Origin of the sequence: Asanoa iriomotensis, assembly GCF_016862515.1 — a bacterium.
GTDB classification, from domain to species: domain Bacteria; phylum Actinomycetota; class Actinomycetes; order Mycobacteriales; family Micromonosporaceae; genus Asanoa; species Asanoa iriomotensis.
The window spans coordinates 1-51343 of record NZ_BONC01000058.1 but is presented as its reverse complement, the minus strand read 5'-3'; the positions used below and the strand labels follow the sequence as shown (position 1 = coordinate 51343).

Below are 51343 nucleotides of genomic sequence, written 5' to 3'. Positions count from 1 at the left end.
GGCGCTCCACCTTGTCACCGCCCGGAGATCCTGGTTTTCGGCCCACGCCGACAACGGGACCCGCCCCTCAAGGGGCCGGCTTTGCGGTGGGGCCGGACACTAGCGATCAACTATGAATCCCAGCCGCCGCGAACAGACTGCCGGCAACGGACTCGTAGTGTTGCCAGGGGCGACTCGCAAGGGCCGGTTCGTGATCGGATGCGGGCGACAGAGGACGCCGGCACGTCCGCGCGCGATCCTGTGTGACTGGTCGTGTGCCCACGCGGTGTGTCGACCGGACCTGGTGCACACGATCAGCCGTGCGGCCCCTGAGCTTCCGAATGGGCCACACATGATCATTGTCGGGTCGCGGCCGGCGACGGTGGCGCACCGCCTAGCTCCGCGGTCCCACGGGTGTCAGGCTCATGCTCGTCCAGCCCGGAAGACGGGCTCTGTCGATCTTGAGCGACCCGCCCACAGCGACGATGCCCGCGGTCCGTGATCCCAGAACGTGATCCTGTGCGGCTGGTCGGGGCGGTTGGACGCCCGGGGCGTGATCCTGTGCGGCTGGTTGGGGCGGTTGGACGCCCGGGGCGTGATCATGTGTGGCTGGTCGTGCGACCGCACGGTGTGTCGACCGGATCTGGTGCACACGATCATCGGTGCGACCCTCGATCTTCTAGATGGGCCACACATGATCATGGTCCAGGATCGTGGCCCCGCGACGGTGGCGCACCGCCGAGGTCCGCGTCCCACGGGTGTCGGGCTGTACTCGTCCGGTCCGAGGACCGACTCTGTCGATCTTGACGACCCGCCGGCGGCGAACAATGGGGAGGCTCCGTTCCCGATCCGGGGCGGCGGAGCTGGTGGATCGCGGATCGAAATCCCGGATCCGCCGTCCTAGATCGGGCACACCCGGCACCACGCGTCCAAAGGGTGGACCATCCCGATTCGTGGACGCTTCAGCACAGCTCGTGACAGCACCGTGTTCTTGGCCTACCGGCACCTCGGAGCCGAGCGCGGCAAGAGCTCCCTGGTCAACGCGCTGGCCAGGGACAGGTCGTGGGTGAAGCACCGGCTCGGACTTCTGCCGGCTCGGCTCCTCGACGATCTCATGGAATAGATCGTCGAGGTGGTCCGCCCGTGGTACGAGCGAGGTCGTCTCGGGGCCTCACGCGCCGTTCCCGGCCGGACGTCGATGATCGTGTGCGCGCACGGCGTGTCGACCGGACCTGGCGCACACGAACAGCGGTGCGGCCGGCAGCAGCCGCGAGGCGGCCTCGATCCGCCGCCTGCCGGCTTCGTCCTAGGACGCGCCAGCGGTGGTGACGGCGACCATTCATCCTAGGATGCTCTACGGAGTGTGCGGCGGCTGACAGACTCAGGAGGACGGCACCGACGGGGGAGAGGCACGGCCATGCGCGTTTCGATGCCCAGCCAGGCGGATCCCTGGTTGCGGATCACCCTCGATGTGCCCGGTGCGTCGCCGGCCGAGGTGGTCAACGCCTTCGTGGATCCCGCTGCCGTGCGGCGGTGGTGGGGTGGCGCGCAGCTCACCGTTGAGGAAGAGGTCGGTGGGCGCTACGTCGCCTACTTCGATCGGCTCGACCAGACCATGCGCGGCACCATCACCGCGCTCGACCCCGCGGCCGGCACGTTCGCGTTCACCTGGTCCTGGGACCACGAGCCTGAGCTGCCCGGCCGTCGGGTCGACATCACCGTCGAGCCCGGTGCCGTATTGCAGCTGGCGCAGGGCGAGTACGACCACGCAAGCCGGATCGACCGCGACGAGGCCCGTAGTCACCGCGAGGGGTGGGAGTTCTTCCTGCCCAAGCTCGTCGAGGCGGTGCAGGCGCAGCGCTAGGGTTTGCGCGCCCGCCGGGTCGGGAACCTATTCGTTGTCCGAGGGAAACAAAACCCGGGAGTGACGATGAGCTTCACCGACAAGGTGCGCAACAAGATCGAGGAAATCAAGGGCGGCACCAAGGAGAAGTACGGCGACGCCACCGACGACGAGCGGCTGCAGGCCGAGGGTCAGGCGGACCAGACGCAGGCCCGGACCAAGCAGGCCGGTGAGCACGTCAAGGACGCCGGCCGCGACATCAAGGACGCCTTCAAGTAGGCGACATGCAGAAAAGGGGGGCCCGCAGCGTCGCGGGCCCCCCTTTTCGTGTGCTTACGCCTGTGCGGCCCACCAGTCCTGGCCGGACTTGGGCAGGGTGTCGATCGGGTCGTAGTACGGGAACCGCTTCGTGAGCGCCTCGCCGTCCGCGGACTCGATCGAGGTGCGGTAGTTCTTGGTCCAGTACGAGATCCCGCGCTCGCGGTCGTACTCGGTGAGCATGTGCACCCACCGCTTCCCCACGAACGGCACGTCGCAGACGATCCGCGGCGTCGCGTAGCCGGGGAGGTAGCCCATCATGTCGTGCTGGAGTTGGTGTGCCTGCCAGACCGGGACCCGCCAGTGCTCGGCGTTGGGGATCATGTCGCACATGTAGAAGTAGTACGGCAGGATCCCGGCCTCGCCCTGCAGCGCGAAGCAGAGGTCGAGCAGGTCGGCGGTGGTGGCGTTGACGCCGCGCATGAGCACGCCCTGGTTGCGCACGTCGCGGACGCCGACCTCCAGCGCGGTCTGTGCGGCCCGGGCGACCAGCGGCGTCAGCGACTGTGCGTGGTTGACGTGCGTGTGGATCGCCAGGTTGACGCCGCGCCGGGCGGCGGTGCGGGCGACCCGCTCCAAGCCCTCGACGACGTCGGGCTGGAGCCAGTGCTGCGGCAGCCCCATGAGCGCCTTGGTCGCGAGGCGGATGTCGCGGACGGTCTCGATGGACAACAAGCTCATGAGGTACGACTCGAGGTTGCGCCACGGCACGTTGGCGACGTCACCGCCGGAGACCACGACGTCGCGTACGCCAGGATGCGCCTTGAGGTAGTCGATGTGGGCCGCGTAGCGGTCGACCGGCTTGAGGGTCAGCTTGAGCTTGTCGACGGCCGGCGTGGAGTTGCCGACGAGGTCCATGCGGGTGCAGTGGCCGCAGTACTGGGGGCAGGTCGACAGGAGCTCGGCGAGGACCTTGGTCGGGTAGCGGTGGGTGAGCCCTTCGGCGACCCACATGTCGTGCTCGTGCAGCGAGTCCCGGGAGGCGTAGGGGTGTGACGGCCAGTCGGTGCGGCGGTCGGATGCCACGGGGATCATGTAGCGGCGGACCGGGTCGAGGTAGAACGCCTCGGTGCTCATCGGGCCGGTCGGCATCATGGTGTTGAGCATCTGCGGCGTCACCAGCATCGACATGGTGGCGAGTGCCTTCTGGTCCTCGATGAGGTCCTTGTAGAAGGTCTCGCCGACGAGGTCACCGAGGACGGCCTGGAGCTGCTTGACGTTCTTGACGCAGTTGACCCGCTGCCATTGTGCGGATTCCCATTGGTCGCGGGTGACGTGCCGCCAGCCGGGGAAGCGGGTCCAGTCGGGTTCGACGAGGGGGCGCCGCTGGTATTCGTACGGCTGGCCGGTCGATATCGCGTCAGGGGTCCGCGAGCCGAGGTCGACGGTCACGTGGCTTCCTCCTCTGTCCTGCCGGCGGGGGGTGTACCGCAGCGAGCGAAGGCTACTGGAAAATCTTTCGTCCACAAACTATTCTGCCGTAAGTTTTCCTGCCTCGCCCGATTTGATCAAGGAGCCTCCGTGACCTCACCCGTCGGTCTGCACCGCGTCGTCGAGCCGGCGGGCGTCCTGCCGCAGGCAGCGTGGCGTGTGGACAATCGTCCCGAAATCGGGCCGAATGAGGTGCGGATTCGGGTGGAAAGGCTCAATCTCGACGCCGCCAGCTACCGACAGTTGCGGGAGAAGCACGCCGGCGACGGTGACGCGGTGCGCGCCGAGGTGCTCGGGATCGTCGAACAGCGTGGCAAGATGCACAACCCCGTGACGGGTTCGGGCGGCATGCTGATCGGTGTCGTCGAGGCGGTCGGCGTCCGTTCCCCGCTGGGTCTCACGCCCGGTGACCGGGTGGCCACGCTCGTGTCGCTGACGTTGACGCCGTTGCGGATCACCGACGGCCTCAAAGCCTGGGACGGCGGCAGCGAGCAGGTGCCGGCCGAGGGCCACGCGATCCTGTTCGCCCGTTCGATCGTGGCGAAGCTGCCCGAAGACCTTCCCGCCGAGCTCGCTCTCGCGGTGCTCGACGTATGCGGCGCGCCGGCGCTCACGAGCAGGGTGGTCCAAGCCGGCGACACGGTGGCGGTGCTCGGCGGTGCGGGCAAGAGCGGTTCGCTCGCGCTCGCGGCCGCCCGGCGCGCCGGCGCGCGTCGCACGGTCGGCATCGTGCCGAGCACGCACGAGGCCGACCGCCTCAGCCGGGCCGGCTTGGCCGACGCGGTGGCCATCGCGGACGCCCGCGACCCGGTGTCGCTGGCCGAGGCGGTGACCCGCGCGCTGGGCAAGCCGGCGGACGTCACGGTGGTCTGTGTCGACGTGCCGGGCTGTGAGCACGGCGCGATCCTGGCCACCGACGACGGCGGCACCGTGATCTTCTTCTCGATGGCGACGAGCTTCGCCGCGGCGGCGTTGGGCGCGGAGGGCCTCGCGGCGGACGTGACGATGCTGGTCGGCAACGGTTACGTGCCCGGGCACGCGGAGTTCGCGCTCGGCCTGCTGCGCGCGGAGCCGGCCGTTCGGAGCCTCTTCGAGCAGCGCTTGCGGGCAGACTGAACCCCATGGAATCGACGCTCTACGCGGGCGGCGCCCTCTACGCGCCGGCCGAACCCCAGGCGACCGCGTTGTTGGTCCAGGACGGGCGGATCGCCTGGCTGGGCCCGACCGCTGACGCGCCGGCCGCGGACGTCACCGTCGACCTGGGCGGTGCCCTGGTCACGCCGGCGTTCGTGGACGCGCACGTGCACGCCACCGACACCGGGCTGGTGCTCGGTGGCCTGGACCTGAGCGCGGCCGCGTCCGCGGGTGAGCTGCTCGACGCGGTGGCGCTCTACGCGACCACGCAGCCGGCCGACGCGATCGTGATGGGCCACGGCTGGGACGAGTCGAAGTGGCCTGACCAGACCCCGCCGACGGCGCAGGACCTGGCCCGGGTCGCCGGCGGCCGTCGCGTCTACCTGACCCAGGCGTCGGTGCACAGCGCGCTGGCGTCGAGCGCGCTGCTGGCCGCCGCGCCCCGTGCCGCGGGCGAGCCCGGCTTCGCGGAGACGGGGTGGGTGCGGGAGGAAGCCCATCACGCGGTACGCGAGGTCGCGCTCGGCTCCCTGTCGACGGCGCAGCGGGAGCGGGCGCAGCGGACCGCGTTGAGGCATGCCGCCCGGCTCGGCATCGGCGCCCTGCACGAGTGCGGCGGCCCGGGCACCTCGAACGAGGCGGACTTCACCGGCCTGCTGGCCCTGGCGGGCCCGGAGCACGGCCTGCCGGAGGTGTACGGCTGGTGGGGTGAGCTGATGGCCGCCGCGAAGGCCAAGGAGCTGGGCGCGGTCGGTGCGGGCGGCGACCTGTACGCCGACGGTGCGTTGGGTTCGCGGACGGCGTACCTGCGAGAGCCGTTCCTCGGCGGCGGCGGGTGCGGTTTCTCGTACGTGTCGGCGGAGCAGGCCCGCGACCACATCGTCGACTGTCACGAGCACGGCACGCAGGGCGGGTTCCACGCGATCGGTGACGCGGCCCTGCACGACGTGCTGGAGGGCTTCGCGGGCGCGGCGAAGCTGCTGGGCCTCGACGTGGTCCGGCAGGCCCGGCACCGGGTCGAGCACGCGGAGCTCGTCGACAAGGCGATGATCGCGGCGTTCGTCGAGCTGAACCTGACGGCGAGCATGCAGCCGGCCTTCGACCGGCTGTGGGGCGGACCGCGGCAGATGTACGCGCAGCGCCTGGGCGTGGCCCGGTCGATGGAGTCGAACCCGATGGGTGCGATGCACGGCGTCGGTGTGACCCTGGCGTTCGGTTCGGACTCGCCGGTGACGCCGCTGGACCCGTGGGGTTCGGTGCGGGCCGCGGTGTCGCATTTCAACCCGGCGCACCGGATGGCGGTCCGGTCGGCGTTCGCGGCGCACACGAAGGGTGCGTGGCGGTCGATCCACCGGGACGGTGAGGGCGTGCTGGCCAAGGGCGCGCCGGCCACGTTCGCGGTGTGGCAGACCCCGGCCGGGGTCACCGGCGGGATGCCGAACCTGGTGTCCCCCAACCCCGAGGAGCGGGGGCCGGACGACCCGACGCCGCTGCCGCGGTGCCTGCGCACCGTCGTGCGCGGAGTGACGATTTTCGAGGAGTGAGTGAGCGGATGGCGAAGCTGGATCTCGATCCGGCGCTCGTTGCCCGGGCCCGGGAGCTGGCTCGCCGGGCGGGGCAGCCGGTCGTCGACCTGGCCCGCAGCCACACGACGGTGTCGGTGGAGCGGGCGGTGCTGCGGCTGGCCGGGGTGAGCGGTGCGGACCCGGACGGCATTCCGTGGGTCAACCGGCTGGTGGACGCGGTCGTCGACGAGGTGGGGCTCGAGCACGGTGTGGCGCTGCCGGTCTTCGCGGCCCTGCAGCAGGAGGGGCTGACGCCGGCGGACCTGACGTTGCTGGCGCAGAAGGCGGCGGCGGGCAGCGTGCGGTTCGGCGCGCCCCGTGGCAAGGAGGCGACGGCGGCGCGCAAGCTGGCGACGCGGGCGACCACCGCGGGCATCAGGACGATCGACCGGCGGCGGGCCGAGCGGGACCGGCTGGTCAAGCGGTTCGGTGACCCGGAGCAGCGGCCGTGGATCTACCTGATCGTGGCGACCGGTGACATCTACGAGGACATCCCGCAGGCGCAGGCGGCGGCCCGGGCCGGCGCGGACGTGATCGCGGTGATCCGGTCGACGGGGCAGTCGCTGCTGGACTACGTGCCGGAGGGTCCGACCCGGGAGGGTTTCGCCGGCACGTACGCGACGCAGGAGAACTTCCGCCTGATGCGGGCGGCCCTCGACGAGTCGTCGCGGGAGCTCAAGCGGTATGTCCGGCTGACGAACTACGCGTCCGGGCTGTGCATGCCGGAGATGGCGACCCTGGCCGGGCTCGAGCGGCTCGACATGATGCTCAACGACTCGATGTACGGGATCCTGTTCCGCGACATCAACCCGATCCGCACGTTCGTCGACCAGCGGTTCTCGCGGCAGGTCCACGCCCGGGCCGGGATCATCATCAACACCGGTGAGGACAACTACCTGACGACCGCCGACGCGGTCGACGAGGCGCACACGGTGACGGTGTCGCAGCTGCTCAACGAGTTCTTCGCCCACGAGGCGGGCCTCGCCGACTGGCAGTTGGGTCTCGGGCACGCGTTCGAGATCAACCCGGACGTGCCGGAGTCGTTCCGGCTGGAGCTCGCGCACGCGCTGCTGGCCCGGGAGCTGTTCCCGGACGCGCCGTTGAAGTGGATGCCGCCGACGAAGCACATGACCGGCGACGTGTTCCGCGGCAACCTCCTCGACGGCTTCTTCAACCTGGCCGGGACGATGACCGGGCAGGGGATCCTGCTGGTCGGGATGATGACCGAGGCCGTGGTCACGCCGTGGCTGTCGGACCGTGACATCGCCCTGCAGAACGTCCGGTACGTGCTGGGCGCGGCCGGCGGGCTGCACGAGGACTTCGTGCCGGCACCGGGCGGGTTCATCCAGCAGCGCGCCAACCGCGTGCTCGCCGAAGCGGTCACCCTGCTGGAGAAGATCGAGGGCGACACGCTGCTGAAGGCGATCGCGGACGGCACGTTCGGGATCATGAAGCGGCCCGCGGACCGCGGCAAGGGCCTGGCCGGGGTGGCGAAGCACGCGGACGACTACTTCAACCCGGCGACCGCGCTGCTGGAGGCGTCGTGAGCGACATCGTGCGGCCCTACGGTGACACCACCGGTGACGGGATGGTGCAGCTGTCGTTCACGCTGCCGATCCCGCACGACAAGCGGGCCGAGGGCGCGGCGCTGCAGCTCGCGGCGAAGATGGGCATGGAACCGGCGATGCTCGTGCACGCCAAGCAGATGGGTGACGGGTTCACGTTCTTCGTCGTGTACGGGCGCGTCAACCACCTCGTCGACGTGTCCAAGGTCGAGGTCGTGGAGCGGGACTTCCCGCTGCTGTCGGCCAAGGAGGTCAACGCCGCGGTCAAGCGTGGGCTGCGGCGCAAGCTGTCGGTGGTCGGCGCCTGCATCGGCACCGACGCGCACACGGTCGGCATCGACGCGATCCTCAACGTGAAGGGCATCGCGGGCGAGAAAGGCCTCGAGTACTACCGGGAGTTGAAGGTGACCAACCTGGGTGCCCAGGTGACGGTGCCGGAGCTGGTCGCGGCGGCGCAGCGCGAGCGGGCCGACGCCGTGCTGGTGTCGCAGGTCGTCACGCAGCGGGACGCGCACCTGCACAACACCCGGGAGATGTCGGCGGCGTTCCGGGAGGCGCTGCCGGCCGACAAGCGGCCCCTGCTCGTGGTGGGCGGGCCGAGGTTCGACGAGACGATGGCGGGTGAGCTGGGCGTGGACCGGATCTTCGGGCGGGGTACGACACCGGGCGAGGTGGCGTCCTATCTCGTGCACGCGCTGGTGACCGCATGATCACCGTGACGCACCGGCGGTACGTGCCGTACTCGCACGCGCACTACGGCGGCAACCTCGTCGACGGGGCGTACGTGCTGGGGCTCTTCGGCGACGTGGCCACCGAGGTCTGCATCCGGATGGACGGCGACGAGGGGCTGTTCGCCTCCTACCAGGACATCCAGTTCCGGGCGCCGGTGCGGGCCGGCGACGTGATCGAGATTTCGGCGACCGTGGTCGAGGTCGGCAACCGCAGCCGGCGGATCGAGTTCGAGGCCCGGGTCGTCTGCCGGGCCAAGCCGCACCACTCGGAGTCGGCGGCGGAGGTGCTCGACCCCCCGATCGTGGCGACGACCGCGACCGGCACGGTGGTCGTCCCGCCGAAGCCGTGAACCTGGCGCTGTGCGCCGACGTCGGGTCGACGTACACGAAGGTGGTGGTCGTCGACCTCGACGGCGGTGCGGTCGTCGCGGCGGCCGACCACCCGACCACCGTGTCGACCGACGTCCTGCACGGCCTGGACGCCGCGGCGGCCGCGACCGGCCGGTCGGTCCCGGCCGACCGCTGGTACGTGTGCTCGTCGGCCGGTGGTGGGCTGCGGCTGGCCGTGGTCGGCTACGAGGAGTTGGTGACCGCGCAGGCCGGGCACCGGGTGGGCCTGTCCGCGGGCGCCCGGGTCGTGCACGTGTCCGCGGGACCCTTGGGGTCGCTGGCGGAGCTGCGGGCGGCCCGGCCCGACGTGGTGCTGCTGGTCGGCGGCACCGACGGCGGCGACGCGGCCGTGCTGGCCCACAACGCGGCGCGGCTGGCCCGGGCCCGGTGGCGGGTGCCGGTGGTGCTGGCCGGCAACGCCGACGCCCGCGACTCGCTGACCGCGCTGCTGGCCGGGGCCGGGGTGCCGGTCACCGCGACCGCGAACGTGCTGCCCCGCATCGGGGTCCTGGAGCCGGGGCCGGCGCGGGCGGCGATCCGCGACGTGTTCCTGTCCCACGTGATCGGCGGGAAGCGGCTGTCGAAGGGGCGGCGGTTCCCGTCGCTGGTCCGGGCCGCGACGCCCGACGCGGTGCTGACCGGTGTCGAGACGCTCGCGGACCACACCGGCGGTGACCTGCTGGTCGTCGACGTCGGCGGCGCCACCACCGACGTCTACTCGGTGCTGACCCCCGACGGCCACGCCGACGACGTCGCCGGCACCCTGTGGCGGGCCCGCACGGTCGAGGGCGACCTGGGCATGCGCTGGACCGCCCCCGACGTCATCCGCGCGGCCGAGGCCGAGCGGATGTTAAGCAACGGTCCGTTGTTAACGCTTTCCGCAGAGGAACGGTCCGTTCCTAACGCCGGGGCGCAGCTCGGCGCCGTGGCGGAGCTCGAGGCCGCGGCCGCCAGGCGCGCCGCTACCCCGGGGTTCGTGCCCGGCAGCGATGTCGAGCGGGCGCTGGACCGGCGGATCGCGGCCCTGGCGGCCACGGTGGCGGTCCGGCGGCACGCCCGGGGTCCTGCGGGCAGGGTGGCCCGGGATCTGCGCGACGTGCGGCTTCTGGTGGGCTCCGGCGGGGTGCTGCGGCACGCCGCCGCCGGTGAGGCCAAGGAGGTCCTCGACGCGGTGCTCACCGACCACGCCGGCGGGTGGCCGGTGCCGCGGGCCGCGCAGCCGGTGGTCGACGTGTCCTACGTGCTCGCCGCCGCCGGATTGCTTGCCGGGGAACACCTTTCGGCTGCACGGGCCTTGCTGGAACGCCACTTGTACGGCGGCTGAACGGCAGATGCCGGGTGCATGATCGGGCATCCGTGCGCGCCGATCGCACACGGTCGCGAACACGCCGACGCGACACGCCGGGCCGCACGATCCGAGGCGCTACAACGGTTGACACGCCTAGGGGTCCGCCGCGTACCGTCGTTGAGTCCTACACGGGAAGCGATCCGTCGTTCGCTCATTCCCTTCACCCGCTGGCCGAGCGGGGCCGGTGGTCCGCGACCATCCGGCCGCTGCGGCGGCCAGGTCCAGCGGGTGTGGGGACGGCCGGCGCGGGGCGGCGCACCGGGCCGCCACGAATGAGGGGTCGCCGATTCCGGTGTACGGGCAAGGGGGTAGGCGCGGCCAGTAGACAACGGCCCGGCGGGGGTAGCCAACCGTCGTCCGGTCGGAACGAAGGTCACGCGGACGGCCTTGCCACACCGGCCGGGGATGGGCCTGGGAGCATCGGGGCGTGACCTCACGGTCACGCCCCGATTTCCGTCCCGGCACTCCTCGCGATCTTGGGCCGGCGCTGCCGTACCCTTCCCGGAATGGGAGTGCGATGGTGACCATGACCGAGGCCGTGCCCGCTGTGCCCGCCGTGCCGGCGCAGCCCGCGCCGCGGCCGCTGCCCGCCCGGGTCGCGGTGCCGATGGCCGTCGCCGCCGGCCTCACCCAGCTCCTCGCGTTCCCGCGCTACGACCTGTGGTGGCTCGCCCCGGTCTCGGTGGCCCTGCTGGCCGCCGCCGTCCACCGCCGCCGCGCCCGCACCGGCGCCGTGCTGGGCCTGGTCGCCGGGCTCGTCTTCTTCGGCCCGCTGCTCGAGTGGACCAACCTGCACACCGGCTCCCTGCCGTGGGTGCTGCTGTTCGTCGCCGAGTCCCTGTTCATCGCCCTGCTGGGCGCCGCGGCCGCGTACGCGAGCCCGCTGGTGGACCGGCACCGCTGGACGTGGCCGCTGCTGACCGGCGTCCTCTGGGTCGGCCAGGAAGCCGCCCGCGACCGGCTCCCGTTCGGCGGCTTCCCCTGGGGGCGGCTCGCGTTCAGCCAGGGTGACTCGCCGGCGCTGCGGTTCGCCGCCGTCGGCGGCGCCCCACTGGTCACCTTCGTGGTCGCCGTCGTCGGTGGCCTGCTCGTCACCGCGGCGTGGCGCCGCTGGGGCGCACCGACCATGCTGCTGGCCGCCGGCGCGGTCGCGCTGGCCGCCGTCGGGCTGCTCGTCCCGGTCGGCGGCGGCGACGGGCAGCAGCCCGTGCGCGTCGCCGTCATCCAGGGCAACGTGCCCCGCCTCGGCCTCGACTTCAACGCACAGCGCCGTGCCGTGCTGGAGAACCACGTGACCGGCACCGTCGAGCTGGCCGGCCGCGTCACCGCCGGGCAGGCGCAGCAGCCCGACATCGTGATCTGGCCCGAGAACTCCAGCGACGTCGACCCGTTCCTCGACCCGCAGGCGGCCGCCGCGATCTCCCGCGCCGCCGACTCGATCAAGGCGCCGATCCTGATCGGCGCGGTGCTGCGCGGCCCCGGCGAGAACCAGGTCCGCAACGCCGGCGTCGTCTGGCTGCCCGGCCAGGGCCCCGACGAGTCCCGCATGTACATCAAGCAGCACCCGGTGCCGTTCGCCGAGTACATCCCGCTGCGCAAGGTCGCCCGCATGGTCAGCAAGCAGGTCGACCGGGTCCGGTCCGACTTCGTCGCCGGCGACACGCCCGGCGTGCTCGACATGGGAGCGGCCACGATCGGCGACGTGATCTGCTTCGAGGTCGCCTACGACGGCATCGTCCGCGAGACCGTGACCGGCGGCGCCGGTATCCTCGCCGTCCAGACCAACAACGCGACATTCGACGAGTCCGAGGCCCGCCAGCAGCTCGCGATGGTCCGGCTGCGGGCCGTCGAACACGGGCGGGACGCGCTGATGGCGTCTACCGTCGGTGTGTCCGCGTTCGTCGATCCCGACGGGTCGGTCCACCAGGAGACGGGCTTCAACACCCCAGGTGTGCTGCTCACCGAGATGACGCCGCGCGCAACGCGTACGCTTGCTACGCAGTTGGGCTATTGGCCCGAGATGGTGCTGTCCGGGTTCGCGGTGGCCGCCCTGGTCGCCGCGGCCGTGATCCGGCGCCGGCGGCCCGGAAGCCCCCAGGGCTCCGTGGACGCCGCACCATCGGCAGCAGGAGCACCGACGACATCGACCGCGGAGGCACGGTGAGCGAGGGCAACACGCCGGTTGGCGACGTGACGGAGGGCTACCCCGGTGTCGGGCGGGTGCTCGTCGTGGTGCCCACCTACAACGAGGCCGACAACATCGAGGTCATCACCGACCGGATCCGCCGGGCCGTCCCGTCCGCCGACATCCTTGTCGCCGACGACAACAGCCCCGACGGCACCGGCGAGATCGCCGACCGGCTCGCCGAGAACGACAGCCACGTCCACGTGCTGCACCGGCCCGGCAAGGCGGGCCTCGGCGCCGCCTACGTGCAGGGCTTCCGGTGGGCGATCGACCACGGCTACGACGCCGTCGTCGAGATGGACGCCGACGGCTCCCACGCGCCCGAGCAGCTGCCGCACCTGCTGGACGCCGCCCGGTCCGCCGACGCCGTCATCGGGTCGCGGTGGACGCCCGGCGGCAAGGTCGTCAACTGGCCCTGGCACCGGTTCGCGATCTCCCGGATCGGCAACACGTACGTGAAGCTGGCGCTGGGCATGCCGCACGGCGACGCGACCGGCGGCTACCGCGTCTACAAGATCCCCGTCCTGGAGAAGATCGACTTCGAGTCGGTGGCGTCGCAGGGCTACTCGTTCCAGGTCGAGCTGACCTGGCGTACGCACAAGAACGGATTCAAGATCGTCGAGGTGCCGATCACGTTCGCCGAGCGTGAGCGGGGCGCGAGCAAGATGAGCTCGTCGATCGTGCGCGAGGCGCTGATGCGGGTCACCGTGTGGGGCCTGCGTTCGCGGCGGGACGCGTTGTTCGGCCGGCGCGATACGGGTGGCAAACCCTGACGCGACCCTGACGCCGCCCGTGCGACCACGTGTCATGCTGGATTGATGCGACGTCAAGGACTGGTCCGCTGGATGCCGCTGGCGATCCTGCTCACCGCAGCGGTCGAGATCGCCGTGTTCATCCTGGTCGCACACCTGATCGGCTTCGGTTTCACGGTGCTGCTGGTGCTGGCCGCGTCCGCGGCCGGCGTGTTGCTGCTGCGCCGCGAGGGGATGCGGGCGTGGCGCGGCTTCCGGGCCGCCGCCGACGCCGGGCAGCCACCCGGCAACCAGGTCACCGACGGGCTCGTCGGGCTCGGTGCCGGGCTCCTGCTGGCCATCCCCGGCCTGGTCAGCGCCGTGCTGGGAATCCTGCTGGCGCTGCCGCCCGGTCGGCAGATCGCCCGCCTCGTCGCGCGGCGGGCGACCGAGCGGCGGATCTCGTCGGCCGCGGCCGGCGACCTCTTCGGGCCCCGGCGCGTGCGGGTCCGGCGCGGCGCCCCGCGTCCGCCCGACGGCGGCGGTGGCGGCGGGTCGGCCCGTCCGCCGACGGGACCGACCGGTGGTCCGGGGCCGTCCGGGCCCGCGGGCACGGGTCCGACCGTGACCGGGCCGGCCGAGCAGGGTCCGCGGATCCACGCGACGACGCCGCCGCGTGACGGCGACCACGGTGGTGGTCCGCCGCCGGTGATCGAGGGCGAGGTCGTCGAAGGCGAGATCGTCGAGCCCGGCCCGCGCCGCTGAGCACTGCATGAAAAAGCCCCCGCTGTTCGCGGGGGCTTTTCGCTGCCTGCGGCCTACTTGCCGCCGCGCCGGGCCCGGACCTCTTCCAGCCGCTCGGCCAGGATGTCCTCGAGCTCGGCGATCGACCGCCGCTCCAGGAGCATGTCCCAGTGCGTACGCGGGGGCTTGACCTTCTTCTGCTCGGGCTCGCTGCCGTCCACGAGCCGAGCCACGCTGCCGTCGAACTTGCACTCCCAGGTCATCGGAACCTCGGCGTCGACGGCGAACGGCACCTCGAACTGGTGCCCCTTCGCGCACAGGTACTCGCGGGTCTGGCGTGGGGCGAGCTCGGTGTTGCGGTCGGATTCGTAGCTGACTGCGCCTAGCCGGCTGCCGCGCAGCATGCGCTCGCCCATGATCGGCTTTCCCCTCGGTCGTCTTGCTTTTCTCCACACGGAACAACGACGGGAGCAGCCGGGGGATTCCCCGGCACTCACGCGCGTCCCGCTCCTTACAAAGGTACGTCGTCGTAAACGGTCAGAGCGTAGCGGCAGACGCCCGTTCATGAGCGGTTCTGCCGGAGCCGCCTGCTGGTGTTTTACGACCAGGTGTCCAGTATGTGAATTTTGACCCCGCCTAAGCGGCCGTTCAGCCGATGCGATCTAGGTCACCGGGCGGGCCCGACCTGTGCGGGAGCTGTGGACCCGCCGGTACCAACCGGGGCTGTCCTCGTCCCCAAGGCGGCCAGCGCGGCCGCGAGGTCGCCGACCTGACCCGCGAGCTGGGCGACGCGGTCGCGGGCGGCGTCGCGTTCACCGGCCGCGTCGGCGAGCCTGGCCAGTGCTCCCTCCGCCGCCGCGCGGGCCTGCCGCAGCTCGGCGGCGAGAGCCTGCTCACGGTGCTGCGCCCGGTCACGTTCGGCGGCCAGGTCCCGCTGCGCCGTGCCCGCCGCGGCGCGGGCCTCGTCGGCGGCCCGGCGGGCCTGGTCCGCGGCGCTGTTGGCGGCCGACGCCGCGTCAAGAGCGGAGGCGGCTTCGGCCCTGAAACGGGCCGCCTGATCGACCGCGGCGGCGGCGGAGTCGGTGGCGCGGCGGGCGTCGGTGAACGCGGTGTCGCGTTCCCGGGTCAGGTCCGCGACCTGGCGCCCGGTCGCGTCGAGCTCGCCGCGCAGCGCCCGCACGTCGCGCCGGGCGGCGTCCCGGTCGACCTCGGCCTGGGCCCGCAGCGCGGCCGCGGCCGACGCCGCCTGCTGTGCGGTGTCGCGGAGCCGCTCGGCGTCCCGGGCCCGCCCGGCGGCGTCGGCGGCGGCCCGGCCCGCGGCCTCGGCGACGTCGTTGGCGGCGGCGGCCTCGCGGCGCGCGCTGTCGCGCTCCTGCCGGGCGGCGTGCGCGTCGGCGGCGGCCCCCTCGGCGGCCCGGCGGGCGTCGTCGCGCTCGGTCTGCGCGGCCGCGACGGCCGCAGCGGCCTCGGCCCGCACCTGGGCGACCTGCCGCTCGACGCCGGCGGGGGACAGCTCGGCGTGCAGGGCGTCGGAGAGCGTCTCCACGACCTGGTCGAGCCGGTCGACGACCTCCCAGGTCCGGGCGATCTGGCCGGTCAGCCCGGGCGCGCCCCGCTGCCGCATCCGCGCGTTGCGGGACGCCTTCTGGCACTCACCGTCGTTGTCACGGCAGTACCGGAAAGGCCGCCCGGCCCCGACGTTCTGCGGCACGGGACGGCCGCAGTGGGCGCAGGGCCGGGTCTCGACGTCAACGGTGTCCACGGTGAACGCACGCTACCGACGAACAGCCCGAACACCGACCCGCCGCGCCGCGCCGCGAGCACCCCTCGTGCCCGCGGCGCGGTCCGGCCCGATCACTCGGTTCGGTCGTACGCGTCCCGCAGGGCCTGAATGTCGATCTTGCTCATGGTCATCATCGCCTCACCCACCCGGGCGGCCTTGCGGGGGTCGGGGTCGCTCATCAGCTCGCCGAGCGCGTCCGGGATGACCTGCCACGACACGCCGTAGCGGTCCTTGAGCCAGCCGCACCGGCCCTTCTCGCCGCCCTCGGACAGCCGCTCCCACAGCTCGTCGACCTCGTCCTGGTCGGCGCAACTGACGTAGAGCGAGACCGCTTCGGTGAAGGTGAACTGCGGGCCGCCGTTGAGCGCGACGAACCGCTGCCCGCCGATCTCGAACGTGACGGTGATCGCCGGGCCGTCGGGGCCCATCCGTGCCACGTCGACGACCCGCGCGTCCTTGAAGATGGAGACGTAGTGGTCGGCGGCCTGCTCGGCCTGGCCGTCGAACCAGAGGTACGGGGTGATCTTCTGCATCGCGTGCTCCTGCCTCGTGATGGTTCCTGTCCCCACGCGTCGAACGAGGAGCCCCCGGATCGACAGCTTTTCGCCGAGCTTTCAGCGGTCCAGGTTGCGGTAGCGGTGCACCGAGAGCGGGAAGAAGATCGCGACCAGCAGCAGCGGCCACACGACCGCCATCAGGATCGCGTGCTGGGCCACCCACGAGTCGCCGCCCCAGCCCGGGTTGCCGAACAGCTCCCGGGCCGCGCTCACCGTCGACGACAGCGGGTTCCACTCCGCGATCGCGCCCAGCCAACCCGGCATCGACGACGGCGCCGCGAACGTGTTCGACAGGAAGCCCAGCGGCCACACCAGGATCTGGACCGCGACCAGCGCGCCCTCGCCGCGGACGACCAGGCCGAGGTAGATCCCGATCCAGAGCATCGCGAAGCGCAGCAGCAGCAACAGGCCGAACGCGGCCAGCGCGGCTCCCAGGCCCGAATGCCAGCGCCAGCCGATCGCCAGGCCGCACAGCACCAGCACCGCGAGCGAGACCACCGCGTTGAGCAGGTCCGCGACGCTGCGGCCGACCACCACCGCCGACGACGCCATCGGCATCGAACGGAACCGGTCCGTGACCCCCTTGGCGACGTCGGTCTTGATCGCCTGGAACGTGCCCTCCAGGCCGAACACCATCGTCAGCGCCAGCGTGCCCGGAATCAGGAACTCGCGGTACGCGGACCCGCCGGCGGCGCCCGGCACCGTCATGCCGCCACCGAGCAGGTAGCCGAACATCAGCACGATCATCACCGGGAACAGCAGGCCGACCACCACCTGTGCCGGCTGGCGGGCCCAGTGGTCCAGGTCGCGGCGGGTCAGGGTCGCGCCGTCGGCGAGCGCCCAACGCAGTCGGTTCACGCGGTCACCAGCTTCGTGTCGTCGGTGGTCAGGTGCAGGAAGACCTCGTCGAGGGTCGGCCGGCGCAACGTCACGTCCTCGACGCCGATGCCGGCGTCCGCGAGCCCCCGCACCGTCGCCGTCAACGCCGCCATCCGGTCCGTGACCGCGACGCCCACGCGGCGGTTGTCCTCGTCGACGTCCGGGGTGTTGCCCGTCAGCGACGCCAGCAGCGCCGCGGCGGCCGGCAGGTCGTCGCCGGACGAGACGACCAGGTCGATGCGGTCGCCACCCAGGCGCGACTTGAGCGCCGACGGCGTGCCCGACGCGATCACCGTGCCGTGGTCGATCACCGTGACGTGGTCGGCGAGCCGGTCGACCTCCTCCAGGTACTGCGTCGTCAGCAGCACCGTCGTGCCGCCCGCGACCAGCGTGCGGACCGCGTCCCAGACCTCGCCGCGGCTGCGCGGGTCCAGTCCCGTGGTCGGCTCGTCGAGGAACAGCACCGGCGGCGCGGTGATCAGGCTCGCGGCCAGGTCGAGCCGGCGACGCATCCCACCGGAGTACGTGCTGACCGCGCGCGACCCGGTGTCGGCCAGGCCGAACCGCTCCAGCAGTTCCACCGCGAGCCGCCGGGCCGTCGCCCCGCCCAGGTGGTGCAGCCGGCCGAACATCTCCAGGTTCTGCCGGCCCGACAGGATCTCGTCGACCGCCGCGTGCTGGCCGACTAGGCCGATGCTCGCGCGTACCCGATCGGGGTCGCGACGCACGTCGAAACCCGCCACCGTCGCCGTGCCCGAGGTCGGGCGCAGCAGCGTGGTCAGGATCCGGACCAGCGTGGTCTTGCCCGCGCCGTTCGGGCCGAGCAGGCCGTGCACCGAGCCGGCCGGCACGGTCAGGTCGACGCCCGCGAGCGCCGAGACCTGACCGAACCGGCGGTGCAGGGCATGCGCCGTCACCGCTTCCATGGGTCACCCCTTATGATCGGTACGCTGTACGGAACACTCCGTACGGCGTACGGTACACCGTACGGAACGAGGTGCCAACCATGGCGGTCGAACACAGCGGAACAGGCGACCCGGCGCGCAGCATGGCGCTGCTCTGGCGCGCCGCCGACAAGGAGGGCCGCAGCGGCCTGTCCGTCGACAGGATCGTCGCGACGGCGGTCGAGATCGCCGACGGCGACGGGATCGCCGCGCTGTCCATGCGCCGCGTCGCCGAACGGCTCGGCGTCGGCGCGATGTCGCTCTACACGTACGTGCCCGGCAAGGGCGAGCTCGTCGACCTGATGATCGACCAGGTGCTCGGCGAGACCGACCGGGCCGAGATGCCCGACGACTGGCGGGCCCGGCTCGCCCACGTCGCCCGGTCCAACCTGGCCCTCTACCGGAGCCACCCGTGGCTGCTCCAGGTCGGCACCGCCCGCCCGCCGATGGGGCCCAACCTGATCGCCAAGTACGACTACGAACTGCGCGCCCTCGACGGCACCGGCCTGTCCGACGTCGAGATCGACACCGCGCTGACCTCCGTGCTCGCGTACGTCACCGGCGCCGGGCAGGCGGCCGTCGAGGCGGCACAGGCGCCCGACCGCAGCGGCATGACCGACGAGGCCTGGTGGGCGGTGCAGGCGCCGCTCCTGGAGAAGGTGTTCGACCCCGAGCGCTACCCCCTGGCCGCCCGGGTCGGTGCCGCGGCCGGCGAGACGTACGGGCTGATCGACGCCGACCACGCCTTCGAGTTCGGCCTGCAGCGGCTGCTGGACGGCATCGCGGCGTTCATCGCGTCGAAACCCTGATGCCGGTGGCGACCGCCCGCGGATACGGTGGCCCGATGGACCTCGACCAGCGCCGCGAACGCATCCTCGGCGCGTTCCTCCGCGACGGCCGGCTCACCTCGATCCCCGCGCGCGCCGCCAAGCGCCAGGTGGTGCTCGAGCACATCGTCACGGTCTTCGAGCCCGGCGTGAAGTTCGCCGAGAAAGAGGTCGACGCCGCCCTGCGCGCCTTCTACGAGCGCGACTGGGTGTCCCTGCGCCGCTACCTGATCGACACCGGCCTGATGGCCCGGGAGGACGGCCTCTACTGGCGCACCGGCGGCTACGTCGAGACCTGAGCCGCCCGCGCCACCAGATAGGCCCGCTCGGGCTCGCTGAGCGTCTGCCGGGCGGCCTGCTCGTAGGCGGCCCGCGCCCCGGCCGCGTCGCCGGCCATCTCCAGCAGGTGCGCCCGCACCGCCGCCACCCGGTGATGCCCCGCCAGCGCCTCGTCGGCCGCCGCGAGGGCGTCCAGGCCCGCCGGCGCGCCGTGCACCATCGCGACCGCCACCACCCGGTTGAGCGTCACCATCGGCCCCGGCGCGACCCGGTCCAGGGCGTCGTACAGGCCGAGGATCTGCGGCCAGTCGGTGTCCGCGGCGGTCGGCGCCTCGTCGTGCACCGCGGCGATCGCCGCCTGCAGCTGGTAGGGGCCGACCGCCGTCGTCGTCAACGCCGCACTGACCAGGTCGACGCCTTCGGCGATCGCGGCCCGGTCCCAGCGCGTACGGTCCTGCTCCGCCAACGGCACCAGCGCACCGTCGGCGCGGGTGCGGGCCGGGCGGCGGGCGTCGGTGAGCAGCATCAACGCGAGCAGCCCCGCCACCTCGCCCTCGCCGGGCAGCCGCGGTTGCAGCTGCCGCGCCAGCCGGATCGCCTCCGCCGTCAGCTCGACCCGATGCAGCCGCTGCCCGGAACTGGCCGTGTAGCCCTCGTTGAAGATCAGATACAGCACGTGGAGTACGGCGGCCAGCCGCACCGGCAGCTCCTCCGGCGGCGGCAGCGTGAACCGCGCCCCGGCCGCTCTGATCTTCTGCTTCGCACGGCTGATCCGCTGCGCGACCGTCGCCTCCGGCACCAGCAGCGCCCGCGCGATCTCGGCCGTGGTCAGCCCACCGACCGCCCGCAGCGTCAGCGCGACCTGCGAGGCCGGTGTCAGCGCGGGATGGCAGCAGAGCAGGAGCAGGGTCAGGGTGTCGTCGCGCGCCGGTCCCTCCTCGGCCGCCGGGGCTGAGAGGCGCGCCGCGGTCTGTTCCCGCCGCTCCCGGGCGGTGTCCTTGCGCCAGGCCGCGATCCGCGCTCGGGACGCCACCGTGATCAACCAGCCGCGCGGGTTGTCGGGCACTCCCTCGGCCGGCCACTGGGTCGCCGCGGCCAGCAGCGCCTCCTGCACCGCGTCCTCGGCCGCGTCGAAGTCGCCGTAGTGGCGCACCAACGCGGCCAGGACCTGCGGCGCGAGGTCGCGCAGCAGCGGTTCCAGGTCGCTCACCCGACCGATTCTCGCTCGCGCGGCGGCCGGCGTGCGAGCAGACTGCCGGGCGTGAACGAGACACCGCGGTTCCTGCGCCCGTTCGTCGCCGACCACCCCGACCCGGCGCCGCCCGTCCAGGTCGCCCCCAACCTCGACCTGTACCTGCCCGACGGCCCCGGCCCGCACCCGCTCGTGCTGCTCGTGCACGGCGGGCCGATCCCCGACGACCTCGGTGTCACCCCGCGCGGCTGGCCGGTCCACATCGGATACGCGGCCCTGCTGCACGCCGCCGGTCTCGCGGTCGGGGTCGTCGACCACCGTCTGCGGGTCGTCGACGGGCCCGACGGTCCCACCGTCGACGCCGTCACGTCCGCCGCCGACGTCGCCTCCGCCAGCGCTTTGCTGCGCGCCCATCCCTCGGTCGACGGCACGCGGGTGGCCTACTGGGTCTTCTCCGGGGGAGGGCTGCTCGCCGCCGACTGGCTGCGCGAGCGGCCGGGTTGGCTGCGGGCGATCCTGCTGAGCTACCCGCTGCTCGCCACGCCCGCCCCGCACCTGCCGGTCGCGGACCGGCTGCACCTGGATCCGCGGTTCGCGCCGATCGACGCGGTCGCCGAGGCCGGTGCCGCCGCACCGCCGATCGTGCTCACCCGCGTCGGGCGGGAACGGCCGCTTCTGGCCGGCTTCGTCGAGCAGTTCGTCGCCGCCGCGTCATCGGTGGAGATCATCGACCTGCCCGACGGGCAGCACGCCTTCGACGTCCTCGACGACACCGACCAGTCCCGGCAGGCCATCCACGCGGCCGTCGCGCGGGCGGTGGAACTGCTCAAATAGCCGCCTTGTCCGGCCGGGGCACCCGTACACGTGAAGATCATTTACGATCCGCGGCATGCAGCTGTCCCTCGACCCGACCGCCGCCGACCCCGACGTCGCGGCGGTCCGGCAGGCGCTCGCAGCCCGCGACTGGCCGGCCGCATCGAAGGTCATCGCCGGCCTGGACGGCCACACCCGGACAACGATGATCGACATGGTCGGCGACAACGCGGACTGGACGGCCCGGCTGACCACCGCACGCGGTCTCGAGATGGGCCAGGCCGAAGCGCGCCGCCGGTACGACCGCCTCGCCGCCCTCGACCCCCACCATCTCCCCGGCCAGCGCCAACTGCTGCAGCAACTGTGCGCGAAGTGGGGCTGGTCGCTCGAGGACATGCACGCGTTCGCCACCGAGGCGACCAGCCGGCTGTCCGACGGCGCACACGCGCCGTGGTCCATGTTCAGCGGCGACCCTGAAGCCCGGTTTCGGGAGTTCCGGGCCCGTGCCGCCGGCCCTCGCCGGTTCCTGCCGTGGTGACCCGCACCGAGGTCGACGGCGTGCCGACGCTGGTCGCGCCCACCGTCGGGCCGCCCCGCGCCGGGCTCGTGTTCCGGGTCGGGCAGGCCGACGAGACCCTGGCGCGGCGCGGCATCACCCACCTCGTCGAGCACCTCGCGCTGCACCCGATCGGCGGCAGCGCGTACCACCACAACGGCAACACCGGCCTGACCACCACCACCTTCTACGCGCAGGGTGAGCCCGACGACCTCGTCGACTTCTTCACCCGCCTCTGCGGGTCGCTGGCCGCCCTGGACACCGGCCGCCTGGCGATGGAACGCGACGTGCTGCGCACCGAGGAGCACGGCCGAGGGTCCGGGCCGACCAGGGACCTGCCGCTGTGGCGGTACGGCTCCCGCGGCTACGGCCTGGTCAGCTATCCCGAGTGGGGGCTGCACGCGCTGACCGCCGACGACCTGCTCGCCTGGGTGGCCGCCCACTTCACCCGCGAGAACGCCGTGCTGTGGGTCGCCGGCGACGGCGTGCCCGCCGGCTTGCGGCTCGACCTGCCCAGCGGCCACCGGCAGCCGGTGCCCGCACCCACCTCGGCGCTGCCCGCCACTCCCGCGTTTTTCGCCGGCGGACCCTCGACCGCGACCGACACCGTCGTGCCGGAGTCGGCGGCCGCGATCGTCTACGCCCACCTGCTGCAGCGGCGGCTCTACAAGGCGCTGCGCCTCGACACCGGCCTGTCGTACACCACGGCGGTCGAGTACGCCGAACGCGGCGACGGCAACGCGGTGATCGCCGCGTACGTGGACGCGCTCGACGAGAAGCAGGACGCCGTCCTCGGCGGCGTGATCGACGTCCTGGCCGCGCTGCGCGCCGCACCGGCCCAGCCGGCGGACCTGGCCGTCGCGGTGTCCGGCGCCGTCCGCGACGCCGGCGGTGTCGACGCGGCCGCGGGCCTGCTGCCGACCCAGTCGTTCCGGCTGCTCACCGGCCGTCCGCTCGGCGACGTCGACACCGAGGTGGCGGCGCTGGGGGAGGTCACCGCCGAGGCGGCACACGCGGTCGCCCAGGAGGCACACAAGGCGGCCCTGCTGATGGCGCCGCCGCGCGGGGCGGCCTGGGCCGGCTACGCGCCCGCGCCGACCACCTCCGAGACCAGGATCCGCGGCCGCGACCACGCCCGGACCAGCGGCGACGGGCCCCACCTCCACGTCGGCGACGACGGCGTCAGCGTGGTCGGCACCGACGACGAGGCCGCCACCGTGCGGTACGCGGAGTGCACGGTCATGCTCGCCCACCCCGACGGGCGGCGGGTGCTGATCGGCCACGACGGCATGGTCGTGGTCGCCGACCCCGCTGTCTACGCGGCCCTGAACGTCGAGGCGATCGACCGGCGGGTGCCGCCGGAGGTGGTGGTGCGGATGCCGGGCCAGCCCTCTGCCTCGCCCGCGCCGGGTTCCGTTGCGGCGGCCCGACGGTGGCTGTCCCGGCGACGGCTGGGGCCGGGTTGGCTGCGGCTGGCCGCGCTCGGGCTGCTCACCGCCGTGGTGGGTGGCGCCGCGCTTACGTACACGATCGGCATGATCGTCGGTTTCGCCGACGCCCGCGTCATCGGCCTGATCGGCGGCTGGCTGATCGCCGGCTGGTTCGGGCGGTCCTTCCTGCGGGCCTGGTCGGCGCGGCGGGGAGAATCGTCCGCGTGACCGCCCCGACCCTCGCGGACGTCCGCGCCGCCGCCGACCGGATCGCCGGCGTCGCGCACCGCACGCCCGTCATCCGCTCCCGCACCCTCGACGCCCACGCCGGCGCGCGGGTGCACCTCAAGTGCGAGAACCTGCAGCGAATCGGCGCGTTCAAGTTCCGGGGCGCGTACAACGCGGTGTCCCGGCTGTCGCCCGAGCAGTTGCGGCGGGGGATCGCGGCCTACTCGTCCGGCAACCACGCCCAGGCCGTCGCCCTCGCGGCGCGGGAGTTGGGCAGCACCGCGGTGATCCTGATGCCGGAGGACACCCCGTCGTCGAAACGGGCGGCGGTGGCCGGTTACGGCGCGGAGATCCAGACCTACGACCGCTACACCGGGACCGGGTCGCGCTGGGTGAGGCACTCGCGGCGTCGCGGGGTCTGGCGCTGATTCCGCCGTACGAGCATCCGGACGTGATCGCCGGCCAGGGAACGGCGGCGCTGGAGCTGTTCGAGACGGTGGGACCGCTGGACGTGGTGGTGGCGCCGGTCGGCGGCGGCGGCCTGATCGCCGGCACCGCGACGGCGGCGAAGGGCCTGCATCCGGGTGTACGAGTGGTCGGCGTCGAGCCGACCGACGGCGACGACACCCGACGATCGCTGGCCGCCGGGCAGCGGGTGCGCATCCCGGTGCCACGAACGATCGCGGACGGCCAGGCCGCCGACATCCCAGGCGAACTGACATTCTCGATCAACCGCCGCCTGGTCGACGAGATCGTCCTGGTCACAGACGACGAAATCCGCGCCGCGATGCGCTTCGCCTTCGACCGTCTCAAACTGGTGCTGGAACCAAGCGGCGCAACGGGCCTCGCGGCGGTCCTAACAGGCCAGTTCAACGGAAACGTCGGCGTGATCCTCTCGGGCGGCAACATCGACACAGCCCGGTTCGCGCAGGTGCTGGCCTGACCACCCCCGACATCTCGACGGCGCGTTTTTGCCGAGGTCCCTCGGATGAGCGTGCTCGACGCTTTAGCCGCCGAGGCGGCCGGCCTCGCCCGGCGGCGGCATCTCCACGGCGGGTTTTGCGGGTGCTGGGATGAGCGTGCTCGACGCTTTCGCCGCCGAGGCGGCCCCGCTCGATCGGGTGGTGGGCGGGTTGTCTTCGTTGGACCCGCCCGGTGGCGGCGTCTCTACGGCCTGGTTGCGGAAGGTGTTGGGATGAGCGTGCTTGACGCCTTCTGCGCTGAGGCGGCCCGGCTCGGCGAGGTGCTGGGTGGTCTGTCTTCTTCGGACTGGTCACGGGCGACGGCGTGCCCGCCGTGGGACGTCGCCGGGCTGGTCGGCCACGTGGTCACCACGATCGCCCGGGTGCCGGGGATGCTCGACGGCGTGGCACCGGCGGCAGCCGACGTGGACGCGGTCGGCTACTACCGCCCGGACGAGCGGTTCGCGCCCGTGGTAGACCGTGCCCGCGTCGAGGGTGGCCAGGAGCGCGCGGCTCTGGCCGGGTCCGGCGCCGCGCTGGCCGCCGAGTTCGAGCGCACCTGGCGGTCCGTGGTCGCGCGGTGCGCGGCCGCGCCCGAGGGGCGGATCGTCCGTACCCGGCACGGCGACGCGATGCTGCTGACCGAGTTCCTCGTGACGCGGGTGGTCGAGGTCGGGGTACACGGCCTGGACCTGGCGGCGGCGCTGGACCTGCCGGCCTGGCTGACCCCGCCGGCCGCGGCGGTCCTGACCGACCTGCTGCTGCCCACCGCCGGCGCGGCGCTGGACGAGCTCGGCTGGGACCAGGTGACCTTGGTCCGCGTGGCGACCGGCCGCGCCCCGCTGCCACCCCACGCGCGCGAGGTGCTGAAGCGGCACGAAATTCGGCGGCTGGCGCTGAGCCCGGCCTGGTAGGTTTCACCAGGTACGTGACGACTGGAGGAGGTGAGACCCATCAACGCTGTGACAGGTCGGGTGCTCTCCTCGCACAGGGTCTGAGGTGACCCGGGAGCGCCCACGGCACTCCCGAAAGGCACCTCGATGCACATCACCGCACAACACTTCCGCGTCGGCGACGTTCCTGGCGTCCGCTGGTGCGCCGGCGGAGACGACGCCCCTCTAGTGCTCCTCGGCCACGGCGGTGGCCAGCACAAGCTGGCCCCGAGCGTCGTCGCCCGCGCGCAGCGCGTCGTCACCAACCTCGGCTTCACCGCCATCGCCATCGACGCACCTGGGCACGGCGACCGCCCCCGCGACCCCGAAGACGAACGCTTCGTGGCGGCCATCCGCGCCCGGACAGAGCCGCTCGGCCCGCTCGTAGCCGACTACAACGCGGCGCTCGCCACCCGCGCGGTCCCGGAGTGGCAGGCGGTCCTCGACGCTCACCCCGGCCACGGCCCGGTCGGCTACTGGGGTGTCTCCCTCGGCAGCGCCCTGGGCATCCCGCTGGCCGCGGCCGAGCCGCGCATCACCGCCGCGGTGCTCGGCCTGGTCGGCACCGAAGCCCTGGCCGCGGCAGCGGCCAAGGTGACGATCCCGGTCCGTTTCCTGCTGCAATGGGACGACGAACTCGTCCCACGAGCGGCCGGGCTCGCGGTCTACGACGCGTTCTCCTCGACCGAGAAGACCTTGCACGCGAACCCGGGCCGCCACGCCGAGCTACCACCGTGGGAACACGACAGCGCCGAACGATTCCTCGCCCGGCACCTACGCCACCCTTAGCGATGCCCCTGAGGGTCGCCGAGGAGCGTTCGCCTCGGCGACCCTCAGGGCCACGATCGCCTGATCACCGACTCGCGGCAGGCGCCGAGCAACCGGGCCCGGCCATGATCGGGTGAACCTCACCGGATCAGGACGACCCAGCCGCCTGATCGGGTGTGCGGGATCAGGTAACCCGGCGGCGCGTCGCGCAGGCCTACCGCACCGGATCATTCGACGCGCACGATTCAGGGGTTGACCAGCCACACCTGATCAGCCCGGGACAACCCGAAGCGGAACGGTCCGAGGCGCAGCCGGCATCTCCTGCCATCCCCTCGGAATAGATCCATCTAGGGTTTCCTGTCGGTTGCCGCGGCGAACAGGGATTCCGCGTCGGCGACAGCTTGCGTCAGTGTGGTCGGGTCCGGGCGTAGGCCTGTGATGACCTGGTCGATGGCGCGTAGGCCCACGCGGTCCAGGAGGCGTTTTTCGTTCGTCACCCATTCGCCGCGGGCCGCGAGGACCGCGTGCGCCGTCTGCAGCGCCGCGGTTGCCAGCAGGCCCGCGACCTCCGTGGCGTGGCCGCGGGAGGCGTGCGCGCCGCGCGCGTACCCGATGGTCAGGTCCGCTCTCTGTCGCCACGCCCGTGGTGCCGCCGCGCGCAGTGCCGGCGGGTAGTCCGGCCGCGGCAGGGTCCCGCGCAGCACCTCGTTGACGGCCAGTTCGGCCACCACCAGGTAGCTCGGGATGCCCGCCAGGTGGAACAACAGCGGCTCGAAGTGGAAGCGGCCCTCCCGTGACTCGGCCAGTTCGTGTTCGACGACCGCCAGGTCGCGGTAGTGGACGTCCACCCGGTTGCCGTCGATGGTCAGCCACGCGCCGCCGTTGAAGACGCCGCCGCCCCAGCCGCCCAGCTCGGCGACCTCGCCCGGCCAGCCGATCGCGCGCAGGTCGGCCGGGTCGAAGTGGTCGCGGTAGTAGACCGCGACGTCCCAGTCGCTGTCCGGCCTGTGCGTGCCCTCCGCGCGTGAACCGCCCAGCGTGACGGCCTCCACGCCGGGCAGCGCCGCCAACCGGTCCGCCGCGTCGTCCAGGAACGTCATCCGGCTTTCCCTCCGCGGGCCTCGTTGGTCTCGCGAAGGGTAGCGAAATTGTCGCCTACCGGGCCCAGGTGGCCGAGCTTGTCCGGGTTGGTCACCATCCGGATCGCCTGCACCTGGCCGTCGAGGATGTCCAGCGCCATCGTGGCCAGGACCTGGCCCGCGCGGTCGTGCAGGATCGCGCCCGGCTGGCCGTTGACCTCGTGCGGGTCGACGGCGCCGCCGATGCGCAGGAACGGCTCGACCAGGTTCGCCAGCACCCGGGACACCGACTCCGCGCCGACGAATGACGGCCGCCACAGCGGTGCCTTGCCGCCCGCGTCGCCGACCATGTGCACGTCGGCGGCCAGCAGCGCGCGCAGGCCGTCGACGTCGCCGTCGCGGAACGCGCCGAAGAAACGGTCCGCCAGCGCGGCGCGGGAACGTTGGTCCGCCTCGAAGCGGGGGCGGCCCGCGTCCATGTGCCGGCGCGCCCGCACCGCGAGCTGGCGGCAGGCCGCCTCCGAACGGCCCACCGCCCGCGCGATCTCCGGGAAGTCGAACGCGAACACCTCGCGGAGCACGAACACCGCCCGCTCGAGCGGGGTCAGCCGTTCCAGCAGGACCAGCGCCGCCATCGACACCGAGTCGGCCAGTTCCGCGGAGCGTTCCGGGTCCTCGTAGGGGTCGGTCAGCAGCGGTTCCGGGAACCAGGGACCGACGTACGCCTCGCGGCGCACCCGGGCCGAGCGCAGCACGTCGATCGAGATGCGGGTAACGACGGCCGCGAGGAACGACTTCGCCGACGCGGGTTCGGTCGGGTAGGACGCGTACCGCAGCCAGCTCTCCTGCACCGCGTCCTCGGCCTCGCTGACGCTGCCCAGGATCCGGTAGGCGATCGCGAACAGCAGCGGGCGGAGCTGCTCGAACTCCTCCGTACGCGTCATGCCAGCCCTTCCTCGAAGCCCTGCCGCCAGGACGGGTAACGCGGCTCCCAGCCCAGCTCGCGTTTCGCCTTGTCGTTGGAGAACCCGCGGCCCTCGGTCATCATCACCACCGCCTGGTCGCCGGCGAGCAGCCGGCCCAGCCAGACCGGGATCCGCATCGGCGGCTTGGCGCCCGCGCTGGCGGCGAGGTGCGGCAGCCACTGGTTGGCCGGTGCCGGGTCGTCGTCGACGATGTTGAACACGCCGCGCGCCTTCTGCTCGATCGCGATGACGGTGGCGGACGCCGCGTCGTCGAGGTGGATCCACGAGCTGTAACCCTGGCCGCGGCCGATCAGCGGGTACTGGCGGCGGCGTACCAACTCGACCTGGTCGTCGGTGGCACCGGGTCCGTAGAAGGCGCCGTACCGCATGACCGCACCGCCGTGCCGCCCGACGACGTCCTCGACGTGCGCCATCGCCTTGAGCCCGACGTTGGCGGCTGTGCCCGGCAGCAGGTCGAGCGGGTCCTCCTCGGTCTTCACCCACCCGCCCTGGCGGATGCCGTTCCAGGACGCGTAGCCCTGCGCGACGACGGGCACGCCGGCCGCCTCGGCCGCGGCCAGCAGGTGGTCGGTGCCCTCGGTGCGTAGGCGGTTGGTCTTGGCGAACCAGCGGTCCGGGTGCTTGATGTCCGGCTTGCCGGCGTGGGCCGGCGAGATCGCGGTCATCTGGTGCACGACCACGTCGGGCCGGGCCGCGGCGACCGCCTCACCGACCGCCGCGGCGTCGAGGCCGTCCAGCACGGTGCCCTGCGCGCCGATTCGGGCGAGCAGGTCGAGCTTGGCCGTGGTCGTCGTGGTCGCCGTCACCTGATGGCCGCGCGCGACGAGCTGGGGCACGAGCCGGCGGCCGAGGACGCCGCTGCCGCCTGCCACGAATACCCGCATGTCAGATCACCTTCCCGAGTCTGTGTCCGGTAGTCGCTACCCGAGACGAATCAGGCTGGGCCGGCTGTGACATGTTTACTGGATTGCTGTTATCAGTAATTCAATAATCCTTGTACGGGTGTCTGACCGTAAATTCTGACTACACCATAATGACTGTTATGTTGTACGACCGTGCGGGAGCGCCAGGAGCGTGCTGATCGTGTAGCTGGCCGTGAGGTTCGTGGGGAGACGGCGGCCGTCGCGGCTGAGGAAGGCCGTGGCGATGCCGAGGGCGGTCGCGCCGGCGATGTCGGACGTTGGTGAGTCGCCGACGTGGATGACGTTCTTCGCCGCGCGACCCAGGTGCCTCAGCGCGAGTTCGAACGGCTCGGGGCGGGGTTTGTAGGCGCGGGCGTCCTCGCTGGTCACCACGGCGGCCACGGAGATGCCGTGGTGGTCGAGGAGGGCGTGGAGGGTGTCGTGGTCGGCGTCCGAGACGAGGCATACCGGGACGTCGACCGCTTCCAGGAACGGGCGGGCGTCTTGGAACAACGGTGGGTGCGGTCGTGGGCGGTGGTAGATCTCGCGAGCGTTCACGCGTACGCCGAAATGGGTCGCCGTTGCCTCGAGGCTGTTGATGTCGAGGTCTTCGAGGGTGCGGAAGGCTTGGCCGTGTGCGTCGTCGGCCATCGGCCAGATGCGGTCGGTCCACCCTCGCGCGACGGTGTCGTATTCCATGCCGGCGCTGCCCGCGATGAGTTCGATGACTTCGGTGGCCCGGGGTTCGGTGTCGTGCACGAGCGTGCCGTAGACGTCGAGCAGGATTGCTTCGTACATGAAACCGATTGTGCGGTGCGGTAGAAAAAAGCCGTGCTGGACGACTTGCTGGCCTCACCTGATGTGGTGGGGCTGATCCTGTCCGGGTCGCAGGCGCGGGGGACGGCGGGTGCGTTCTCCGACCACGACGTGATCGCGGTGGTGCGTGCGGGCGGCGGACATCCGGCGTCCGGGTCGCTGGACCTGGCCGTGCTCACCGTCGACGAGCTCGCGGACGTGTCGGATCGTTGGCAGCGGTACGCGTACCGTGGCGCGGTCGTGCTCCTCGACCGGCTCGATGGTCGGATCGCCGCGTTGGTTGCGGCGCAGGCGAGTCTGTCACCGTCCGAAGTGGACGCCTTTGTGCGCGAGTACCTCGACGGCTATGTCAACTTCGTCTACCGGGCGGCGAAGAGCCGGCGGGATGGGCATGACGACCTGGCGCGGCTCGAAGAGATCGAAGCGGCGTCGTGGTTTCTGTGGACGTTGTTCGCCTTGTACGGGCGGGTGCGGCCCTACAACAAGTATCTGCGGTGGGAGCTTTCACGTTATCCGCTGCCGTCGCCGTGGACTGCCGACAGGTTGGTCGTCGCGATGGCCGATCGTCCGTCTTCCTTGTTTCCCGACCTCGAGGTCGTGGCCCGCGCCGGTGGCTTCGGTGACGTGCTCGACGCTTGGCCCAATTTGGACCTGATCCGGTCGTACGCCGTCAGCGGGTGAGCAGGACGACCGTGTCGAGGATGCGGTGCCAGTCGAGGTCCGTCAACGGGCGGTCGGCCAGCGCCCCCATGGCCGCCATCGCGGTCAGCACCCGCTCGCGGTCGGGCAGGCGCTCGTTGGTGAAGCGCGGTGAGCGGGCGAAGCGGACGAGCGAGTCCGGCAGCGTCGCCGGTGCGGACGGCTCGCCATCCTCGCGCAACTCGACCCGCAACTCGGCGCCGAGGGCGGCGGCCAGCCCGGTGATCGCCGCCAGGGTCGGGTTGCCGCGGCCGTTCTCCAGGTTGGCGATGTAGGGCACCGACAGGCCCGCGGCGGCGGCGACCGACGCGATCGTGCGCCCCTCGGCGGTGCGCCGCGCCCGCAGCCGCCTGCCCAGCTCGACTATCTCCACGGGAACATCTTGCCATTCTTTGTCTCCAGAGAATAGCCTCCGCTCCCATGAACCTGTTGCGGCGCAACCGCGACTTCCGGCGCCTGTACGCCGCCGCCGTGGTCGACGGCTTCGGCTCGTGGCTGCTGGTCTTCGCCGCGCCGTTGCACGTGTTCGCGGTGACCGGCTCCGCTGCGTCGACCGGCCTCGCGCTGGCGGTGCAGGCACTGCCCGCGGTGCTGCTCACGCCATGGGCCGGGGTGGCGCTGGACCGCTGGCCACGGACCCGGATCGTGGTGGTGGCCAACCTCGCCAGCGCGCTCGGTGTCGGGTTGATGCTGGCGCCGGGCGGCGTCTTCGGCGGTCTGTTCGTGGAGTCGGCGGCCGGGTGCTTCCTGCGGCCGGCGCTACGCGCGTTGACCCCGACGGTGGTGCCGGACGACGGCGACCTCGCGACCGCGAACGCGCTGACGTCGTTCACCGACGGCGCGTTCCGGATGCTCGGACCGCCGCTCGGCACGGCCCTGGTGGTCGCGGGTTGGTTCCCTGCCGTGGTCCTGGCCGACCTCGCTTCCTATCTGGTCGCGGCGGCGCTCGTCGTCCGCCTGCGCGCCGGCCGTGGTGCCGCCGCTCGCGCCGGGACGCGGGTCCGGGTCCGTGACGGCCTGCGCGCGCTCGCCCGGACCCCGCTGCTGCGCGGCCTGGCCGTCGCGAGCTGCCTGTACTGGACGGCGAACGCGGCCCTGACGGCGTTGCTGTTCCCGTTCGCGGCCGACCGCCTGGGCGCCTCGGGCCGGGTGATCGGCTGGCTCATCGCCGCGCTCGGGGTGGGTTACCTGGTCGGGTCGGCGTTGTCCCGCTTGATCATTCTGCGGTACGCGACCCGCACGGTGCTGACCGCCGGCTACGCGCTGGTCGGCCTGTGTTTCGTCGTGGCGTTCACCGCGACGTCGGTGCCGCGGGCGCTGGTCGCGATCGGGTTGAGCGGCGTACCGGGCGCGATCACCCAGATCGCGACGGTCCACCGCCTCCAACTGTCCGCACCGGACGCGATCCTGGGCCGGATCGCGGCGGCGTTCCACCTGACGGATGCGCTGGCCTCGGTCACGGGCGCTCTGCTGGCACCGGCCCTGGTCGCGGCGGCGGGGTTGGCGCCGGCGCTGCTCACGGCAAGCCTGACCGTGGTCGCCGCAGGCCCGCTCGCCGCTGCCCTGTTGCCATTCGCCCGACCGCGCGATCGGGTTGGCTAGCTCGCGGGGTCGCGGGGCACCGCCGGGTGGCGTTGATCGTGCCCGCGGGGGCTGGTCCCCGCGGGCACGACCGTGGACGTTCTTGCCCGTGTGGTCGAGTGATCTGGTTGGTCAGCCGGCCGCGCGGTGGGCGTCGTCCATGACCAGGTCCGCGTTGATCATTGCTCCGGCGTTCAGGCCCGCGGCCGCGCTGACGATGACCTGGGCGCGTACGTCGGTGACGTTGCCAGCCACCCAGACGCCCGGCACCGAGGTCGCGCCGGTGGCGTCCGCCTTGACGGCCACGCCGAGCTCGACGTCGCCCATGCGGACCGGCTCCGTCTCGACGCCCAGGTCCGTGAGCAGCTCCGAACGCGCCGTCATGCGGGTCGGGACCACCCACACGTCGCGGGTCAGGGTGTCGCCGCCGGCCAGGTGGAGGGTGCGGTCCTCGTCGAGGGCGGTGGCCCGGTCGTCGACGAGCGTGACGCCGCGGGCGGCCAGCAGCTTCGCGTCGTCGCCGGTCGGGGCCGGCTGTCCGTTGAGGACGATCGTCACGTCGGCGCTCCACTGGCGCCAGAGCAGGCCCGGGTGGGCGACCGCCGGGTTGGCGGCGATGATGCCGATCGCCTGGTCGCGGACCTCCCAGCCGTGGCAGTACGGGCAGTGCAGCACGTCGCTGCCGAGCCGCCCCGCCAGGCCGGGAATGTCGGGCAGCTCGTCGGCCAGGCCCGTGGTGACCAGCAGCCGCCGCGCGCCGAAGGTGCGGCCGTCGTCGAGGGTCACGGTGAAGCCGCCGCCGGCGGTCGGCTTGGCACCGGTCGCCGTACCCGTCACGAACGCGCCGCCGTAACCGGTGACCTCGGCGCGGCCGGCGGCGAGCAGCTCCGCGGGCGGCGTGCCGTCCCGGGTGAGGAAGTTGTGCACGTGCCCGGCGGCCGCGTTGCGCGGCGTGCCGTTGTCGACGACCAGCACCGAGCGGCGGGCCCGGGCCAGAGTGAGTGCGCCGGCCAGCCCGGCGGGGCCGCCGCCGACCACGATGACGTCAAACGTTTCCATGCCGCCCACGTTGCCTCGCCCTCGGTTGGGTGGCAAACTTCCTTGCCGTTCTGGCAAATTTGAATCCGTGGAGAACGTAGGAGAGCGGCTCCGGGCCCTCCGCCGCCAGCGCGGCGCCACGCTGGCGGAGCTGTCCGAGGCGACCGGCATCTCGATCAGCACGCTGTCGCGCCTCGAGGCGGGCCGCCGGAAGCCCACGCTGGAGCTGTTGCTGCCGCTGGCCCGGGCGCACCAGGTGCCGCTGGACGAGCTGGTCGGCGCGCCCGAGACCGGCGACCCGCGGGTGCACGCCCGCCCGATCCGGCGTGGCGACGTGACCTGGCTGCCGCTGAGCCGCCGCCCCGGTGGCCTGCAGGCGTTCAAGCAGATCATCCCGGCCCGGTACCCGTCATGGGACTACGAGCTGCAGACCCACGAGGGCTACGAGTGGCTGTACGTGCTGTCCGGCCGGGTCCGGCTGCAACTCGGCGAGCACGACCTCACGCTGCTGGAGGGCGAGGTCGCCGAGTTCGACACCCGCACACCGCACGCGATCAGCAACCCCTACGACCAGCCGGCCGAGGTGCTGAGCCTGTTCGGCCCGCAAGGAGAACGGATGCACGTACGCGCACGACCTAAATAGGCCCCGGTCGCTGGTTTTCTAAGGGTGCAGGGTCGCTCCTTTGAAGATCTTGTCGATGTCGGCCCGAGGGCCGTAGACCGCGATCCCGACCAGGTCGAGCTTGTCGGCGTGGACCGCGGCGACGGCGGCGCGGTTGTCGGCGTCGTTGCCGGTGGCGAACAGGTCCGCGGTGAACACCGCCGGTGTCAGGCCGCGGCGCAGCGTCCGCTCGCGGGCCGCCGTGAGCAGCGCGGCGTCGCCGGCGTAGACCATCACCGGCTGGCGGAACATCGGCAGGTACGGGGTGCCGTCCGCGTCCGCGTACGGCTGGCCGATCGTCTCCGGCCGTGTGCCGGCGATGCCGCTGACCAGGAACGCGGTCACGTTGAGCCGTTGCCACGCGGCCAGGTCGTCGCGGAGCAGCACGGCGATCTTCGTGTTGAACCTCATGCCGCCAGCGTGCCGCCGCGCCCGCGCGCCCGTCTTGTACGTTCCTGACATGGACGGCCAGCGCCTGCGCGCCTGGCGGCCCCCGGTGCCGGGGATCGCCGAGGTGCTGCACGCGCGGTTCGTCACGCACGCGTACCCGCTGCACACCCACGACGCGTGGACGCTGCTGGTCGTCGACGACGGCGCGATCCGCTACGACCTGGACCGGCACGGCCACGGCGCCGTCACCGACCAGGTCACCCTGTTGCCACCCGACGTGCCGCACGACGGCCGCGCCGCCACCCCGGGCGGCTTCGTCAAGCGGGTCCTCTACCTCGACCGCGACGTGGTCGGCCCCGAGCTGACCGGCGCCGCCGTCGACCACCCGGCCCTGGCCGACCCACTGCTGCGCCGGCGGGTCGCGCAGCTGCATCAGGTGCTCGACGGGCCCGGCGACGAACTGCACGCGGAGAGCCGCCTTGCCCTGGTGGTGGACCGGATCCGTGGCCACCTCGGCGCACCGGCGCAGCGTGACCCGGCGCCGCCCGGCAAGCTCGCGCGGGATTTGCGCGACCTGCTCGACGCCCACGTGACCAGCGGACTGACCCTGGACGACGCCGCCGCGCGGCTCGGCGCACACCCCACCCACCTGGTGCGCGCCTTCACGGCGCAGTTCGGGCTGCCGCCGCACGCCTATCTGATCGGCCGCCGCGTCGACCGGGCCCGCGCGCTGCTGCTGGCCGGCCAGCCGGCGGCCGGCGTCGCCGCGGAGGCGGGCTTCTACGACCAGGCGCACCTGACCCGCACGTTCCGTCGCTACCTCGGCACGACACCGGCGAAGTTCGGCGCGGGCGCGGCGCGCCGCACCGACACGCCGCCGCCCGCCCTCTAGCGTCTCCGCGTGACCTCGCTCGTGCCGGACGCCCGCGGCGTGCCGGCGCTCGGCGGCGCCGACCGCGCCGCCATCGCGGCCGTGTCGGGTGCGAGCGAGTTCACCGACGCCTGGCTGGCCAACCGCCGCCTCTCGCCGCACACCCGCGCCGCCTACAAGCGCGACGTCGGCGCCTGGCTCGCCTGGTGCGGCGCCCGCGGCGTCGACCCGCTCGCCGCCAGCTTCCTGGACGTCAACGCCTACGCCCGCCAGGTCGAGGAGTCCGCGGCCCCGACCACCGTCGCGCGCAAGATGTCGGCGCTGTCGAGCTGGTACGAATTCCTCGTCAAGCTGCGCGCCCTCGACGCCAACCCGGTCTCCGGCGCCGACCGCCCCCGGGTCGACCGCGACCACTCCGCGACCGTCGGCCTCGCACCCGAGGAGGTGGACGCCCTGCTGCGCACGGCCGCCGAGGCGACCGGCCCGACCGCCGCCCGCACCCGGGCCGCCCTCGCCCTGCTCGCCGACCTCGGGCTGCGGGTCGGCGAACTCGTCTCGCTCGACGTCGCCGACCTGGGGGAGGAGCGGGGTCACCGCAGCATCCGCTTCACCGGCAAGGGCGGCAAGCACCGCCGGCGGGCCCTGACACCAGGCACCGCCGCCGCGGTAGACGCCTACCTGACCGAGCGCGCGGCCATCGCCGGCAAGACAGCGGCCGAGCTGACCGGCCCGCTGCTGGCCACGGCGTCCGGCGGGCGACTCGACCGGCACGCGATCTTCCGCCTGGTGCGCAAGGTCGCCCGCGACGCCGGCATCCCCGCCGCGGACCGCCTCTCGCCACACTCCCTGCGGCACGCGTTCGCCACGACCGCCCGTGCGGAGGGCGTGGCGCTGGAGGACGTCCAGGACGCGATGGGCCACGCGGACCCACGCACGACGCGCCGCTACGACCGCGACCGCCACAACCTCGACCGCGACCCGGCCTACGCGATCTGGTCGGCCCGCGCCCGCCGGACCTAGCCCGCGGCTGACCGCGCGGAGGTCGTGGCGCTGCCGGACGCGACGGGCCGCGCGGACCGGCGCGGCGACCACCGCGCTGGCTGCCCTCCCTAGGAAGCGGAGAGCTCCTTCTCCAGCGGCGTCCGGAACTTCGGCTTGACGCGCACGTCGCCGAGCCAGTCGGCCAACTCCGCGGCGGCCGTCGCGATCCGCTTCTGCGTGCGCGCCGGCACCTCTTCTAGTAGGCGGTGAACCACCCGCCCGTCCGGGTGTTGGCTCCAGCCGCCGACCACCCGGCCGTCGACCCAGACCGTCGGCCCCGGGTTGCCCGAGCGGTCGAACAGGGCCGGTGCGTGCGGACCGAGGTACCAGTCGCGGCCCACCCAACCCATGATCGTCGGGTCGAGGGCCGGCAGCAGCGCCACCCACGGCTCCGGCGACGCCACCGGCGCGACGTCGTCGGCCAGCACATAGCCGATCTCGGAGCCGTCGAGCGCCACCTCTTCGACGTCGAGCGCCGCCAACGCGGCCGTCACCTGCGCCCCCGTCCAGCCCGCCCACCACTTCAGGTCGGCCGCCGTGCCCGGGCCGAAGCGCGCCAACCACAAACGCGCCAGCGCCGCCCGGGCCGTGGCCGCATCGTGCCGGTGCAACCCGCCCGGGACCCAGGTGTCGGCCGGCGCCCACTCGTACTGCGTCGACAGCCACGACCCCCGCGGCCGCCCACGCACGATCAAACCCTGCATCGACAGCAGGTTGAGCACCCGCGAGGTGATCGCCGGCGTCTGGCCATAACTCTTGTCCGGGTCGATCGCGAGCTGCGTCTTGAGCCGCGGCTCGTCGGCCGACAACTGCGCCGCGGTCGCGGTGCCGCGGGCGTGCAGCGCGTCGAGGGTGCCGCGCTCGACGTCGCGTAGCCATGGATCGCCGTAGTCGTGGCCCGCCTCAGCCAGGTGCTTGAGCAGCAGCTTGCGCTGCACCACGGCGATCGCGTCGGTGCAGGCCGCCTGCACGACGGGTGCGTCCTCCACCGGCGCGATGAACATGGTGCGGCGCATGCCGAGCATGCGGATGAGCGTGCGGTCGGCGTACAACGCGTGCTCGATGTCCTTGATGACCGGCGCATGTAGTCGCGCCGCGGCCGACAGGAAGACGGTGGCCGCGTCGGTGGCGTGCAGCACCACGAGGTCGCGGGTGACCTCGACCGGGTCGTGTGCGGATGGGCCGGCCAGGCGGTGCCGGAGGCCCAGGCGGGCCCTTCGCTCGGTCACGTCGATGCGTCGTCGCGTCACGAGAGGGATAGTCGCACGCCCCACCGACAAGAAACACACAATGCAAAGACTCCCTTGCAAAGACACCTTGGCAAAGATATCTTTGCATGCATGACGGAGCGTGAAGTCAAACTCGACGCGACGACGCTGCGCGGCCTGGCCCACCCCCTGCGAGTGCGGATCCTCGGCATGCTGCGCGAGGACGGCCCCGCGACCGCGACCACCCTCGCCGAGCGGCTCGGCCAGTCGACCGGCGCCACCAGCTACCACCTGCGGATCCTGGCCAACTACGGCTTCGTGGTCGACGACCCGGAGCGCAACGTCGGCCGCGAGCGCTGGTGGAAGGCCGCGCACAAGTCGACCCGCATCGAGTCCGACGACGACCTGCCGCCGGCCGAGGCCGAGGGCTACCTGCGCGCGGTCGCCGCACAATATGCCGACCGCGTGGACCGCTACCTCGACGAGATGGCGTCGCTGCCGCGGGAGTGGCGAGACCCGGCCACCATTTCCGACTGGCGGCTGCGGCTCACGGTCGAAGAGGCGAACGAGCTCAACGAGGCGATCTTCGAGCTGGCCGAGCGCTACCGCCGCGAGGACGACGACGTGCCCTACCCCGACGGCGCGGAACGGGTCGGCCTGCAGGTCCAGATCCTGCCGTTCCCGGCAGCGGGCGAGGAAGAACGGTGAAGCACCGGACCGCCTTCGTCGCCCTGCTCACCGCCGACACGATCTCCGCCGTCGGCACGCGGATGAGCGCGCTCGCGCTGCCCTGGTTCGTGCTGGCCACCACCGGGTCGCCGACCAGGGCCGGCATCGTGGCGTTCGTCGAGATGCTGCCGTACGTGCTGGCGGCGGCCGCCGGCGGCCCGCTGATCGACCGCATCGGGGGGCGCCGGTTCAGTGTCGGCGCCGACGCGGTCAGCGCGCTCGCGATCGCCGCCGTGCCGTTGCTGCACGACCGGATCGGCTTCGGCGGCCTCCTCGTCCTGGTCGGCGTCGCGGGCGGCCTGCGCGGGTTCAGCGACACCGCCAAGGAAGCGATGTTCCCGCGGGTCGCCGAACGGTCCCAGGTGGAGATGACCCGCGCGGCGGGGTTGCAGGACGGCCTGCACCGCATGGCCACCCTGCTCGGCGCGCCGGCCGGCGGCGCGCTGATCGCGGTCCTCGACGCGCCGACGGTGCTGCTGTTCGACGCGGCCACCTTCGCGGTGTCGGCGCTGCTCGTGCTCCTGCTGGTCCGGGTGCCACCGCCGGCGGAGGCCGCGGACGAGCCTTACCTGCCGGCGCTGCGAGCCGGGTTGGCCTTCGTGCGCGGCAACCCGTTGGTCATGGCGATCGTGGTGATGCTGTTCGCGACCAACCTGTTCGACGCCGCGTACAACTCGGTGTTGTTGCCGTTGTGGGCGACCCTGATCGGCTCACCCGTCGTCCTCGGCCTGGCCAGTGCGTCCCTCGGCCTCGGCGCGGTGCTGGGCAACATCGTTTTCACCGCGTACGCGCCGCGGGCACCGCGCTGGGCCTTGTTCACGTTCGGCTTCCTGGTCGGCGGGGCGCCGCGGTTCCTCGTCACCGGGCTGTCCGACGAGTTCTGGCTGCTGTACGCGGTGTCGTTCGTCGCGGGCCTGGGCGTCGCCGCGATCAACCCGATCCTCGGCGCGGTCAGCTACGAGCGGGTGCCGCCGCACATGATGGCCCGCGTGCAGGGCGTGGCGACCGCGGTGAGCTGGGCCGGCATCCCGCTCGGTGGTCTGCTCGGCGGTTCGCTGGCCGGCGTGGTGGGCGTACACGCGGCTCTGCTCGTCCTGGGTGTCCTCTATCTGGCGGTCACGCTGGTGCCGCTCTTCCGGCCGGTGTGGCGGGAGCTCGACGTGCGGCCGGCGGCGCCCGCCGACTCGCCGCGGGTTGCCGAACAACCTGTCCCGTGATTTCCCGAACCGGGGGTGAACCTTCTCGCCTCCGGGTGGTACCCACAAGCGATGGACGAGTCCGACGAGGCGTTGTTGCGCCGCGTGGTGGGCGGTGACGAGCAGGCTCTGGAGCTGCTCTACGCCCGCCACGCGGCGGTGCTGCTGCGCTACGCGGTGCAACTGACCCGTGACCGCGGGCTGGCGGAGGAGGCGCTTCAGGACACGTTCGTCGCCGTCTGGCAGGGCGCGGCGGCCCGGTTCGCCGGCGGGTCGACCGTCCGCACGTGGCTGTTCGGCATCTGCCGCCGTCAGGCCGCGAAGCGGATTCGTTCGTCACCGCCGCCCGCCCTGCCGCTCGACGCGGCGGCCTCCGTGCCGAGCGCCCTTGCCACGCCGGACGAGGTCGCCCTGGCGCGCGCCGACGTCACCGCTGTCGGCGCCGCCATGGCCCGGCTGCCGGCGGGCCACCGCGAGGTGCTGCACCTGGTGTTCGCGGCCGAGCTGCCCCTGGCCGAGATCGCCACCGTGCTCGACATCCCGCTCGGCACCGTGAAGAGCCGCCTGTTCAACGCCCGCGCCGCCCTGGCCCGGGCCCTACCCCAACTCACCGCGAAGGAGGCCGGCCGATGACCCATCCGACCGATGCGCTCCCGGCGTACGCGGCTGGCACGTTGCCGCCGCCCGCGGCGGCGGAGATCGCCGGCCACCTGCAAGGTTGCGCGCCGTGCCGCGCGGACGCCGCGTCGTGGTCCACGTTGGCTTCGGGTGTACGCACGGCCACCCTGGCCGCAACCCCGCAGGACCCGCCGCCGTTCGCGGTCGTGCGTGCCCGGCTGACCCATGTGCCGCCGCGTTACGTGCCGGCCGGTCGCCCGTTCGGTGCAGCGCGGATCGCCTGGGGGCTGCTGACCCGGCAGCTCCGGCTGGTCGGCTGGCGGGTCTGGGCGGTCGCCGTCGTGGTGATCGCCGCGGGAGCCGGATATGCCGCGTCGGCGCCCGCCAACCGCGCCGGAGACCTGCTGTCCCTGGTGGTGCCGTTGGTGGCGGCCCTCGCCGTCGCCGCCGCTTGCGGTGCCGACGGGGAGGCGGCCGAGCTCGTGCGGGCCACTCCGACCTCGACCCGGGTGCTGGTCCTGGCCCGCCTCACCTTGGTGTTGGCGGTGACCGTCGGCGTCGGCACCCTGGCCTCGGCGGCGATGGCGTGGCCGCGGGGTGACCTGGCGCTCGCGGAGCTGTTCGTGACCTGGTTCGGCCCGCTCGTGCCGCTGTCGGCCCTGAGTTTCGCGCTGGCCGTGCTCTGGCGCCCGGAGATCGGCGCCGCCACCGTCCTGGTCTGCTGGATGCTGCGCCTGCTGGCGCCGACGGCGCTCCTCGACCGCGGCCTCGCACCGGTCCTCGACGCCCTGTGGCGGCCGGGCCCGGCGCTGCTGCTGGGTGCGGTGGCCGTGACGTTCGCGGCGGTCGTGCTGGCGCCGCTGGCGGGTCGTCGCCCTGTCCGGGTGGCGTCGTCGTGAGCCGGGTTTTCAACTTTGTCCTGAACCTTCGCCCGCCCGCGCGGTACCCATCACCGTGAGACTGACCATCTGGCTCCACGAGGCGCGGCGGGCGGGGCCCGCGGCGCTGCTCGCCCCACCGGCCGCGTTGCTCTTGACCGCCGCGATCGCCATGTTCATCCAGCTCTCCGGAGCCGGGCACGAGCGGGCCGAGCGCCTCCTGCTCGCCGGGCTCGAGGCGGTCGCCCCGCTGTCGGTCGCGATGGTGGCGCTGACGATCGTCGTCCGCGAGACCTGCCGCGAGCTGCACCTGTCCTTGCCCACCCTCCATCTGGCCACCATCGGGCGGCGGCTCGGCGTCCTGGGCGCGAGCACCGCCGCCTGCTGCCTGATCTACGCCGCGGGCGCCTGGCTGGCGGGCTACCGGCTCGGTCCCGGCGGGGCCGCCACGCTGCTGGTCTGGGCCGCGCCGGCACTCTGGCTGGCCGCCTTCGCGGCACTGGTCGCGGCGGTCACGCGCAGCGCCGTGCTGACCAGCAGCCTGGTCGCCCTGATCTGGCTGGCCGAGCAGATCTGGGCCACGGTGTTCGTCACCCCGGCGCTGCGGCCGCTGTTCCTGTTCTTCACCAGCCGGGTCGGCGACGGTCCGGGCTGGGCCGCCAACCGGATCGGGCTGCTCGCCGGCGGCTTGGTTCTCCTGGCTGCCACCGCCGCCGTTCTGCACAGGCCCGAGCGCCTGCTGACCGAGGAGGACGCGTGACCGCGCTGCTCGCCGTGGCCCGCTACGAGTTCCGGATGCAGGCCCGCAAACGATCGCTGTGGATCGCCGCGGTGCTGCTCGGCGGCACCTTGGTCGTCCTGCAGGGCGACCGCGGCCCACGCAGCCTGCCGGTGGGCACCCCGGCCCGCGAGGTGATGGCCACCTGGGCGCTGCTCTTCTCCATCCTGATGCCGCTCGCCTACGGCATGCTCCTGGCCGATCGGCTGGTCCGCGACCGGCGGCTGCGGGTCGAGCCGCTCCTGGAAAGCCTGCCCGTTGGGCCGGTCGCCCGGCTGGGCGGGAAATACCTGGGGGGCGTCGCCGCGTGCGGCCTGCCCGGCCTGGCGGCCCTGCTGGTCGCCGCCGTCACCGAGCTACCGAAGCGGCACGACCCGGCGCTGCTCGGCTGGGCCCTGGTCGCGTTCGCGGTGGTCACCCTGCCTGGGATCGCGATGGTGGCCGGCTTCGCGCTGGTCTGCCCGACGTTCCTGTCGGTGCCGCTGTTCCGAGTGCTGTTCGTCGGCTACTGGTTCTGGGGCAACATGCTCGCCCCCGCGTTCCTGCCCTCGCTGACCGGCACGGTCCTCACCCCGATCGGCGACTACGCCGCGACGTGGCTGCTCGGCAGCGGCCAGACAGCCTTGTTCGCCGGCACACCGGGCCTCCTGCCGTTCCTGCGCCCCGACCCGAGCGGTGCCTCGGCGGCGCTCAGCGTCGCCGTGATCGTCCTATGTGGCCTGATCCCGATGACCGCCGCCGCCCTCGCGGCACACCGCGCCACCCGCCAGACCTGGCCCGCCAAGGCCTGAGAGGACCACATCGTGCACATCGAAATCGCAGACCTGCGGCGCCGCTTCGGCCGGGTGACCGCCCTCGACGGGGTCGACCTGACGGTGTCGGGTGGGATGTTCGGTCTGCTCGGCACCAACGGAGCCGGCAAGACGACCCTGATGCGGATCCTCGCCGGCGTCCTGCCTGCCACGTCGGGCCGGGTCGTCGTGGGGGGCAACGACCTGTCGACCCGCGGGGGCCGGGTCGCGGTGCAGCGGCGCCTCGGCTACCTGCCACAGGAGCTGGGCCTCTATCCCGACCTGACGCCGACGGAGTTCCTCGACTACGTGGGCCTGCTCAAGGGCCTCGACGACCGGGCCGCCCGCCGCGGCCAGGTCGGCGACCTGCTCGACCTGGTCGGCCTGTCCGACGTCGCGGGCCGCAAGCTCAAAGGCTTCTCCGGCGGCATGCGCCGCCGGGTCGGCATCGCACAGGCGCTCCTCGGCGACCCGACGCTGCTGATCGTCGACGAGCCCACGGTCGGCCTCGACCCGGAGGAACGCATCCGCTTCCGCACGCTCCTGTCCAGCCTGGCCGGCGCCCGCACGGTCCTGCTCAGCACCCACATCGTCGAAGACGTGGCACAGACGTGCCGCCAGACCGCGGTCCTCGCCGCCGGTCGCGTCCTCTTCACGGGCCAGGTCACCGACCTGACCGCCCGCGCCGAAGGCGTCACCTGGGAGATCGTCACCGCCGGCTCACCTCCCACGGACGGCGTCGTGGTGTCGGCGATCGCCCGCACGGACGGCACCCACTACCGGGTTGTCAGCCCCCGCCCACCGTCGCCCGACGCCATACCGGTCAGCCCGTCGCTGGAGGAGGGCTATGTCGCATTGATGCGCTCCGCGACACCGCTGCCGGTCGGCTGAACGGCGGCTGCCGGCTTGGCCCTTTGCGGCGGGTTGTGACGGGCGCGGGGTGGTTGGACTGACCGCGGCATGGCGGGCGGTCGGTTGGGCGGCGGGCGCGAGGCGGCTCAGGCCAACCGCACCATCGCGCGCGGTCGGTTGAGCGGCGAGTCTCGGCTGCGGCGTTCGCGGCGGGCTCGAGGGGCTCAGGCCAACCGCACCATCGCGCGGGGTCGGTTGGGCGGCGGGTGTCGGCTGCGGCGTTCGCGCCGAGGCGGCTCTGCCAACCGCGGCGTTGCGGCCTGGTCGGCTCGCCGGCTGGCGGTCGCCTCGGGCCACACGGCGTGGCGGGGCACGACGCGGCTAGCCCAAGCCACACACCGCCGCCCGTCGGCTGATCTGCCGGCGCGTCTTCGCTCTTCGTCGCGGGACACGGCACGGACCCGGACGAACCAGACTCGACCCACCGCGTTCTTGCGCCGGCGAACGAATGCGCGGGCGGGCCTGCCGCTGCAGCGACCGCGACGAGCGCGGTCTGTGCCGCTTCGCCAGGAGCGGCGTCAGCGAATCTCGCGCTGACGCCCAGCCGTCCTGGGCGCGGTCGCGCCCGGTCCGCTGCGGGTCGTCAGCCGTTGACGAGCATGACGACCAGCACGACCGCGGCGGTCGCGACGAGGATGCTGAGGATTGCCACCCAGGCCTGGCCGGTGCGGTTCGTGGTGGGAGTCGGGCGTGGTATGTCCGGGCCGTAGCCTGCCGCGGGGCTCGCCGGCGGTGGATAGCCGGGTGCGGCGTAGCCGGGACTCGCCGGCGACGGATACCCGGGTGCGCCGACCGGCGCTCCCAGCGGCGGCGACACCGGCCGGTCCGGATCCACCGGCAACCGCTGGGTCGGGACCCGCGGCACCGCCCGCGCCGCCTCCAGGCTCACCGCGCCCTGTGCCACCACGGTCTCCGGCTGTTCCAGCGCCGTCGGGGCGATGCCGAGCTCCTGATGGATCAAGCGGGCCACCAGCGGCATGCGGCTCGACCCACCCACCAGGAACACGCCGACCAGGTCGTCCTCGTCAAGGCGCGCGTCGGCGATCGTCCGGGCCAGGCAGTCCACCGTCCTCGACAGCATCGGCCGGGCCAAACGCTCAAGCTCGTCGCGGGTCACGTGCGCCGCGACGTCCAGCGCCGGCAGGTGGACGTCGGCTGACGCGGTTCGGGACAGTGCCTCCTTCGTACCCCGGACGTCGTCGTAGAGCAGCGCCCGCTGCCGCCTGTGCTCCATGTCCGCCGGCGTCAGCATCGCGTTCCACAGCGACGTCCGCGACGACGAGTAGGCCGCACCCAGGTGGTCGACCAGCGCCTGGTCCAGGTCGAGACCGCCCACGTCGGGCAGGCCGTGTGCCGAGAGCACCTCGAACCCGGCGGGGGACCGGCGCACCACCGCGGCGTCGAACGTGCCCGCACCCAGGTCGTACACGGCCAACGCTCCGCCCGGCGGCACCGACCCGCGCAGCACCGAGGTGAAGTAGCGGGCCGCGGCCACCGGCTCCGGCAGCAGCGTGGGCGTCCCCGGCAGCCCGGCCGCCGTCGCCGCGGCGACCAGGACCTCGCGGCGCAGCGACGACCAGCCCGCCGGGTGGGTCAGCACCACCGAGTAGTCCTCGCCCGCCCACCGCCGTGCCTCCGCCGCTACCCGCGACAGCACCGCACCGACCAGCGCGGACACCGGCACCGACTGCTCGCCCAGCAGCACGTCGCCCTCGTCGACGCGGCGCTTCGGGTTGGGCTCGAACCGCGCCGGGTTCAACCGGGCCGCGCGCACCGCGTCGGCGCCCGCGACCAGCCGCCCGCCGGGGTCGAGATAAACCGCCGAGGGCAGCAGCGGCGAGCCGTCGAACAGCAGCGGCCGACCCGGCCCGCCATCGACGGCGACCACCGCGACCGTGTGCGACGTGCCAAAATCGATGCCCACCGCCCGCATGGCCGTCACCCTATCGTCGTACCGGCCCGGCATACTCCGTCCCGTGCACCCGTACCTTGACGCACCCGCGCCGCTCGCGTTCGCCCACCGCGGCGGCGCCGCCGACGGTGACGAGAACACCGCCGAGGCATTCGCCCGCGCGGTCGCGCTGGGCTACCGCTACGTCGAGACCGACGTGCACGGCACGCGCGACGGCGTTTCGGTCGTTTTCCACGACGAGAACCTACGCCGTCTGACGGGTCATCCCGGCCGAATCAAAGACCTGACGATCAAAGATCTCGACACGGTACGCGTCGCGGGCTCGGCCGCCGTGCCCCGGCTCGACGACGTGCTGGCCGCGTGGCCCGAGGTGCGGTTCAACATCGACGTCAAGGCCTCGCCGGGCATCGCGCCGACCCTGCAGGCGGTTCACGACGCCAAGGCGGCCGACCGGGTGTTGCTGGCCAGCTTCAGCGACAGCCGCCTGGCCCGCATCCGCCGCCTCGCCGGGCCGCGGATCGCGACGAGCCTCGGCATGCGCGGCGTCACCCGACTATGGCTGGCCTCGCGGGGATACAGGCCGGTCCGGATGCACCCGTCGGTGGTCGCCGCCCAGGTCCCGCCCCGCTACGGGCGGCTCACCGTCGTCGATGCGCGTTTCGTCGCGTACGCGCATCGGTTGGGTTTGCAGGTCCATGTCTGGACGATCGACGAACCCGAGCCGATGCACCACTTACTTGATCTCGGCGTGGATGGCATCATGACCGATCGCGTCGACGTGTTGCGCGACGTCTACATCGCCCGCGGCCTCTGGCCCTGAGCTATCCCCGAGGACAACCCGATGGCCGAGGTCACCGCCGCGACGACTGTCGACGCCGCGCCGCCGCCGAGCACCAAGCGCGAGCGCACCGGCTGGTACATGTACGACTGGGCCAACTCGGCCTTCCAGACCACCGTCATCACGGTCTTCCTCGGCCCGTTCCTGACGACGGTCACCGAGCTCGCCGCCGGCTGTGCCCTCGGCGCCGACGAGTGCTCCGGCCGGGTGCACCCGTTCGGCATCGGGATCGCGGCCGGCTCGTTCTATCCCTACCTGATCTCGCTGTCGGTCCTGCTCCAGGTGTTCGTGCTGCCCGTCGTGGGCGCGATCGCCGACCGCACGCCGCGCAAGAAGTGGCTGCTGGCCGGCTTCGCGTTCCTCGGCTCGCTGGCGACGATCCTGTTCGCGTTCGTCACGGGCGAGCGTTACCTGCTCGGCGGGCTGCTCTTCCTGATCGCCAACATCTCGTTCGGCGCCGCGTTCGTGGTCAACAACTCGTTCCTGCCGCAGTTGGCCGCGCCCGACGACCGTGACCGGGTGTCGAGTCGCGGCTGGGCGCTGGGCTACCTCGGCGGCGGGCTGTTGCTGCTGCTCAACCTCGTCGCGGTGATGCTGCTCAGCGAGGACGGCAACGACCAGCGGACCCTCGACCTGGCCCGCTGGTCGATCGTCTCCGCGGGCATCTGGTGGGCGGCGTTCACGGTGCTGCCGCTGCTGTGGCTGCGCGACCGTCCCGTGGTCGCCGCCGAGCCGGTCGGCCCCCGGGGCAACGTGCTCACCGACGGTTTCCGGCAGCTCGGCGGCACGTTGCGGCACTTGAAGGCGTACCCGCTGACGCTGTTCTTCCTGCTCGCCTTCCTGGTCTTCAACGACGGCATCCAGACCGTGATCACGCTGGCCAGCCAGTACGGCACCGAGGAGCTCAAGCTCGAGCAGAACACGCTGATCATCACGATCCTGATCGTGCAGTTCCTCGCGTTCGGCGGCGCGCTGGCGTTGGGGCGGCTCGCGGAGCGGATCGGCGCGTGGAAGACCGTGCTGCTCAGCCTCGTGCTGTGGACCGCAGTGATCATCGCGGCGTTCTGGCTGCCCGCCCGGGAGCCGGTGCCGTTCATGATCCTCGGCGCGTGCATCGGCATCGTGCTGGGCGGCAGCCAGGCGCTGAGTCGGTCGCTGTTCAGCCAGATGATCCCGGAGGGCAAAGAGGGCGAATACTACGGCTTCTATGAAATCAGCGACAAGGGTACGAGTTGGCTCGGGCCACTGGCGTTCGGTCTGGTGTTCCAGCTCACTGACTCGTACCGCGTCGGGATCGTGTCGTTGGTGTTCTTCTTCGTCGTGGGCTTCTTCCTGCTGCTCGCGGTGCCGGTCCGGCGGGCGATCATTGCGGCCGGCAACACGCCGCCGCGCGTACTGTGAGTTGATCTCGCGTACCGGCGGTTAGGCTGCCGGATCGTGACTGACGACTCCGCACTGTCCACGACCTGCCACGCCGCCGGCGACGGGCGGTTGCGCCACGGCGCGGCCCTCAAGTTCTTCTGGGGGCCGATGGACTGCGGCAAGTCCACGATGGCGCTGCAGATGAACTACAACCACGCCCGGCAGGGGCGGCGCGGTCTGGTGTTGACCCGGATCGACCGTTCGCTCGGGCCGCAGGTCACGACGCGGATCGGGCTGGCGCACGACGCGATCGAGGTGACCGACGAGCTGGACCTGGTCGAGCTCGTCCGGTCCAAGTGGGCGGCGGGGATCGGTGTCGACTATCTGATCTGCGACGAGGCCTGCTTCTACGGCGAGCACCACATCGAGCAGTTGGTGGAGCTGGTCGACTGCTACGACGTGGACGTGTTCGCGTTCGGGCTGGCCAGCGACTTCCGGTCGGTGCTGTTCCCGGCGGCGCGGCGGCTGTTCGAGCTGGCCGACTCCGTGGAGCGGATCCAGGTCGAGGTGCTGTGCTGGTGCGGGCGGCCTGGCGCGTTGAACGCGCGGGTGCTCAACGGGGTGGTGGCGCGGTCGGGTGAACAGGTGGTGATCGGCGACACCGCGGCCGACGCGGACGTCCGCTACCAGGTGTTGTGCCGGCGGCACTTCATGGCTGGTGACCTGGGCGCGGCGTTGCCGCAACCGGCGTTGCCGGGCATGTGAGAAGTTTTTCTTCCGAGCGCGAACCAAATCACGTGCTCATTCCGATGAAGAGGGTGTGAGACCACCACCGACCGACGCCGACCTGCTGGCCCATGTCGCGGCCGGCGACCGGGTCGCGTTCGAGACGTTCTACCGTCGGCACGCGGCCTGGCTGGTGCTGCGACTGCGCCACCGGTGCCCCGACGACGGGCTGGTCGACGAGGTCGTCCAGGAGACGTTCCTCGACGTGTGGCGAGGTGCGGCACGGTTCCACGCGTCGCACTCCGCTGACGTCGCCGGCTGGCTCTGGCGGGTGGGGTCGCGGCGGCTGGTCGACGCGCTGCGGCGGCGGCACTCGCGCGATCGGCTGGGCCGGCTGCTGGCGCGGCTCCGGCGCCGCGACGAGCCCTCGGCCGAGGAGCAGGTGCTCCTCGGCGTCGAGCACGGCGATCTGTCGGGCGCGCTCGCGCGGCTGTCGCCCGAGCTGCGGGCCGTCATCCAGGCCACCGTGATCGACGGCCTGTCCACCGCGGAGGCCGCGGTCCTGCTCGGCATTCCACCCGGCACCGTCAAGTCCCGGGCGATGCGGGCCCGCCAACAGTTGCGTGCGGAGCTGACATGACCACTTGGCATGTTCCTGACGACGACCTACGCGCCTATGCCGGCCGTGGCCTTGGCCCCCCTCTGCTCTGGTCGACGGAGACCCATCTGTTCTCGTGCGACTCGTGCCGCGAGCGGCTGGCGTCGCTCGTCCCAGTCGACACCGGCTGGACCCAGCTGGACGCGGCGCTGGACGCACCCCGGCCCGGCCCGGTCGAACGGCTGCTGGTCGGTCTCCGGGTGCCCGACCACACGGCCCGACTGCTGACCGCGACACCGGCACTGCGGCTGTCGTGGCTGGCGGCGGTCGGTGTCACGCTCGTGCTGACCGCGCTGCTGGCACAGGCCGTGACCCCGGTGGTGTTCCTCGGCGCGGCGCCGCTGGTGACCCTGGCGGGGGTGGCGGTCTCGTTCGGGCCGGGCGTCGACCCGACCCACGAGATCACGGTGACCTCACCGGTCCACGCGTTCCGGCTCCTGCTGCTGCGCTGCGTGGCGGTGCTGTCCGCCAACACACTCCTGTCCGCGGCCGCGACGCTGTTCATGCCTGGCCACGGGCTGACGATCGCGGGCTGGTTCCTGCCGTCGCTGGCCCTGACGGTGGCGACGCTGCTGCTCTCGCCACGCCTGGGCGCCTCGTGGGCGGCGGTCCTGGTGGGCGCGCTCTGGGTGCTGGCGGTCGTCTGGGCCGGCATGCTGCCGTTCTCCACCGCCGGCCAGCTGTCCCTGCTCGCGGCGGCGGCGGCCCTCTCGGTGCTGCTGGTGCGCCGGGCCGCCGTGTTCGACGTCCTACCGACCCGGAGGCTCCGATGAGCTTGCCGCCTGTGAGCGACCGCGCGGTCCCAGCTGGTCTCGGCGTCGTTGGCTCGCCGCCCCGCGCTGCCCGACCTGGTTCCGACGGCGGCGGCGGCGCCGTCGTCGGCTCGCCGCCCCGCGCTGCCCGACCTGGTTTCAACGGCGGCGGCGCCGTCGTCGGCTCGCCGCCCCGCGCTGCCCGACCTGGTTTCAACGGCGGCGACGCCGTCGTTGGCTCGCCGCCCCGCGCTGCCCGACCTGGTTTCAACGGCGGCGACGCCGTCGTTGGCTCGCTGCCCCGCGCTTCCCGAAATGGTTCCGACGGCGGCGGCGCCGTCGTTGGCTCGCCGCCCCGCGCGGTCCGAAATGGTTCCGACGGTGGCGGCGTCTTGGCTCGTGGCCTTCGCGTTGTCCTACCCGCTTCCAACATGGGGGTTCCAGTGACGCTGTCGTCCGCGACCGACGTCGCCGTCCTGCCACAGGCGCCGGTGACCTCCTGTGACCGCGACGTCGTGGTCCGGGCCGTGCCATTGGCCCTGGTGTCGTGGAGCGCCCACACCGCCCTGTTCGTGCTACCGAGCCGGAGGCTCCGATGACCCTGACTTCCGCGACCGACGTCGCGGTTCGCGTCGACGGATTGGTGCTGCGCTACGGGCGCACGACCGCTCTTGACGGGGTGTCAGTGACACTTGGCGCCGGCGTGACGGGGCTGCTCGGGCCCAACGGCGCCGGCAAGACGACGTTGTTGCGGGTGGTCGCGACCGCCATCCGGCCCGACTCGGGCGCGGTCTCGGCGTTCGGGCACGACGCGCTGAGCGGGCCCGGCCGGCTTGCCGTTCGGCGCAGGCTTGGCTACCTGCCGCAGGATCCGGGGTTCCATCCGTCGTTCACGGCGTTCGAGTTCGTCGACTACGTGGCGATCCTCAAGGAGCTGACGTCCCGGTCGGCCCGGCACGCCGAGGTGCGCCGGGTGCTCGACCTGGTCGGTCTCGACGCGCAGCGGGGCAAACGGATCCGCGCGCTGTCCGGTGGCATGCGCCAGCGGGTCGCGTTGGCGGCGGCGCTGGTCGGTGACCCGGCCCTGCTGATCCTCGACGAGCCGACCGTGGGCCTCGACCCGGAGCAGCGGATGCGGTTCCGTGAGCTGTTCGCGGAGCTCGCCGAGGACCGGGCCGTGCTCTTGTCTACGCACCAGACCGAGGACGTCATGTCGCTGTGCCGCGTCGTGGTCGTCCTCGACCAGGGGCGGGTCCGGTTCAGCGGCGCGCCGCTCGAGTTGGCCGGCTTGGCGGCTGGCCGGGTCTGGACCAGCGACACCCGGGCGCCCGGCGCGCTGGCGTCGTGGCGGACGGGCACGGGGGCCTACCGGAACGTCGGCGATCCGCCGGCCGGTGCGTCTCTGCTGTCGCCGACCATCGAGGACGGCTATCTGACCCTGGTCGACCTGCGATCGACGGAGGGGCAGCGATGACCGCGCCCGCCGACCTCGGAGGGCCGGTGGTGACCGCCGACGTCGACGCGCCCTCCACTGCGCCGCCAGTCGCCGCCGGCGTCTCGCGGCGGCGGGCCGCGCTGGCGTTGGCCCGCTTCGAGGCGGTCCGGATGGTGCGCCACCCGGTGATGGTGGCCGCGGTGCTCCTCTACCTCGGGCCGTGGGTATGGCAGCGGGTCAAGCCCGGCGCCGACCACTACCCGGTGCTGCACGCCGACCTGGTGACCCTGCAGATGGCGGCGATGCTCGTGCTCGGCGGCGCGGCGCTCGTGGTGGCCAACCTGGCGGTGCTGCGCGAACACCGACACCGCA

Annotated in this window: 53 protein-coding genes and 2 pseudogenes; 39 read left to right on the top strand and 16 right to left on the bottom strand. The window is 72.7% G+C overall.

Translation table 11 applies throughout. The annotated features are described in order from the left end of the window. Positions 1-1396 precede the first annotated feature (1396 nt). Complete coding sequence (locus tag Air01nite_RS30855; protein WP_203706856.1) at positions 1397-1843, top strand: SRPBCC family protein; 447 nt, start codon at positions 1397-1399, stop codon at positions 1841-1843. Between the two features lie 66 nt (positions 1844-1909). Then, a complete protein-coding gene (locus Air01nite_RS30850) occupies positions 1910-2101 on the top strand; it encodes a CsbD family protein (protein ID WP_203706855.1) in 192 nt (63 codons plus the stop codon). A gap of 54 nt (positions 2102-2155) precedes the next feature. On the opposite strand, the gene Air01nite_RS30845 is transcribed toward Air01nite_RS30850, so the two are convergent. Beyond that, positions 2156-3532, bottom strand: coding sequence for a KamA family radical SAM protein (locus tag Air01nite_RS30845; RefSeq protein WP_203706854.1), 1377 nt, complete (start codon positions 3530-3532; stop codon positions 2156-2158). A gap of 129 nt (positions 3533-3661) precedes the next feature. Between Air01nite_RS30845 and kdd the strand changes: the two genes are divergently transcribed. The 9 genes and pseudogenes from kdd to Air01nite_RS30800 all read left to right on the top strand — a co-directional run. Then, positions 3662-4687, top strand: coding sequence for an L-erythro-3,5-diaminohexanoate dehydrogenase (kdd, locus tag Air01nite_RS30840; protein WP_203706853.1), 1026 nt, complete (start codon positions 3662-3664; stop codon positions 4685-4687). Positions 4688-4692: 5 nt separating this feature from the next. Continuing rightward, the gene (locus Air01nite_RS30835; protein WP_203706852.1) at positions 4693-6249 is read left to right on the top strand and encodes an amidohydrolase; all 1557 of its coding nucleotides are present in this window, start codon (positions 4693-4695) and stop codon (positions 6247-6249) included. A gap of 8 nt (positions 6250-6257) precedes the next feature. Next, positions 6258-7817: a lysine 5,6-aminomutase subunit alpha gene (kamD, locus tag Air01nite_RS30830; RefSeq protein WP_203706851.1), complete on the top strand. Its 1560-nt coding sequence runs from the start codon at positions 6258-6260 to the stop codon at positions 7815-7817. Next, entirely contained in the window at positions 7814-8545 is a 732-nt protein-coding gene (gene kamE, locus Air01nite_RS30825; RefSeq protein ID WP_203706850.1) for a lysine 5,6-aminomutase subunit beta, read from the top strand. Before kamD ends, kamE begins: the two co-directional genes overlap by 4 nt. After that, entirely contained in the window at positions 8542-8916 is a 375-nt protein-coding gene (gene kal / locus Air01nite_RS30820; protein ID WP_203706849.1) for a 3-aminobutyryl-CoA ammonia lyase, read from the top strand. The genes kamE and kal overlap by 4 nt, the downstream gene beginning before the upstream one ends. Beyond that, positions 8913-10280, top strand: a complete 1368-nt coding sequence (locus tag Air01nite_RS30815; protein ID WP_203706848.1) for a glutamate mutase L — start codon at positions 8913-8915, stop codon at positions 10278-10280. Before kal ends, Air01nite_RS30815 begins: the two co-directional genes overlap by 4 nt. A 541-nt stretch (positions 10281-10821) precedes the next feature. After that, positions 10822-12468: an apolipoprotein N-acyltransferase gene (gene lnt, locus Air01nite_RS30810; RefSeq protein ID WP_203706847.1), complete on the top strand. Its 1647-nt coding sequence runs from the start codon at positions 10822-10824 to the stop codon at positions 12466-12468. Continuing rightward, the gene (locus tag Air01nite_RS30805) at positions 12465-13262 is read left to right on the top strand and encodes a polyprenol monophosphomannose synthase (protein ID WP_239091080.1); all 798 of its coding nucleotides are present in this window, start codon (positions 12465-12467) and stop codon (positions 13260-13262) included. Before lnt ends, Air01nite_RS30805 begins: the two co-directional genes overlap by 4 nt. Positions 13263-13307: 45 nt before the next feature. Further along, positions 13308-13811: pseudogene (locus Air01nite_RS30800) on the top strand (FxsA family protein); the annotation flags it as partial. 227 nt (positions 13812-14038) lie between these two features. On the opposite strand, the gene Air01nite_RS30795 reads toward Air01nite_RS30800, so the two are convergent. From Air01nite_RS30795 to Air01nite_RS30775, 5 genes are all read right to left on the bottom strand, one after another. Next, a complete protein-coding gene (locus Air01nite_RS30795; protein WP_089243573.1) occupies positions 14039-14380 on the bottom strand; it encodes an RNA polymerase-binding protein RbpA in 342 nt (113 codons plus the stop codon). Between the two features lie 251 nt (positions 14381-14631). Continuing rightward, positions 14632-15726, bottom strand: coding sequence for a hypothetical protein (locus Air01nite_RS30790; RefSeq protein WP_203706845.1), 1095 nt, complete (start codon positions 15724-15726; stop codon positions 14632-14634). 92 nt (positions 15727-15818) lie between these two features. Continuing rightward, a complete protein-coding gene (locus Air01nite_RS30785) occupies positions 15819-16280 on the bottom strand; it encodes a VOC family protein (protein ID WP_203706844.1) in 462 nt (153 codons plus the stop codon). Positions 16281-16361: 81 nt separating this feature from the next. Next, positions 16362-17153 (bottom strand): ABC transporter permease, encoded by a 792-nt coding sequence (locus Air01nite_RS30780; RefSeq protein WP_203706861.1) that lies wholly within the window; start codon positions 17151-17153, stop codon positions 16362-16364. Positions 17154-17158: 5 nt separating this feature from the next. Continuing rightward, a complete protein-coding gene (locus Air01nite_RS30775; RefSeq protein WP_203706843.1) occupies positions 17159-18109 on the bottom strand; it encodes an ATP-binding cassette domain-containing protein in 951 nt (316 codons plus the stop codon). 80 nt (positions 18110-18189) lie between these two features. On the opposite strand from Air01nite_RS30775, the gene Air01nite_RS30770 reads away from it, so the two are divergent. Then, a complete protein-coding gene (locus Air01nite_RS30770) occupies positions 18190-18936 on the top strand; it encodes a TetR/AcrR family transcriptional regulator (protein WP_203706842.1) in 747 nt (248 codons plus the stop codon). Positions 18937-18971: 35 nt separating this feature from the next. Then, a complete protein-coding gene (locus Air01nite_RS30765; RefSeq protein ID WP_203706841.1) occupies positions 18972-19253 on the top strand; it encodes a DUF2087 domain-containing protein in 282 nt (93 codons plus the stop codon). Here the strand turns inward: Air01nite_RS30765 and Air01nite_RS30760 are convergent. Then, positions 19238-20452, bottom strand: coding sequence for an RNA polymerase sigma factor (locus Air01nite_RS30760; protein WP_203706860.1), 1215 nt, complete (start codon positions 20450-20452; stop codon positions 19238-19240). The genes Air01nite_RS30765 and Air01nite_RS30760 overlap by 16 nt on opposite strands. Before the next feature lie 42 nt (positions 20453-20494). Here Air01nite_RS30760 and Air01nite_RS30755 point away from each other — a divergent pair, with 42 nt between their 5' ends. From Air01nite_RS30755 to Air01nite_RS30730, 6 genes and pseudogenes are all read left to right on the top strand, one after another. Beyond that, positions 20495-21259, top strand: a complete 765-nt coding sequence (locus tag Air01nite_RS30755; protein WP_239091077.1) for a dienelactone hydrolase family protein — start codon at positions 20495-20497, stop codon at positions 21257-21259. Between the two features lie 55 nt (positions 21260-21314). Further along, entirely contained in the window at positions 21315-21776 is a 462-nt protein-coding gene (locus Air01nite_RS41360) for a hypothetical protein (protein WP_239091076.1), read from the top strand. Further along, positions 21773-23452 (top strand): peptidase M16 family protein, encoded by a 1680-nt coding sequence (locus tag Air01nite_RS30745; RefSeq protein WP_239091075.1) that lies wholly within the window; start codon positions 21773-21775, stop codon positions 23450-23452. Before Air01nite_RS41360 ends, Air01nite_RS30745 begins: the two co-directional genes overlap by 4 nt. Continuing rightward, positions 23449-24395, top strand: a pseudogene (locus Air01nite_RS42005) (pyridoxal-phosphate dependent enzyme). Before Air01nite_RS30745 ends, Air01nite_RS42005 begins: the two are co-directional and overlap by 4 nt. A 252-nt stretch (positions 24396-24647) precedes the next feature. Continuing rightward, complete coding sequence (locus tag Air01nite_RS30735; protein WP_203706839.1) at positions 24648-25328, top strand: maleylpyruvate isomerase N-terminal domain-containing protein; 681 nt, start codon at positions 24648-24650, stop codon at positions 25326-25328. A gap of 126 nt (positions 25329-25454) precedes the next feature. Further along, positions 25455-26135, top strand: a complete 681-nt coding sequence (locus Air01nite_RS30730) for a dienelactone hydrolase family protein (RefSeq protein WP_203706838.1) — start codon at positions 25455-25457, stop codon at positions 26133-26135. A gap of 326 nt (positions 26136-26461) precedes the next feature. On the opposite strand, the gene Air01nite_RS30725 is transcribed toward Air01nite_RS30730, so the two are convergent. The 4 genes from Air01nite_RS30725 to Air01nite_RS30710 all read right to left on the bottom strand — a co-directional run bounded on the left by Air01nite_RS30725 (position 26462) and on the right by Air01nite_RS30710 (position 29879). Continuing rightward, positions 26462-27214 carry a nucleotidyltransferase domain-containing protein gene (locus tag Air01nite_RS30725; RefSeq protein ID WP_203706837.1) on the bottom strand — a complete coding sequence of 251 codons (753 nt, stop codon included), beginning with the start codon at positions 27212-27214 and terminating at the stop codon, positions 26462-26464. Then, positions 27211-28137, bottom strand: coding sequence for an RNA polymerase sigma-70 factor (locus tag Air01nite_RS30720; protein WP_203706836.1), 927 nt, complete (start codon positions 28135-28137; stop codon positions 27211-27213). Before Air01nite_RS30720 ends, Air01nite_RS30725 begins: the two co-directional genes overlap by 4 nt. Next, entirely contained in the window at positions 28134-29063 is a 930-nt protein-coding gene (locus tag Air01nite_RS30715) for an NAD-dependent epimerase/dehydratase family protein (protein ID WP_203706835.1), read from the bottom strand. The genes Air01nite_RS30720 and Air01nite_RS30715 overlap by 4 nt, the downstream gene beginning before the upstream one ends. 156 nt (positions 29064-29219) lie before the next feature. Continuing rightward, positions 29220-29879 carry an HAD family hydrolase gene (locus Air01nite_RS30710; RefSeq protein WP_203706834.1) on the bottom strand — a complete coding sequence of 220 codons (660 nt, stop codon included), beginning with the start codon at positions 29877-29879 and terminating at the stop codon, positions 29220-29222. A gap of 33 nt (positions 29880-29912) precedes the next feature. Between Air01nite_RS30710 and Air01nite_RS30705 the strand changes: the two genes are divergently transcribed. Continuing rightward, positions 29913-30578, top strand: a complete 666-nt coding sequence (locus tag Air01nite_RS30705) for a nucleotidyltransferase domain-containing protein (protein WP_203706833.1) — start codon at positions 29913-29915, stop codon at positions 30576-30578. Here Air01nite_RS30705 and Air01nite_RS30700 read toward each other — a convergent pair. After that, positions 30568-30969: a helix-turn-helix domain-containing protein gene (locus Air01nite_RS30700; RefSeq protein ID WP_203706832.1), complete on the bottom strand. Its 402-nt coding sequence runs from the start codon at positions 30967-30969 to the stop codon at positions 30568-30570. The two genes, Air01nite_RS30705 and Air01nite_RS30700, sit on opposite strands and share 11 nt — an antisense overlap. Positions 30970-31016: 47 nt before the next feature. On the opposite strand from Air01nite_RS30700, the gene Air01nite_RS30695 reads away from it, so the two are divergent. Next, complete coding sequence (locus Air01nite_RS30695) at positions 31017-32198, top strand: MFS transporter (protein WP_203706831.1); 1182 nt, start codon at positions 31017-31019, stop codon at positions 32196-32198. A 111-nt stretch (positions 32199-32309) separates the two neighbouring features. Here the strand turns inward: Air01nite_RS30695 and Air01nite_RS30690 are convergent, their stop codons facing one another. Further along, positions 32310-33236, bottom strand: a complete 927-nt coding sequence (locus tag Air01nite_RS30690; protein ID WP_203706830.1) for an NAD(P)/FAD-dependent oxidoreductase — start codon at positions 33234-33236, stop codon at positions 32310-32312. On the opposite strand from Air01nite_RS30690, the gene Air01nite_RS30685 reads away from it, so the two are divergent. Then, on the top strand, positions 33235-33858 hold the full coding sequence (locus Air01nite_RS30685) for a helix-turn-helix domain-containing protein (protein WP_203706829.1): 624 nt from the start codon (positions 33235-33237) through the stop codon (positions 33856-33858). The genes Air01nite_RS30690 and Air01nite_RS30685 overlap by 2 nt on opposite strands. 18 nt (positions 33859-33876) lie before the next feature. Here Air01nite_RS30685 and Air01nite_RS30680 read toward each other — a convergent pair whose 3' ends face one another. Further along, entirely contained in the window at positions 33877-34287 is a 411-nt protein-coding gene (locus tag Air01nite_RS30680) for a DUF2000 domain-containing protein (RefSeq protein WP_203706828.1), read from the bottom strand. Between the two features lie 49 nt (positions 34288-34336). On the opposite strand from Air01nite_RS30680, the gene Air01nite_RS30675 reads away from it, so the two are divergent. Both Air01nite_RS30675 and Air01nite_RS30670 read left to right on the top strand, forming a co-directional pair. Next, entirely contained in the window at positions 34337-35158 is an 822-nt protein-coding gene (locus Air01nite_RS30675) for a helix-turn-helix domain-containing protein (RefSeq protein ID WP_203706827.1), read from the top strand. Positions 35159-35197: 39 nt separating this feature from the next. Further along, positions 35198-36157, top strand: coding sequence for a tyrosine-type recombinase/integrase (locus Air01nite_RS30670; protein ID WP_203706858.1), 960 nt, complete (start codon positions 35198-35200; stop codon positions 36155-36157). An 89-nt stretch (positions 36158-36246) separates the two neighbouring features. Here Air01nite_RS30670 and Air01nite_RS30665 read toward each other — a convergent pair whose 3' ends face one another. Next, positions 36247-37428: a winged helix DNA-binding domain-containing protein gene (locus Air01nite_RS30665; RefSeq protein WP_203706826.1), complete on the bottom strand. Its 1182-nt coding sequence runs from the start codon at positions 37426-37428 to the stop codon at positions 36247-36249. A 90-nt stretch (positions 37429-37518) separates the two neighbouring features. Here Air01nite_RS30665 and Air01nite_RS30660 point away from each other — a divergent pair, with 90 nt between their 5' ends. The 7 genes from Air01nite_RS30660 to Air01nite_RS30630 are packed head-to-tail and all read left to right on the top strand — an operon-like array spanning position 37519 to position 43267. Next, the gene (locus Air01nite_RS30660; protein WP_203706825.1) at positions 37519-38094 is read left to right on the top strand and encodes an ArsR/SmtB family transcription factor; all 576 of its coding nucleotides are present in this window, start codon (positions 37519-37521) and stop codon (positions 38092-38094) included. Further along, a complete protein-coding gene (locus Air01nite_RS30655) occupies positions 38091-39332 on the top strand; it encodes an MFS transporter (protein WP_203706824.1) in 1242 nt (413 codons plus the stop codon). Before Air01nite_RS30660 ends, Air01nite_RS30655 begins: the two co-directional genes overlap by 4 nt. A 51-nt stretch (positions 39333-39383) precedes the next feature. Beyond that, positions 39384-39944, top strand: coding sequence for an RNA polymerase sigma factor (locus tag Air01nite_RS30650; protein WP_203706823.1), 561 nt, complete (start codon positions 39384-39386; stop codon positions 39942-39944). Next, positions 39941-40828 (top strand): zf-HC2 domain-containing protein, encoded by an 888-nt coding sequence (locus Air01nite_RS30645; protein WP_203706822.1) that lies wholly within the window; start codon positions 39941-39943, stop codon positions 40826-40828. Before Air01nite_RS30650 ends, Air01nite_RS30645 begins: the two co-directional genes overlap by 4 nt. 55 nt (positions 40829-40883) lie before the next feature. Further along, on the top strand, positions 40884-41567 hold the full coding sequence (locus Air01nite_RS30640) for a hypothetical protein (RefSeq protein ID WP_203706821.1): 684 nt from the start codon (positions 40884-40886) through the stop codon (positions 41565-41567). Further along, positions 41564-42376: a hypothetical protein gene (locus tag Air01nite_RS30635; RefSeq protein ID WP_203706820.1), complete on the top strand. Its 813-nt coding sequence runs from the start codon at positions 41564-41566 to the stop codon at positions 42374-42376. Before Air01nite_RS30640 ends, Air01nite_RS30635 begins: the two co-directional genes overlap by 4 nt. Before the next feature lie 12 nt (positions 42377-42388). Further along, positions 42389-43267, top strand: coding sequence for an ATP-binding cassette domain-containing protein (locus Air01nite_RS30630; protein ID WP_203706819.1), 879 nt, complete (start codon positions 42389-42391; stop codon positions 43265-43267). A 604-nt stretch (positions 43268-43871) separates the two neighbouring features. Here Air01nite_RS30630 and Air01nite_RS30625 read toward each other — a convergent pair. After that, positions 43872-45221, bottom strand: a complete 1350-nt coding sequence (locus Air01nite_RS30625; protein WP_203706818.1) for an Hsp70 family protein — start codon at positions 45219-45221, stop codon at positions 43872-43874. Here Air01nite_RS30625 and Air01nite_RS30620 point away from each other — a divergent pair. The 8 genes from Air01nite_RS30620 to Air01nite_RS30585 form a co-directional block, all read left to right on the top strand. Continuing rightward, the gene (locus Air01nite_RS30620; protein WP_203706817.1) at positions 45220-46020 is read left to right on the top strand and encodes a glycerophosphodiester phosphodiesterase family protein; all 801 of its coding nucleotides are present in this window, start codon (positions 45220-45222) and stop codon (positions 46018-46020) included. The two genes, Air01nite_RS30625 and Air01nite_RS30620, sit on opposite strands and share 2 nt — an antisense overlap. 21 nt (positions 46021-46041) lie before the next feature. After that, complete coding sequence (locus tag Air01nite_RS30615) at positions 46042-47439, top strand: MFS transporter (protein ID WP_203706816.1); 1398 nt, start codon at positions 46042-46044, stop codon at positions 47437-47439. A 36-nt stretch (positions 47440-47475) separates the two neighbouring features. Continuing rightward, positions 47476-48165 (top strand): thymidine kinase, encoded by a 690-nt coding sequence (locus tag Air01nite_RS30610; RefSeq protein WP_373310501.1) that lies wholly within the window; start codon positions 47476-47478, stop codon positions 48163-48165. Between the two features lie 55 nt (positions 48166-48220). Next, complete coding sequence (locus Air01nite_RS30605; protein WP_203706815.1) at positions 48221-48766, top strand: RNA polymerase sigma factor; 546 nt, start codon at positions 48221-48223, stop codon at positions 48764-48766. Next, positions 48763-49557: a hypothetical protein gene (locus Air01nite_RS30600; RefSeq protein WP_203706814.1), complete on the top strand. Its 795-nt coding sequence runs from the start codon at positions 48763-48765 to the stop codon at positions 49555-49557. Before Air01nite_RS30605 ends, Air01nite_RS30600 begins: the two co-directional genes overlap by 4 nt. Positions 49558-49967: 410 nt before the next feature. Next, positions 49968-50135 carry a hypothetical protein gene (locus Air01nite_RS30595; protein ID WP_203706813.1) on the top strand — a complete coding sequence of 56 codons (168 nt, stop codon included), beginning with the start codon at positions 49968-49970 and terminating at the stop codon, positions 50133-50135. Continuing rightward, on the top strand, positions 50132-51010 hold the full coding sequence (locus Air01nite_RS30590; protein ID WP_203706812.1) for an ABC transporter ATP-binding protein: 879 nt from the start codon (positions 50132-50134) through the stop codon (positions 51008-51010). The genes Air01nite_RS30595 and Air01nite_RS30590 overlap by 4 nt, the downstream gene beginning before the upstream one ends. Then, a partial coding sequence (locus Air01nite_RS30585; RefSeq protein WP_203706811.1) for a hypothetical protein occupies positions 51007-51343 on the top strand: 337 nt, incomplete at its 3' end. The genes Air01nite_RS30590 and Air01nite_RS30585, both read left to right, overlap by 4 nt.

What these genes read in the sequence shown, in the direction of transcription:
- Air01nite_RS30685 (WP_203706829.1), top strand. Translation starts at nt 33,235, where the DNA reads ATGCCGCCCACGTTGCCTCGCCCTCGGTTGGGTGGCAAACTTCCTTGC.
- kamD (WP_203706851.1), top strand. Translation starts at nt 6,258, where the DNA reads ATGGCGAAGCTGGATCTCGATCCGGCGCTCGTTGCCCGGGCCCGGGAG.
- Air01nite_RS30710 (WP_203706834.1), bottom strand. Translation starts at nt 29,879, where the DNA reads ATGTACGAAGCAATCCTGCTCGACGTCTACGGCACGCTCGTGCACGAC.
- Air01nite_RS30590 (WP_203706812.1), top strand. Translation starts at nt 50,132, where the DNA reads ATGACCCTGACTTCCGCGACCGACGTCGCGGTTCGCGTCGACGGATTG.
- Air01nite_RS30645 (WP_203706822.1), top strand. Translation starts at nt 39,941, where the DNA reads ATGACCCATCCGACCGATGCGCTCCCGGCGTACGCGGCTGGCACGTTG.
- Air01nite_RS30660 (WP_203706825.1), top strand. Translation starts at nt 37,519, where the DNA reads ATGACGGAGCGTGAAGTCAAACTCGACGCGACGACGCTGCGCGGCCTG.
- Air01nite_RS30600 (WP_203706814.1), top strand. Translation starts at nt 48,763, where the DNA reads ATGACCACTTGGCATGTTCCTGACGACGACCTACGCGCCTATGCCGGC.
- kal (WP_203706849.1), top strand. Translation starts at nt 8,542, where the DNA reads ATGATCACCGTGACGCACCGGCGGTACGTGCCGTACTCGCACGCGCAC.
- Air01nite_RS30795 (WP_089243573.1), bottom strand. Translation starts at nt 14,380, where the DNA reads ATGGGCGAGCGCATGCTGCGCGGCAGCCGGCTAGGCGCAGTCAGCTAC.
- Air01nite_RS30735 (WP_203706839.1), top strand. Translation starts at nt 24,648, where the DNA reads ATGAGCGTGCTTGACGCCTTCTGCGCTGAGGCGGCCCGGCTCGGCGAG.
- Air01nite_RS30765 (WP_203706841.1), top strand. Translation starts at nt 18,972, where the DNA reads ATGGACCTCGACCAGCGCCGCGAACGCATCCTCGGCGCGTTCCTCCGC.
- Air01nite_RS30675 (WP_203706827.1), top strand. Translation starts at nt 34,337, where the DNA reads ATGGACGGCCAGCGCCTGCGCGCCTGGCGGCCCCCGGTGCCGGGGATC.
- Air01nite_RS30855 (WP_203706856.1), top strand. Translation starts at nt 1,397, where the DNA reads ATGCGCGTTTCGATGCCCAGCCAGGCGGATCCCTGGTTGCGGATCACC.
- Air01nite_RS30850 (WP_203706855.1), top strand. Translation starts at nt 1,910, where the DNA reads ATGAGCTTCACCGACAAGGTGCGCAACAAGATCGAGGAAATCAAGGGC.
- Air01nite_RS30690 (WP_203706830.1), bottom strand. Translation starts at nt 33,236, where the DNA reads ATGGAAACGTTTGACGTCATCGTGGTCGGCGGCGGCCCCGCCGGGCTG.
- Air01nite_RS30695 (WP_203706831.1), top strand. Translation starts at nt 31,017, where the DNA reads ATGAACCTGTTGCGGCGCAACCGCGACTTCCGGCGCCTGTACGCCGCC.
- Air01nite_RS30770 (WP_203706842.1), top strand. Translation starts at nt 18,190, where the DNA reads ATGGCGGTCGAACACAGCGGAACAGGCGACCCGGCGCGCAGCATGGCG.
- Air01nite_RS30730 (WP_203706838.1), top strand. Translation starts at nt 25,455, where the DNA reads ATGCACATCACCGCACAACACTTCCGCGTCGGCGACGTTCCTGGCGTC.
- Air01nite_RS30835 (WP_203706852.1), top strand. Translation starts at nt 4,693, where the DNA reads ATGGAATCGACGCTCTACGCGGGCGGCGCCCTCTACGCGCCGGCCGAA.
- Air01nite_RS30775 (WP_203706843.1), bottom strand. Translation starts at nt 18,109, where the DNA reads ATGGAAGCGGTGACGGCGCATGCCCTGCACCGCCGGTTCGGTCAGGTC.
- Air01nite_RS30715 (WP_203706835.1), bottom strand. Translation starts at nt 29,063, where the DNA reads ATGCGGGTATTCGTGGCAGGCGGCAGCGGCGTCCTCGGCCGCCGGCTC.
- Air01nite_RS30620 (WP_203706817.1), top strand. Translation starts at nt 45,220, where the DNA reads ATGGCCGTCACCCTATCGTCGTACCGGCCCGGCATACTCCGTCCCGTG.
- Air01nite_RS30720 (WP_203706836.1), bottom strand. Translation starts at nt 28,137, where the DNA reads ATGACGCGTACGGAGGAGTTCGAGCAGCTCCGCCCGCTGCTGTTCGCG.
- Air01nite_RS41360 (WP_239091076.1), top strand. Translation starts at nt 21,315, where the DNA reads ATGCAGCTGTCCCTCGACCCGACCGCCGCCGACCCCGACGTCGCGGCG.
- Air01nite_RS30595 (WP_203706813.1), top strand. Translation starts at nt 49,968, where the DNA reads ATGGGGGTTCCAGTGACGCTGTCGTCCGCGACCGACGTCGCCGTCCTG.
- Air01nite_RS30680 (WP_203706828.1), bottom strand. Translation starts at nt 34,287, where the DNA reads ATGAGGTTCAACACGAAGATCGCCGTGCTGCTCCGCGACGACCTGGCC.
- Air01nite_RS30725 (WP_203706837.1), bottom strand. Translation starts at nt 27,214, where the DNA reads ATGACGTTCCTGGACGACGCGGCGGACCGGTTGGCGGCGCTGCCCGGC.
- lnt (WP_203706847.1), top strand. Translation starts at nt 10,822, where the DNA reads ATGGTGACCATGACCGAGGCCGTGCCCGCTGTGCCCGCCGTGCCGGCG.
- Air01nite_RS30615 (WP_203706816.1), top strand. Translation starts at nt 46,042, where the DNA reads ATGGCCGAGGTCACCGCCGCGACGACTGTCGACGCCGCGCCGCCGCCG.
- Air01nite_RS30650 (WP_203706823.1), top strand. Translation starts at nt 39,384, where the DNA reads ATGGACGAGTCCGACGAGGCGTTGTTGCGCCGCGTGGTGGGCGGTGAC.
- Air01nite_RS30785 (WP_203706844.1), bottom strand. Translation starts at nt 16,280, where the DNA reads ATGCAGAAGATCACCCCGTACCTCTGGTTCGACGGCCAGGCCGAGCAG.
- Air01nite_RS30625 (WP_203706818.1), bottom strand. Translation starts at nt 45,221, where the DNA reads ATGCGGGCGGTGGGCATCGATTTTGGCACGTCGCACACGGTCGCGGTG.